Source organism: Geobacter sp. (assembly GCF_030834625.1).
Taxonomy (GTDB): Bacteria; Desulfobacterota; Desulfuromonadia; order Geobacterales; family Geobacteraceae; genus Geobacter.
On record NZ_JAUQXO010000017.1, the window covers coordinates 57672 to 111300 of the forward strand.

50 protein-coding genes (1 of these 50 running past the window's edge) are annotated in these 53629 nt (G+C 59.5%); 7 read left to right on the plus strand and 43 right to left on the minus strand.

The window, feature by feature from the left end; genetic code table 11:
* From galE to RCH91_RS03885, 37 genes are all read right to left on the minus strand, one after another.
* Positions 1-200, minus strand: the 5' end (the start) of a protein-coding gene (galE, locus tag RCH91_RS03705; RefSeq protein WP_306533251.1) for a UDP-glucose 4-epimerase GalE. Its footprint begins 802 nt before the window's first position; 200 of the gene's 1002 nt are visible here — the first part of the coding sequence; the start codon lies at positions 198-200; its stop codon lies off the left edge, out of view.
* 19 nt (positions 201-219) lie between these two features.
* Positions 220-1230: an NAD-dependent epimerase gene (locus tag RCH91_RS03710; protein ID WP_306533199.1), complete on the minus strand. Its 1011-nt coding sequence runs from the start codon at positions 1228-1230 to the stop codon at positions 220-222.
* A gap of 56 nt (positions 1231-1286) precedes the next feature.
* Positions 1287-2354: a lipopolysaccharide heptosyltransferase I gene (waaC, locus tag RCH91_RS03715; protein ID WP_306533200.1), complete on the minus strand. Its 1068-nt coding sequence runs from the start codon at positions 2352-2354 to the stop codon at positions 1287-1289.
* 281 nt (positions 2355-2635) lie between these two features.
* Complete coding sequence (locus RCH91_RS03720; protein WP_306533201.1) at positions 2636-4183, minus strand: glycosyltransferase family 39 protein; 1548 nt, start codon at positions 4181-4183, stop codon at positions 2636-2638.
* A gap of 72 nt (positions 4184-4255) precedes the next feature.
* Positions 4256-5167 carry a glycosyltransferase family A protein gene (locus tag RCH91_RS03725; protein ID WP_306533202.1) on the minus strand — a complete coding sequence of 304 codons (912 nt, stop codon included), beginning with the start codon at positions 5165-5167 and terminating at the stop codon, positions 4256-4258.
* A gap of 95 nt (positions 5168-5262) precedes the next feature.
* On the minus strand, positions 5263-6063 hold the full coding sequence (locus tag RCH91_RS03730; protein WP_306533203.1) for a lipopolysaccharide kinase InaA family protein: 801 nt from the start codon (positions 6061-6063) through the stop codon (positions 5263-5265).
* A gap of 82 nt (positions 6064-6145) precedes the next feature.
* Positions 6146-7054, minus strand: a complete 909-nt coding sequence (locus RCH91_RS03735) for a glycosyltransferase family 2 protein (RefSeq protein WP_306533204.1) — start codon at positions 7052-7054, stop codon at positions 6146-6148.
* A 10-nt stretch (positions 7055-7064) separates the two neighbouring features.
* On the minus strand, positions 7065-7892 hold the full coding sequence (gene rfaP, locus RCH91_RS03740; protein WP_306533205.1) for a lipopolysaccharide core heptose(I) kinase RfaP: 828 nt from the start codon (positions 7890-7892) through the stop codon (positions 7065-7067).
* A complete protein-coding gene (locus RCH91_RS03745) occupies positions 7889-9019 on the minus strand; it encodes a glycosyltransferase family 4 protein (RefSeq protein WP_306533206.1) in 1131 nt (376 codons plus the stop codon). The genes rfaP and RCH91_RS03745 overlap by 4 nt, the downstream gene beginning before the upstream one ends.
* Positions 9016-10170: a glycosyltransferase gene (locus RCH91_RS03750; protein ID WP_306533207.1), complete on the minus strand. Its 1155-nt coding sequence runs from the start codon at positions 10168-10170 to the stop codon at positions 9016-9018. Before RCH91_RS03750 ends, RCH91_RS03745 begins: the two co-directional genes overlap by 4 nt.
* 126 nt (positions 10171-10296) lie before the next feature.
* A complete protein-coding gene (gene waaF, locus RCH91_RS03755; protein WP_306533208.1) occupies positions 10297-11343 on the minus strand; it encodes a lipopolysaccharide heptosyltransferase II in 1047 nt (348 codons plus the stop codon).
* Complete coding sequence (locus tag RCH91_RS03760; protein ID WP_373694362.1) at positions 11340-11546, minus strand: Trm112 family protein; 207 nt, start codon at positions 11544-11546, stop codon at positions 11340-11342. The genes waaF and RCH91_RS03760 overlap by 4 nt, the downstream gene beginning before the upstream one ends.
* Before the next feature lie 15 nt (positions 11547-11561).
* Positions 11562-12629, minus strand: coding sequence for a tetraacyldisaccharide 4'-kinase (gene lpxK, locus RCH91_RS03765; RefSeq protein ID WP_306533210.1), 1068 nt, complete (start codon positions 12627-12629; stop codon positions 11562-11564).
* Positions 12630-12694: 65 nt separating this feature from the next.
* Positions 12695-14005 carry a 3-deoxy-D-manno-octulosonic acid transferase gene (locus tag RCH91_RS03770; RefSeq protein ID WP_306533211.1) on the minus strand — a complete coding sequence of 437 codons (1311 nt, stop codon included), beginning with the start codon at positions 14003-14005 and terminating at the stop codon, positions 12695-12697.
* 48 nt (positions 14006-14053) lie between these two features.
* Positions 14054-15769 carry a lipid A export permease/ATP-binding protein MsbA gene (gene msbA, locus RCH91_RS03775; protein WP_306533212.1) on the minus strand — a complete coding sequence of 572 codons (1716 nt, stop codon included), beginning with the start codon at positions 15767-15769 and terminating at the stop codon, positions 14054-14056.
* A gap of 3 nt (positions 15770-15772) precedes the next feature.
* Positions 15773-16921, minus strand: a complete 1149-nt coding sequence (lpxB, locus tag RCH91_RS03780) for a lipid-A-disaccharide synthase (protein WP_306533213.1) — start codon at positions 16919-16921, stop codon at positions 15773-15775.
* A 64-nt stretch (positions 16922-16985) separates the two neighbouring features.
* The gene (locus tag RCH91_RS03785; protein WP_306533214.1) at positions 16986-18086 is read right to left on the minus strand and encodes a DegT/DnrJ/EryC1/StrS aminotransferase family protein; all 1101 of its coding nucleotides are present in this window, start codon (positions 18084-18086) and stop codon (positions 16986-16988) included.
* A 7-nt stretch (positions 18087-18093) separates the two neighbouring features.
* The gene (locus RCH91_RS03790) at positions 18094-19026 is read right to left on the minus strand and encodes a Gfo/Idh/MocA family protein (protein ID WP_306533215.1); all 933 of its coding nucleotides are present in this window, start codon (positions 19024-19026) and stop codon (positions 18094-18096) included.
* Positions 19023-19793: an acyl-ACP--UDP-N-acetylglucosamine O-acyltransferase gene (lpxA, locus tag RCH91_RS03795; RefSeq protein WP_306533216.1), complete on the minus strand. Its 771-nt coding sequence runs from the start codon at positions 19791-19793 to the stop codon at positions 19023-19025. The genes RCH91_RS03790 and lpxA overlap by 4 nt, the downstream gene beginning before the upstream one ends.
* A gap of 1 nt (position 19794) precedes the next feature.
* Complete coding sequence (gene fabZ, locus RCH91_RS03800; protein ID WP_306533217.1) at positions 19795-20247, minus strand: 3-hydroxyacyl-ACP dehydratase FabZ; 453 nt, start codon at positions 20245-20247, stop codon at positions 19795-19797.
* A gap of 2 nt (positions 20248-20249) precedes the next feature.
* Positions 20250-21287 carry a UDP-3-O-(3-hydroxymyristoyl)glucosamine N-acyltransferase gene (gene lpxD / locus RCH91_RS03805; protein ID WP_306533218.1) on the minus strand — a complete coding sequence of 346 codons (1038 nt, stop codon included), beginning with the start codon at positions 21285-21287 and terminating at the stop codon, positions 20250-20252.
* 4 nt (positions 21288-21291) lie between these two features.
* Positions 21292-21813, minus strand: coding sequence for an OmpH family outer membrane protein (locus RCH91_RS03810; RefSeq protein WP_306533219.1), 522 nt, complete (start codon positions 21811-21813; stop codon positions 21292-21294).
* Between the two features lie 65 nt (positions 21814-21878).
* Entirely contained in the window at positions 21879-24137 is a 2259-nt protein-coding gene (gene bamA / locus RCH91_RS03815; protein ID WP_306533220.1) for an outer membrane protein assembly factor BamA, read from the minus strand.
* Positions 24138-24192: 55 nt separating this feature from the next.
* A complete protein-coding gene (locus RCH91_RS03820) occupies positions 24193-24870 on the minus strand; it encodes an ABC transporter ATP-binding protein (protein WP_306533221.1) in 678 nt (225 codons plus the stop codon).
* Positions 24863-26134 carry a lipoprotein-releasing ABC transporter permease subunit gene (locus tag RCH91_RS03825; RefSeq protein ID WP_306533222.1) on the minus strand — a complete coding sequence of 424 codons (1272 nt, stop codon included), beginning with the start codon at positions 26132-26134 and terminating at the stop codon, positions 24863-24865. Before RCH91_RS03825 ends, RCH91_RS03820 begins: the two co-directional genes overlap by 8 nt.
* A gap of 74 nt (positions 26135-26208) precedes the next feature.
* The gene (gene lysS / locus RCH91_RS03830) at positions 26209-27684 is read right to left on the minus strand and encodes a lysine--tRNA ligase (protein ID WP_306533223.1); all 1476 of its coding nucleotides are present in this window, start codon (positions 27682-27684) and stop codon (positions 26209-26211) included.
* Positions 27685-27809: 125 nt separating this feature from the next.
* On the minus strand, positions 27810-28793 hold the full coding sequence (locus RCH91_RS03835; RefSeq protein WP_306533224.1) for a DUF4140 domain-containing protein: 984 nt from the start codon (positions 28791-28793) through the stop codon (positions 27810-27812).
* Between the two features lie 52 nt (positions 28794-28845).
* Positions 28846-29316 carry an FKBP-type peptidyl-prolyl cis-trans isomerase gene (locus RCH91_RS03840; RefSeq protein ID WP_306533225.1) on the minus strand — a complete coding sequence of 157 codons (471 nt, stop codon included), beginning with the start codon at positions 29314-29316 and terminating at the stop codon, positions 28846-28848.
* A 14-nt stretch (positions 29317-29330) separates the two neighbouring features.
* A complete protein-coding gene (locus RCH91_RS03845) occupies positions 29331-29807 on the minus strand; it encodes an EVE domain-containing protein (RefSeq protein ID WP_306533227.1) in 477 nt (158 codons plus the stop codon).
* 17 nt (positions 29808-29824) lie between these two features.
* On the minus strand, positions 29825-31066 hold the full coding sequence (locus RCH91_RS03850; protein WP_306533228.1) for a DUF1015 domain-containing protein: 1242 nt from the start codon (positions 31064-31066) through the stop codon (positions 29825-29827).
* Between the two features lie 20 nt (positions 31067-31086).
* Positions 31087-31887: a C40 family peptidase gene (locus RCH91_RS03855; RefSeq protein WP_306533229.1), complete on the minus strand. Its 801-nt coding sequence runs from the start codon at positions 31885-31887 to the stop codon at positions 31087-31089.
* Positions 31887-33006 (minus strand): peptide chain release factor 2 gene (prfB, locus tag RCH91_RS03860; protein WP_306533230.1). Its coding sequence is split into 2 segments (ribosomal slippage): positions 31887-32936 and positions 32938-33006, totalling 1119 coding nucleotides; the frame shifts between segments, so codons are not numbered across the junction. The genes RCH91_RS03855 and prfB overlap by 1 nt, the downstream gene beginning before the upstream one ends.
* An 81-nt stretch (positions 33007-33087) precedes the next feature.
* A complete protein-coding gene (gene lnt / locus RCH91_RS03865) occupies positions 33088-34644 on the minus strand; it encodes an apolipoprotein N-acyltransferase (protein ID WP_306533231.1) in 1557 nt (518 codons plus the stop codon).
* Positions 34644-35498 carry a hemolysin family protein gene (locus RCH91_RS03870; protein ID WP_306533232.1) on the minus strand — a complete coding sequence of 285 codons (855 nt, stop codon included), beginning with the start codon at positions 35496-35498 and terminating at the stop codon, positions 34644-34646. Before RCH91_RS03870 ends, lnt begins: the two co-directional genes overlap by 1 nt.
* A 42-nt stretch (positions 35499-35540) precedes the next feature.
* On the minus strand, positions 35541-36326 hold the full coding sequence (locus RCH91_RS03875) for a diacylglycerol kinase (RefSeq protein ID WP_306533233.1): 786 nt from the start codon (positions 36324-36326) through the stop codon (positions 35541-35543).
* Entirely contained in the window at positions 36319-36771 is a 453-nt protein-coding gene (ybeY, locus tag RCH91_RS03880; protein WP_306533234.1) for an rRNA maturation RNase YbeY, read from the minus strand. The genes RCH91_RS03875 and ybeY overlap by 8 nt, the downstream gene beginning before the upstream one ends.
* On the minus strand, positions 36668-39079 hold the full coding sequence (locus tag RCH91_RS03885; RefSeq protein WP_306533235.1) for an HD family phosphohydrolase: 2412 nt from the start codon (positions 39077-39079) through the stop codon (positions 36668-36670). The genes ybeY and RCH91_RS03885 overlap by 104 nt, the downstream gene beginning before the upstream one ends.
* Positions 39080-39342: 263 nt before the next feature.
* On the opposite strand from RCH91_RS03885, the gene eno reads away from it, so the two are divergent.
* From eno to RCH91_RS03905, 4 genes are all read left to right on the plus strand, one after another.
* Positions 39343-40632, plus strand: coding sequence for a phosphopyruvate hydratase (gene eno, locus RCH91_RS03890; protein ID WP_306533236.1), 1290 nt, complete (start codon positions 39343-39345; stop codon positions 40630-40632).
* 157 nt (positions 40633-40789) lie between these two features.
* Positions 40790-42244 (plus strand): nicotinate phosphoribosyltransferase, encoded by a 1455-nt coding sequence (locus tag RCH91_RS03895; protein ID WP_306533237.1) that lies wholly within the window; start codon positions 40790-40792, stop codon positions 42242-42244.
* Entirely contained in the window at positions 42241-42840 is a 600-nt protein-coding gene (locus RCH91_RS03900) for a nicotinamidase (RefSeq protein ID WP_306533238.1), read from the plus strand. The genes RCH91_RS03895 and RCH91_RS03900 overlap by 4 nt, the downstream gene beginning before the upstream one ends.
* A gap of 101 nt (positions 42841-42941) precedes the next feature.
* Complete coding sequence (locus tag RCH91_RS03905) at positions 42942-44009, plus strand: 3-deoxy-7-phosphoheptulonate synthase (protein WP_306533239.1); 1068 nt, start codon at positions 42942-42944, stop codon at positions 44007-44009.
* 95 nt (positions 44010-44104) lie between these two features.
* Here the strand turns inward: RCH91_RS03905 and RCH91_RS03910 are convergent, their stop codons facing one another.
* Positions 44105-44662 carry a thermonuclease family protein gene (locus tag RCH91_RS03910; RefSeq protein ID WP_306533240.1) on the minus strand — a complete coding sequence of 186 codons (558 nt, stop codon included), beginning with the start codon at positions 44660-44662 and terminating at the stop codon, positions 44105-44107.
* A gap of 86 nt (positions 44663-44748) precedes the next feature.
* A complete protein-coding gene (gene serA / locus RCH91_RS03915) occupies positions 44749-46374 on the minus strand; it encodes a phosphoglycerate dehydrogenase (RefSeq protein ID WP_306533241.1) in 1626 nt (541 codons plus the stop codon).
* A 171-nt stretch (positions 46375-46545) separates the two neighbouring features.
* Between serA and RCH91_RS03920 the strand changes: the two genes are divergently transcribed.
* Both RCH91_RS03920 and RCH91_RS03925 read left to right on the plus strand, forming a co-directional pair.
* Positions 46546-47040 (plus strand): tRNA (cytidine(34)-2'-O)-methyltransferase, encoded by a 495-nt coding sequence (locus RCH91_RS03920; RefSeq protein WP_306533242.1) that lies wholly within the window; start codon positions 46546-46548, stop codon positions 47038-47040.
* 2 nt (positions 47041-47042) lie between these two features.
* Positions 47043-47429: an HsmA family protein gene (locus tag RCH91_RS03925; protein ID WP_306533243.1), complete on the plus strand. Its 387-nt coding sequence runs from the start codon at positions 47043-47045 to the stop codon at positions 47427-47429.
* A 68-nt stretch (positions 47430-47497) separates the two neighbouring features.
* Here the strand turns inward: RCH91_RS03925 and RCH91_RS03930 are convergent, their stop codons facing one another.
* From RCH91_RS03930 to RCH91_RS03945, 4 genes are all read right to left on the minus strand, one after another.
* Entirely contained in the window at positions 47498-48781 is a 1284-nt protein-coding gene (locus RCH91_RS03930; RefSeq protein ID WP_306533244.1) for a class II fructose-bisphosphate aldolase, read from the minus strand.
* 91 nt (positions 48782-48872) lie between these two features.
* Positions 48873-49562: a TrkA family potassium uptake protein gene (locus RCH91_RS03935; RefSeq protein WP_306533245.1), complete on the minus strand. Its 690-nt coding sequence runs from the start codon at positions 49560-49562 to the stop codon at positions 48873-48875.
* Positions 49563-49572: 10 nt separating this feature from the next.
* On the minus strand, positions 49573-50223 hold the full coding sequence (locus tag RCH91_RS03940) for a TrkA family potassium uptake protein (RefSeq protein ID WP_306533246.1): 651 nt from the start codon (positions 50221-50223) through the stop codon (positions 49573-49575).
* Positions 50220-53063 carry an HAD-IC family P-type ATPase gene (locus tag RCH91_RS03945; RefSeq protein ID WP_306533247.1) on the minus strand — a complete coding sequence of 948 codons (2844 nt, stop codon included), beginning with the start codon at positions 53061-53063 and terminating at the stop codon, positions 50220-50222. The genes RCH91_RS03940 and RCH91_RS03945 overlap by 4 nt, the downstream gene beginning before the upstream one ends.
* A 135-nt stretch (positions 53064-53198) precedes the next feature.
* Between RCH91_RS03945 and RCH91_RS03950 the strand changes: the two genes are divergently transcribed.
* Positions 53199-53629: universal stress protein (locus tag RCH91_RS03950; protein WP_306533248.1), on the plus strand; the 431-nt coding region annotated here is incomplete at its 3' end.

Sequence of the window (53629 nt, forward strand, 5' to 3'; positions counted from 1 at the left end):
AAGCCGTACTCCACGAAAAGGGCGTCGAGCCGGGTCGAATCGGCCAACTCCCCCACCACGAGCCGCTCACCGTGGACGAGAGCGTCGGCAAAGCCGGTGGAAAGATTGTCATAAACAACCACCGTGTAGCCCGCCTCGGACAATTGCCGCACCACGTGGCTCCCGATGTATCCGGCGCCGCCGGTGACGAGAACTGCCATCCCTTCCCCCCTTCTGACCTCAGACATGATAATACTCCCGATACCACTTCACGAACCGGGCAACACCCTCCCCAATGGGGGTAGTCGGCTTGAACCCCACATCGTTCATCAGGTCGTCCACGTCGGCATAGGTGGCCGGCACGTCCCCGGCCTGAAGGGGAAGAAAGTTCTTCTCCGCCGTCTTCCCGAGGCACTTCTCGATGGTCTCGATAAACGTCAGGAGCTCAACCGGGCTATTGTTGCCAATGTTGTAGATTCGGTAGGGAGCATAGCTCGTCCCCGGATCGGGACGGTCGCCACTCCAGACGGAGTTGGGTTCCGGTGTCCGGTCCATGACCCGCACCACCCCCTCGACGATGTCGTCAACATAGGTAAAGTCACGCTGCATCCTGCCATGATTGAAGACATCGATGGGACGCCCCTCCACGATTGCACGGGTAAAGAGAAAGAGTGCCATGTCAGGCCGTCCCCAGGGGCCATAGACCGTAAAGAAGCGCAAGCCCGTGGTGGGGAGGCCGTAGAGGCTCGAATAGGTGTGGGCCATGAGCTCGTTGGCCTTTTTGGTGGCCGCGTAGAGGGAGACCGGATGGTCCACGTTGTGGTGAACCGAAAAGGGCATCTTCGTGTTGGCACCGTAAACCGAGCTGGACGAGGCATACACCAAGTGTTTCACGCTATGATGCCGGCACCCCTCGAGGATATTCATAAAGCCCACAAGATTGCTCTCCACGTAGGCGTGGGGATTTTCCAACGAGTAACGGACCCCGGCCTGGGCGGCCAGGTTCACCACAACGTCGAAGCGCTCGCCGGCAAAGAGCTCCTCCAGGGCCGGCCGGTCGGCCAGGCTTGCCCGGACAAAGCGGAACCCTTCGCGCCCTTCAAGCTGTCGGAGCCGGTCCAACTTCAGGTTTACGTCGTAGTAATCGTTGAGATTGTCGAGACCCACCACGCGGTCGCCCCGATCAAGGAGTCTCTTAGAAAGGTGAAATCCGATGAAACCGGCTGCGCCGGTGACGAGAACCGTGGACATGATGTGCTATCCTTCTGATTTATCGGGTTATTAAAGAAGTGGTGCAGTGTAGCACATCACCCCGCCGATGGAAAGGGGGTCGCCAAGAGCTTCTCGATGCCTGACATGAGGGCGTCGGTAGTGATGCTGGCGCGGCAGGGGGTATCCTTGTCGCACGCCTTACGAAGGCAGGCGGTGCAGTCGAGGGGTGACTGGACGACCACATGCTGGTCGCCCCGGGGGCCGTTACGGCTACCATCGGTGGCGCGATAGAAGGAGACCGTCGGTGTCCCAACGGCCGCTGCCATGTGGATCGGCCCGGTGTCCCCCCCCATCACCAGGTCGACCTTTTTAAGGAGGGCGCAGAACCCCTTGAGGGTCAACTTCGGCAACACCCGCACCCCGCGGCCAATACCGGCAGCAATATTCTCTGCGACCTTTTTTTCCTGCTCGTTTCCCCAGGAGAGGAGTATGGATGAATCGGGATACCTGCTGAGCACCCTCCTGCCCAAATCGATCCACCCTTCCTCGTTCCAGAGTTTGGTGGTCCAAGTGGTGCCGTTATGGAAGAGAAAAACAAGCCCGTCGTCGAGGGTCGCCAGAAGCGCTTCGGCAGCGGCATCGTCATCCGGGGAGGTGAAAATGTCGGCTCCGACGACCATCCCGGCATAGTCACGACCTAATGGGACGCTAACCACCCGGAGAGAGCGGTGCGAGATGTGATAGTCCTGGCGGCGGAGGGGCACCTGATTGGTGGTAAAGAGAAGGTTGAGTGACTCCCGCACCCCGTCACGGTCAAAGCCATAGCGGCGCCGAGCGCCGGAAAGCCATGTGATGATGCCGCTCTTTGTGTTCCCTTGGAGGTCAAAGGCGATATCGTATGCCGCCTCGCGCAAATCCTGGCGGACTGCGGCTATTTCCCGGCGAGTGGTGTCGGAGAGGGGATCACGGCGCCATGCCTTCGTCCGAATCACATGGAGCCGGCGCAGCAGCGGGTGCCCCTCAAGGATATCCCGGTTCACCTCTTCCACCACCCAATCGATCTCGATTCCGGGCGAAACCTGGTGGAGATAATCGAGAACCGGCAGGGCGTGGACCACGTCGCCCAGAGCGGAAACTTTGACAATAAGAACACGGAGCGGCATGGTCGAACCCTTGAGGTTATCCAAATTAAGAAGTACGTGCCAGTCAGCGCCTACCGGCAATGGCTGGGACGGCCGAGCAAAGAGCGCGAAGCGATTTCGTTACCAAAGCAGTTCTGAAATACCAGAGCAGCCAGAACTTCATCGATGTTACTGTCAACAAACCGCAGGGAATTTTTGTATGAGTTGATGTAGGGTTGTGGATCCATTTTCTTATAATTGTTCTTAAGATATGGGAGCAGTGCTTCGTGATAACTAAACCCACTCTATCAGTCACTAAACATTTAATTTCCTGAAAAGTTGCCTTTTTTTATAAAAATATAACTTTCACAATTTTTATCCGTAAATTTTTTCACCAACAAAAAATTATCAAACTTCAATTCTGCTGGCTCTTTTTTTATTTTTTTGACAAATGTAATCAATTGAGCATTTTGTCGTTCTGCCAACTCGGTAATTTGGTCCATTTCAACATAGGTAGCATCAATGAAATCCAAACCTCGTTTGGCATAAAAAGGAATTTCGCGATTATTGGAAACGATTTTCATATCAGCAAAATCCTTGTTATTGCCAATCCACTCTCCTGCCAACTTAGCTGAAACCAGCTGCATCTTTACATCAGTCGCCGCATCGACAGCTGGGATAATAAATAAAACTGCAACAAACAAGATTGGCGTAACCTGGGGCAATAAATGGATTTTTTTAAGCCCGATGAAAAATCTGTCCACGCCATAACCAACCCATGGGAACAGCAAAAATATCGCCGCATACACATATCTTTTTTCAATAAAAGAATTGTGCAGCAGATAAAAATAATTGGAAAACAGATAGCCACTCACTAGCCATAAAAACAACAAATTATTCTTTCGATACTGCCTGGATAGAACCAATCCGACAATACACAATAAAAAGAATGCAGGATACATAACCCTCTGTATATTTTCTGACAAACCTAACAAGTAAATCTTACGAACGTTTTCTCTAGCTATCTCAGCAAAATCATTATCCACACTTCCATTAGTAATTTTTCTTTCCATTTCCTGCAGTTGAACTCTTATCTGCGGGTCGTAACTTAAGATTCCTTTTTTAAAAACCTTTTCCGTCGAAGAAACCACATACCCAAGCCGATTGAAGTTAGCAAGATCCCTCCCATAATAAAAACTCACTCCACCAATCGTAAGTAACCCTACACAAAAAAGAAAAAGTAATTTTTTTATAAAATCAGTACGCCATTCACCATAAAAAGTTGCGTGAAAAAAAACAAAAAGAAACAATAATATCGGCAAAAAAATCCCTTCAATCCGGAAAAGGAATGCCAACAACGAAAAAAATAATGACAGTAAAAAAAATTTAAAGTCATTTTCAGACACAGATCGCGAAGAAAAATAAGCAGCCCATCCGAACATGCACAGAAATCCAGGGTCACGCATCACATAAACGGAAAACTCATTCAAACCTGGTGACACAGCAAAAGCCAAGCCAGCCCATAAAGCCACCCGCTCATCAAACAGCTGGCGAGTCAACAAGAATAGCGGAACAATCGTCATAACGGAAAATATCAATGAAAGCAGATTCCCTGCGAATACGAGATCCATACCGGCGTAGCCCAAACCGGCAATAAGAAGCGGATATAAAAACATGTTCTGATGTAAAGATAATCCTTTTTGCCAATTGCCGCGAAGAAACTCCTCTGCTTGTGAAATGTAAACAGGTCCATCGGGAGTAATAACTGGTGACAAACTCCAGATGCAAACCTTGATCACTAACGAGATAATCACCAAGATAGGGATTACCCTTCGAGCTTCCAGTCTGTCGATCCAGTCGATGCTGTCCAATGCCTTGAACTTCAATATTGTCAACCTTTCCATAATTTAATTGGAATAGTAATTTTTCAATGAGATACGGAACTAATCCAAACAATTTCCTGAGCGACTGAATCGAATCTTCAGCAAATGGCAAAGCAAACCGACATCGTACCAGGCAAATTTCCACCCCAATTGCATCGCGGCAACCTCGCGCTTTGACCTTTTCCCCGTATTTGCCAGATAACGACCCAAAGCAAGAAGTGACCTTCGTAGCCTCATGCGTAGAAGACCTCTATGCTCTGCAAAACGAGGGTCGGAAAGAAATTTCTGATAACAGAGGACTTTTTCAACGCGCACATGATTGGTAGATCTCGAAACGTTTGTCTCGTGCTCCCTGCGGCAAATCACCTGAGTGTCGACAAACCCCAAGGGCCCCTGCAAGGCTAAAAGGATCGGCGTATCAAGGTCTTCGTAATAACGAAACGTCTGATCATCAAAACCACCAATCTGCAGAAGTGCATCCCGTCGAATAAGACCCGTGGAAAAAACCGGCAGATTACCTTTCAACATCTCTGGAATAGGGTTGCTGCTCAACAGCATCTGGCGATGTTTCATCTCAAGGAGTGAAGGAGAGACAACCGCCTCGTTAACTATTTTGAACCCATCGCCAAAAACCGCCACGCAATCCCTGTGCTCGAGGAGGTAACGTACCCGCTTTCCCAGACTTTCAGGGGGGAAATAGTCATCAGAAGCGAGCTCGCAGAAAAACTCTCCGCGCGCTAAGGCCAGCCCTTCGTTCAGCGTCTTGAGAAGCCCCCGGTTTTCCCTTGCCACAAATCGGAATCCACCCCTTTCATGGAGCAGCTGTTCGATCACTTCGGGACTGCCGTCCGTGGAACCATCATCTATGACAATCAGGTCGATAGGGGACCAACTCTGGTTGAGAACGCTCTCTATAGCTTGAGCGATGTAATTTCTGTGATTGTAGGAGGGGATTATAATGGAAACAAGCATTTACTCTTCTACCCTTCCACTTTGAGCCCAGCAGTGAGAGCCTTTTCCCATGTGGTTTACAGCAATTTGGTTAAATTTTTTTCTGGTACGGCCTTCTACGCTCCTGCATGACCGATGGCAACACGCCAGCAGTCGACAAAACGTCGATGCAACTCGCCTTTCGGCGGCTCGAGACGACCCAGATCGCGCAAAAAATGCCCGATATCCCGCTGTGCCTTTTCGGTCATAACCCGAGAAAAAATCCTTGTACAATCAAGGTCCACCAAGAAAAAATCAAATCCGCTTTCGTTTTGGCGCAGGAGAATATTATCCCAATTGGTATCACCATGGATACAGCCGGATCGATGAAGCTGCCCAAACAGTGAGGCAGCCTGCTCAACCAAAAACTGCTTCTGTTCCGGTGACAGCCTCTCCCAAAGCGTGGTGAGTCGCTCAGTTTTTTCCAGGTACTCCATCAGAACATAGGAACGCCCCAGCAAACGATACGATCGCTCTTCCAGGCACAGCAACGGCTCGGCTACCCTAACCCCCCGCACCAGAAAGTTCCATGCCGCCAGCCAGGTACGCTGGGCTCGCGAGCGTCTGAACACATGACGCAGACTATAACGCCACCCCCGGCGGTTGTAACGCTTCAGCACATAGGTCGTGCCATCAATTACGACCTTGGCGATGCGGCAGCTGTTACCTCGCCCCGGCAGGATTTCTCCGCGATCAAGAATGAGGTCGGGGTCAGGCAGCAGAACGTGCATCAACCTGTCTGCAACAGCAGTGCGCTGACGAAACGTCTGAAAACCATGTGCAGGTTCAGCGACAAAGCGGTCATTGCTTCGCAAACATTTTGCAGCCAATTTATTCCAGTCGCGAATCACTTGAGTATTATCGGAAATCAGGGCCATTTTATACGAAGAAAGTGTAGAAAATCATCGTTTGTGACTGGAGAAAAGTTGGTACCGGTTACTTCCAAACCGTTAACCTAACTCATCCCCGAAAGTAGCTGCGCAGGTATTTGGATACAAAAGACCACTGCCATATAACCCCGGGAGAGACCCGTGCCGCCTGGTGGAAATGGCTGCGCGCCGTAGCATATTGTCCTACCAGATACAGTGACCGAAAGAGAGACAGGCATTGCCGGGCATACATTTCGTCACGAAATTTCATGAAATTCGTCGGCAGAACTTTAGGATCAAAAAGGCAATCCACCACTTGGGCTCCGGTTTTCATTATCAGGGAGATATTGTTACGCAGGCTGTCGTCATGCTTGAAAATGTCTACAACGGGATCAGGGAATGAAGTGCAATTGCAACAAGCTAATACTTGGGCAAAAACTGGAATATCCTCACTATTGCGAAGGTGCTCAGGATAGCGGATTTTTGAAAGAACTTCACGTGCCATGATCGTTGCGCCATTGGAAATGCCAAAATCCTTGCGGATATAGCCAAGAAAATTCTTCATCCGATCATTCCCGATGCTTTTGGCACGATGAACCTTAATACGTCCGTCCGGGTGAATTGAACGATGTCCGGCGAAGACCATACCGAATTGGCCACTATTCACAAGAAAATTGCGAAACTTTGTAAGTGCGTCCGGCAGGAGCCGATCATCTGCGTCGAGAAAAATGAGATACTCTCCAAGAGATTCGGCAACTCCACGATTACGGACAGCGGCTGGGCCTTGATTTTGTTGCCGTATTGTCCGGAGACGTTGTGGAAAGCGTTCAACCAGCATTTCCACGACTGCAGGGGTATCGTCCGTTGACCCGTCGTCAATCACAATCACTTCATAATCATCGCCTTCTTGCGATAGAGCAGACTCCACTGCCCTGGCGAGCATATGGCCATAGTTATAGGCAGGAATAATAATGGAAAAGAGAATATCGTTACTTTTCATAATGACCGCATCAAATAGCGAGTAGTGATACCTGTGGAGAATGGCCAAATTCACGTTGGTAAAGCCTGACGGCACGATGGACGACGCGCAACCAGAAAGATTTCTCCTGAACAAGTATCTGGCGGAGGGGTCTATTGCGATAGCATTTCATAAAACGGTAATAATCCCTCTTGGTTAAACCAGTATCCATACTTGAAAATAACAATCCGGCCAAATCTTTAACAACCCACCGACTCGGCGTATGCCGCCGCAGTTGAACACGATGCAGATCAATAACGTGCAGTTTCGGCTTTTCGCATCCACTTGCATTGTCAAGCCATGAACGGTCAAGCAGGAAATGGCACAGGTAAAAATCTCGGTGATTGACGCCGTTATTGTGCAGAACTCTGGCGATCTCGGCGACCCTTTGCAGTAAAACCCGCTTGAAGGACGGCGCTGGCGGCTGCGTTGGCCAATCCCGACAAAGATCCTCTAGACTGATGGTATTGACAAGCTCTTCGGTAATGACGAAGGATTCCTGGCAGGCCGGATTCCACCCCCGCTGACCGTAGGCTGCCAAAGTCATGGTTTCCACCCCCAACTCTTCGAAACGACGGATGGCTTTCCATTCATGGCCCGCTCCGAGAACCGGCAACCGGAAATGGATCAAATTCTTGAAGATTTCTTTCCAGCCGACCCCGTAATGGAGTTTAGCGAAATAGCCTTTCCCTTCTAAGAAAAACCTTATCGTACGCCGTCCGGCCAATTCCCGAAACACCTCGCCGTCAAGGTGCAGGATTCGATCAAAAGCGTCGCTACCGGGAAACTGATCCTGTAAATCATCGCGGAGCCAGATCATCGATGACTCCGCAAGGCGACCGATTCAATGATATCGGCGGCCTTTTCCGGCAGGCTGAACAGATCGGCTCTGGATGCAAAATCAAGAGCACTGCGCCGCCAAGCCTCCCGCCCTGAAGATGTCAGCATCTGCAGTAGCAACTCGTTGAATTGCTCCTGTACAAAAGGCTCTGGAGCCAACAGTCCGGCATTACTTTCAGTAACATAATGGGCATAACCGCAATTAGCTGTTGCCAGCACAGGCAGACCGGCAACGATCGCTTCGACAATGGCCGTCCCGGTATTTTCATAGTAGGAGGGTTGCAGCAGCAGATCGGCGCCGAACAAAAAACGGGGCACGTCATTACGGCCACCGTAAAATTTCAGATGATCGTCAACACCAAGCTTGCGGGCCAGGCGCAGGAAAGGAGCGGCGTCACCTTGTCCTACTACCAGCAGGAAGGCGTTTTTGCGAGTTAGTTCGGGAAGCGCGGCCAACGCTTGGATGGATCGATCCAGCCCCTTTGTTTTAAACCCGGAGCCGACCATCAACAGCAATTGGGCAGCGTCGGAGAAGCCGAATTCTCGGCGGAAATTATTCCGTTCCTGGAGGGGGTTATCCGGAGCCTTACGGTCCCGACAAATCCCCGGAGGTAATGCATGAAAACGATTTTCAGCAGTGCCGTAATGACCGATGAAGTGCGGTTTTTCAACTTCAGATATAAGCAGGATCTCCGTTGCGGACTCCGGGCCGAAAACCGCCTTTTCGAGAGCGGCATAGATCCTGTATCGATTACTCAAACGGTACAGGAAACCATGCTTGTGACGAACCTTGGCAGCAAAGCAGGGATCGGCGGCAAAATAGACATCCAGACCGGTCAACTTATTAAAACCGATGACAGCATCGTACGCCGCGACGCCAAGACGCTCGCTCAGAGCTTTGCCGAAGGCTAGGCTTCGACCATGATTGGTCAAAGAACTCACCGGCAGCAGGTGCACATCAAAACCCGCCGGCACTTCCCCTTCCCAACAGGTGGTAAACACGTCGATACTATGACCGCGACGCTGACATGCCTCTGCAATCCTAAGAAAATCCCGCTGCAGTCCGCCGAAAGGGAAGTATTTGAAAAGGCAAAAAGCCAGTTTCATTCTTGTATCCGATGCATGTTCCTCTGCTTCCAATCCTTGAACGCTTCCGTATAGACCCGTTCGTAATCCTGGATCATCCGTTCGGCGGAAAAATCGTTGAGAGCCCGTTGGCGGGCCTTTATTCCAAGATCACGTAACTGGTCAGCAGGAAGTTGAGCCATCCGGATCATGGCCTCAGCCAAGTGATCAGGACTATGGGGGTCCACGAGGAGGCCAAAATCACCATCACCGATGACTTCAGGGATCCCGCCGACGGCAGAAGCGACAACTGGCAGACCAGAGGCCATGGCCTCAAGGAGCACCAATGGCAAACCCTCTCTCAACGAGGGGAGAACAAACACATCCAATGACTTCAATATGTCAGGAATATCTCGCCTGAAACCGAGAAAATGAACGTGGCCGCCAAGATTCAATTTAGCAGTCAAAGCAACAAGAGACTCCCTGAGCTCGCCATCTCCGGCTATAATCAATACGCTCTTGGGGATGAATTCAACCACCTTCTTAAATGCCAGAAGTAACGTCTCGTGGTTCTTCACCGCAGAAAGCCTTCCCGCCGTACCAAACCAGAACCCACTTGCACAATCGGGAAGAATCTTACGCCGGGCATCTTCTTGTGTACCCGTGGTTAAAAATCGATCATACACAAGCCCATTCTGGACCGTTACGACCTTGTCTTGTGGAAGCTGCCAGTTGGAATTGAGAACATCTCGGGAAACTCCATGGGAGATGCCGATAATTCTGAAAACGTTTTTATACAACAACCAGTTCAGAAGCTTACGCCGAAAGGTTCTGGAAATGCCCAGACCATGCAAGGTCGATACGGTCGAAGGACGATTGGCAGCCAACAGGGCCGCTAGAACGCCGACAGGAGTTGACCGGTGCTGCTGGCAATTGACCACATGAATGTCCTCACGTTCCATGAGGTTCTTGAGCTGCCTGAGCAAGGCCACGTTGTAAAAGCGCAACGTCTGCGGCTCAAATCCCAGATAGATGGTTTTGATGCCAAGGGCATCGAGCCCGTTCTTTCCGTCGTCTTTTCCGCTGAGATAGCAGACTACCGTGCGAAATCTCTCCCGATCCAGATTTACCTGCTGGTTCAGCAGCGGATAATCACCGCGGTATTTGTGGATAAGGTGAAGTATTTTAATCATTCAAACAAACCCTGATACTGGCAAAATTTGGTAACAGCTTCAGCGTCACCTCCCGTATGGCATGCTGCCGGAGCCCAACAGGAGGTTGGATTAAGGATGAAACATCCTCCATGATAAAAACACCGTTCAGGACGTCTTCTCCCGCAGATCCACAACCACTCCCACAACTTCCTCCACCGTCACCGCCGTCATGCACCGGTGGTCCGTGGGGCACTCCCGCAGAAGGCACGGGGCGCAGTCGGTGTCGCGGCGCACGATGACGGCCCGGTCACTCCAAGGCGATGTGGTCGTATGGTCCGTGGAGCCGAACACCGCCACAAGCGGAATGCCGAAGGCGGCGGCGATGTGCATGGGACCCGAATCATTGGTGACGAAGAAGTCGCAGCGTTTGATGAGTGACATCAGCTCACGCACCGACGTTTTCCCGGCCATGACGAGGCATGGGGAGGACATGGCCGCGGCAATATCGGCGGCGATGGCCGCTTCACCCGGTCCGCCGGTCACCACGACCCGTGCCCCCCAGCGGCGGGACAGCTCATCGGCCACGGCAGCGAAGCGCTCCGGGTACCAGCGTTTGGCCGCGCCATAGGAGGCGCCGGGGTTGATGCCGAGGAGAACGTCTCCCTTACCGATTCCGTGTTCGGCCAGAAATTCCGCCATGGCAGCGTCCTCGCCGGGTGTCGTGAAGAGGTTGAGGCTCCGGTCGCGGGTGGTGATATCGAAACGACCGAGCATGGCGAGGTAATATTCCACATGATGGAGCTGGCGCGTTTGCTCATCAACCGGCACACCGTGGGTCAGGAGCAGTCCACGGCCATCGGTTCGGTATCCCATGCGCCGGGGTATCCGGGCAAGCCAGGCGATGAGCGCCGCATCGACGGCGTTCTGAAGGAGAATTGCCAGTTCGAACCGCCGTGCCCTGACTTCCTTCGCGAGCCTGAGCTTTCCTCTCAAGCCGGCATGGACCCCTCTGCGGTCATAGACAATGACGTCGTCAACTGCCCCGTGTACGGCAAAAAGCGGCGCCACAAGGGGGTTTGCCAGAACCGTCACCCGGGCACCGGGAAAACTCTCGTGGATGGCCCGCAGCGCCGGGGTGGTCATGACTGCATCCCCGATCCAGTTGGTGGACCGGACGAGAATGTTGCTGATCGTCTCCTTCTTTATTTTCAAAGCGCTTGCCGTTCCCCGGTTTCCGGTCCCTGGTCTCCGATGTGCTCCGCCTCGTCAGCAAGCATTACCGGGATACCGTCACGGACGGGATATTTCAGACGGCATGCCGGGCAGATAAGACCCGAGCCGTCATCAGCACTGCATACCTCCCCCCGGCAGCGAGGACAGGCTAAAATCTTGAGCAAGTCAATTGATAATGCCATAGAGGGCATCTCCTTTTAAAGCACTTTGTCGATGGCAGTTTCGAGGGGGTTGAGATCAATGAGGCGCATCTCCAGCACCGCCACATAGACAGGACCCAGTCCTCCCAGGAGGGGAGTCAGCTTCACCGCATCCTTGCCGGTGGTTATCAGGAAATCGGCACCGGCAGTGCGGCATGTCTCAGCAAGCCGTGCCACCTCCGGTTCGCCGTAGCGGCAGTGATCGTCAAAGGGAACGGTGGCCACGATGTCCACCCCTTTGTCTCTGAGTGAGGCGAAGAAGGCCTCTGGTTCGGCTATGCCGGCAAAGGCGACTCCTCTCCGGCCGCGCAGCTTCTCAAACGGTTGCCGATCTCCGCTGGGGAGAAGCTCTACCCCCGTCAGCGAGTGTCCGGCCCGGCATGAGGGAACGGTACCATGCACCGACGGCGCCCCGACTCCGGCGCAGCGGGTGTAGACCACCAGATCCGCCCTCTTCAGGGCCGACGGCGGTTCCCGGAGAAGGCCCGCGGGGAGGGTGTGACCGTTGCCGAGGGGAGAGCGGCAGTCCATAAGGAGGATGTTTAGATCCCGGTGGAGCCGAAGGTGCTGGAAGCCGTCGTCCAGAATGAAAACGTCAGGATTGAGCTGCTCCAGCGCCAGACGTCCAGCCGCGTGGCGGTCGGAACCGATGACTGCCATGAGCCCCGGCACTGCCGTGGCCAGATGCACCGGCTCGTCACCTGCTTCGGCCGCGGTGAGGAATACGGTGTACCCGTCAGAGACGATGCGCATCTCCCCCTCCAGCGACCCGCCGTACCCCCGTGAGATGACCGCCACCCGTTTCCCCCGCTCCATGAGCAGACGCGTAACAAGCGCCACCATCGGTGTCTTGCCGGTACCACCTACCGTGAGGTTTCCCACCGAGATCACGGGGCGGTTCAGGCGATGGACCCGGAATATCCCCTTCGCGTAAGCGAGCGCCCGCAGCCGGACCACGATCCCGTACGGTACGGAGAACATAACGAGAAACGCCAGGAGAAGTCGGTCGACCAATCCCCGTCGTTCGCCGGAAACCAGACTGCGAAAGTATCCTTCAAATGACATGGGTTATCCAGGTGAGATTGCAAGATGGCGAAATAGTGAGAGGGAGCACCAGAGCAACACCCTCGCTATATCGCTGCCTTGCTACCTCGCTCAAAGAGCGGTTCAATGATCTCCAGGTGCCGTGCGGCTGCACCTCCCTGTTCTGCCATGAGCCGGCTGCCGTTTTCTCCCATGGCCCGACGGGCGGATTCATCTTCCAGCAGACGGCGCAGGGCCGCTTCCAGTCCCGTGCGGTCCTCGACCTGCTCTCCGGCCCCCGCGGCGAGCACCAGGGTCGTGATCTCGCGGAAGTTGTGCATGTGGGGACCAAACAGGACCGGCACCCCCACCGACGAGGGTTCCAGGAGATTGTGCCCCCCCACCGGGACGAGACTCCCCCCCACAAAGACCACGTCCGACAGGGCATACAGGTTCATGAGCTCACCAATGGTGTCCACGAGGAGGACACTGCCGGCCTCAAGCTCCTGCGCCCCATCGAGAGCCGAACGCCGGACAAAGGGAATCCCTTTCCCCTCCAGGAGCATCCCCACCTCGGCGGCCCGCTCAGGGTGGCGCGGCACGAGGACCAGGAAGAGTCCCGGACGTTCGGCAAAGAGGCGTAGGTAGGATTCCGCCACAAGCTCCTCCTCACCGGAATGGGTACTGCCCGCAGTGATGACGAGGGCCCCGGCCGGCAACCGGTAGCGATTGCGCAGTTCCTCCTGCTCCGTCGGACCAAGCCTTCTCAGGGGCAGATCGTATTTGAGGTTACGCGTAACGAATACCCGTTCTGCAGGCGCTCCAATGGCGACAATGCGGCGGGCATCCTCATCGCTTTGCATGCAGAGGGCGGAGAGATTGTTCAGGATCGGGGCGAAGAAACGGGAAAACCGGAGGTAGCGTGGAAAGGAGCGGTCAGAGATGCGCCCGTTGACCATAACGGCGGGTATCCCCATTCGTCGGGCGTACCGGAGGAAATTAGGCCAGATCTCAGTCTCCACCACAATGACAAGCTTTGGCGATACGAGCCGTAAAGCCCGGGAGGCGGCGAATCCGAAATCGAACGGAAAGTAGACCACCAGATCCGGTTCGGGGATGGCCACCGCCACCGAACGCCCCGTCTCGGTCACCGATGAGAGGACGATGGGCCGTTCGGGGAAGCGGCGTTTCAGCTCCCGCAAGAGCGGCTTCACCGCCATGGTCTCTCCCACCGACACTGCGTGGACCCAGATAGCCCCTCTCCCGGTAACCGGCACCAGACTTTCGGGTGCAATGAACCCGAACCTCTCGGCAAACCCGGCGAAGGTCCGTCCGCGGCTCACGGTCCTCCAGACGTGGTGGGCAATGATGGCGGGGGCAAGCAGAATCAGAAGTATGTCATAGAGAACAAAAAACATCGGTCCTTCAGAGGATCGGTCATGAGCCACAAGCGCAGCTCCCGACCTCTAAGTGAATTGCATGTCGTAGAGCTTGCGGTAGAGCCCACCGCGCGCCAGGAGTTCGTCATTGGTCCCCGTCTCCACCACCCTACCCTTGTCGATAACCACGATCCGGTCCGCATGAAGGACGGTGGAGAGCCGGTGGGCGATGACGAGGGTCGTCCGGTTCTGCATAAGATTTGCAAGGGCCTGCTGCACCATGTGCTCACTCTCGGTATCCAGAGCGCTGGTGGCCTCGTCCAGGAGCAGGATGGGCGCATCCTTGAGGATGGCCCGTGCAATGCACAGCCGCTGGCGCTGACCGCCGGAGAGACGAACCCCCCGATCACCGATGTTCGTTTCGTACCCCTCGGGCATCTCCATGATGAAGTCGTGGGCAAAGGCCGCCCGGGCCGCCCGCTCCACATCCTCCAGAGGCGCCCCTGGACAGCCGAGGCGGATGTTGTTGGCGATGGTGTCATTGAAGAGCACCGTCTCCTGATCCACCAGGGCGATTTGACTGAGCAGGTCATCCAGGCGCAGCCGTCGCACGTCAATCCCGTCGAGGAGCACGGCGCCGCCGGCCACATCGTAGAAGCGAGGGATGAGCGACATGATGGTGGTCTTCCCGGCCCCCGAGGGACCGACGAGGGCAATCACCTCGCCCCGACGGGCCGTAAGCGACACGTCGCGCAGGACTTCCTCGTCGTTGTAGCGGAACGAGACGTTGCGCAGCTCCACATCGCCCCGAGCCTTTACGAGCGTAAGGGGGTCCGCCGGGTCTTCCACCTCGGGTTTCTGGTCCAGGACATCAAATACCCGTTCGGCGGCTCCTATGGACTGCTGGACAGAATTATAGGCGTTGAGAACTTTCTTTACGGGGCTGTAGAGCATCACCATGGCGGTAAGAAAAGAGAAGAACTCCGACGCCGACATCCTCCCCCCCAGGACCTGGCTGCCGCCAAACCAGATCACCCCCGCCACCCCAAAAGACGTGATGACCTCCATGATCGGCGTGTGGAGGGCAGAATATTTTATGCTCTTGCGGAGATTTCGGTACAGACCGAAATTCGTTCGACTGAACCGGTCGATGACTCTCTGCTCCAGCCGAAAGGCCTTGATCACCTTGATACCGGTGAAGGTTTCCTGGAGGATGCTCGTAATTTCCCCCATCTGCTCCAGAGACTGCTTCGCCAGTTTTTTGATCCGCATGCCGATCTTCTGGGCAGGCAGTGCTGTGAGGGGCAATACGATGAAGGTGATGAGCGCCAACTGCCAGTTACGGTAGAAAATGACTCCAAGGAGACCTATTGCCGTAACCCCGTCACGCAGCAGACCCGTGACCACGTTTGCCACACCCTGCTGCATCTGCCCCACGTCACTCATAACCCGCGATATGAGGATTCCGGCGGGGTTGTCTGAGAAATGACGCAGCGACAATTCCATGTGCTTTCGGTAGAACTCGTTGCGGATGTCCTGGATAGCAAGTTGACCGGCGGTTCGGATGTAATATTCCTGGATAAAACGGGCAACCCCCCGAGCAAGAAAAACGATAATAACCGCCACGGGTAAGAGGACAAAGATAGTCATGTCCTTTTCGGTAAAGATCTTTTTGAGAAGCGGCTCCACCATGTAGGCAATTGCGGCATCCGTCCCCCCGACCGCGAACGACGCCACCATGGAAATGGCAATCCGCCACCCGTAGGGCTTGCTGTAAACTATGAGGCGCTTAAAGGTGTCCATATTCTACTTTCCGAGCATCTTAAGAACAATCCCTGCCACCCGCTCCGAGCCGCCGCCGGCACCAAGCTTCTCCTTGACGGTGGCAAGCTCCGCCCGGGTATTCTCGGTATAGACAGGGTCATCCAGGTAGCGGCCGATCTCCTCTGCGAGCCGGTCCGCCGTGACCTCGTGCTGAATCAGTTCCGGTACCACCCGCTTGCCGGCTACGATATTGCAAATGCCGATGTGGTCCACCCGGACGAGCCGCTTGCCCACTTCATAGGTCAAAGGAGATACCGTGTAGATAATCACCATCGGCACCCCCATGAGGGCAATTTCCAGGGTGACCGTCCCCGACACCGTCATGATGGCATCGCAGATCTGCATCACGTCGTAAACTTTGTCCCGGACCACGGCAATCTCGAGCCCCGCTGAAGCCATGTGCGGCTCGATGTCGGCGCTGGTCAGACTGGACGCGAGTGGCAGGATGAACTGCAACTCCGGGTAGCGTGCCTTGAGGAGCTTCGTGCTTTCGATAATTACAGGGAAAAGCCGGGCGATCTCCCCCCGCCGGCTGCCGGGGAAAAGGCCGATCACGCGCCGGGAAGGGTCAAGCCCAAAGGAGGTCAACGCCTCGTCCCGCGTCATGGTGGGCCGGACCCGGTCCGCCAGGGGGTGCCCCACGAAGGTGACCGGCACTCCGGCCTTCTCGTAGAATGGCACCTCGAAGGGAAAGACTACCGCCATCCTGTCCACGAGCCGAGCGATTTTTTTCACCCGTCCGGTGCGCCAGGCCCAGACCTGGGGGCTGATGTAGTAGAGGACCTTGACCCCCGCCCGCTTGGCAACACGGGCCACGAGCATGTTGAAGTCCGGGTAGTCGATGAGGATCAGCAGATCCGGCGGGTTGTTCGTGATGGCCCGCTTAAGGGTTGCGTACGCCCGGTAGATGACGCCGAAGTGGGCAAGCACCTCTACAAGCCCCACCACCGCCATTTCGGACGAATCGACAAGGGTCTCCACCCCCGCCTCACGCATGTGCGGCCCACCGATGCCGAAAAATGAGAGGGTAGGGTCGAGGCGAAGCGCCTCTTTCACCAGATTCGAGCCGTGGAGGTCACCAGAGGCCTCGCCGGCCACGATCATCACGCGTTTATTCGGAGCAGTACCCATACGAATACAAAGAGACGCCCACGGGGGGCGTCTCTCCCTTTCATGCACGAAAGCGTTGCTCCGGTTATGCCTTGAGGGCCGACTTAACGACTTCCACGACCCGACGCACCTGCTCGTCGGTCATCTCCGGGAAGATGGGGAGGGACATGCAGCGCGATGCCACCTCCTCGGCCACGGGGAGCGCAACCCCCGCGTAGTCGGCCGCAAAGACATCCTGCTTGTGGAGCGGGATCGGGTAGTAGACCGCCGAGGCGATCTCCGCGTCGGTGAGGGCCTTCATGATGGCATCGCGGCGGTCGGTGAGAAGGGTGTACTGGTGGTAGACATGGGTCCCTTTGCCGTCCTCGAAGGGGGTCACGACGCCGGTGCCTGCCAGCAGTTCGCTGTAGAGGTGGGCAACGCGGCGGCGCCCCTCGTTGTAGTCCCTGATGTGCTTGAGCTTCACCCGGAGGATGACCGCCTGGATCTCGTCGAGGCGGCTGTTGAAGCCGATGACTGAGTGGTGGTAGCGCACCTTGCTCCCGTGGTTGCGGAGCATCTTCACCCGCTCGGCAAGCTCGGGACAGGATGTGGTGACAAGGCCGCCGTCGCCGAAGCAGCCCAGGTTCTTGCTGGGGAAGAAGCTGAAGGCACCCAGCGCACCGATGGTGCCGGTCATGCGGCCATCCAGGTCGGCGCCGAAAGATTGGGCGCAGTCCTCGATGAGAAGGAGGCCATGCTTCGTGCAGAGCGCCTGGATAGCCGCCATGTCAGCCGGCTGGCCAAAGAGGTGAACCGGAAGGATCGCCCGTGTCTTGGGGGTGATGGTCGCCTCGACCTTGGCCGGATCAATGTTGAAGCTCTTCGGGTCCACGTCCACAAAGACCGGCGTGGCTCCCACGTAGCGGATCGCCTCGGCAGTAGCGATGAAGGTGAACGGCGAGGTTATCACCTCGTCTCCCTCCTTGATCCCCGCCGCGGCAAGGGCCAGATGGAGGGCGTCTGTCCCCGAGGCGACGCCGATGGCGTGCTTCACGCCAAGAAACGCGGCAGCTTCCTCCTCGAACGCCGAGACGTTGGGGCCAAGGATGAACTGGGTCTTTTCCAGGGCCTCCAGGATGCCCCGGTCGATCTCCTCTTTTATCGCATGGTACTGCACCTTCAAATCAACCATCGGAATATTCATGGCAACCTCACAGTTTCTTGCTGATCTTGAGCGCCGTTTCCAGCGCTCGCTTGCCGTCTTCGCCAGATACCACCGGCTTTGCTCCCGTGCGGACGCAGTCCAGGAACGAGGCGATTTCCGCCTTCAGGGCATCCCCCTGCTCGAAGGAAGTTTCCTCCATATCGACCTTGGGGACGCCGGGGAACATCTCGCCGCTCCCCTTGCGGAACACCGCCAGCTTCTTGTTCTGGAAGTCGACGGAGATGTAGGAATCTGCTTGGAATATGCGCATCTTCCGCTCGCTCTTGAGGCTGATGCGGCTTGCGGTGACGTTGGCAACGCACCCGTTCTCGAACTGGATGCGGGCGTTGGCGATGTCCTCTTCGTCGGTGAAGACCGGTGCGCCGATTGAGCTGATCTGCTTCACCGGCGAGCCGACGATGGTCTGGAGGATGTCGATGTCGTGAATCATGAGATCCAGGACCACGTTCACGTCGGTTCCCCGAGGCTTGAAGGGTGCAATCCGGATCGATTCGATGAAACGGGGCACGGTCAGGAACCCCTTGAGGCCGACGATAACCGGGTTGAACCGCTCAAGGTGCCCCACCTGGAAAACGGCTCCCTTCTCCTCGGCAAGCCGGATGAGCTTGTCGGCCTCCGCCACGGTGGTTGTGATCGGCTTCTCCAGGAGGACATGAACGCCCCGCTCAAGGAACGCCCGCGCCACCTCGAAGTGGTACTGGGTCGGAACCACGATGCTCACGGCGTCGACCTTGTCAAGCAGCTCCCGGTAGTCGGTATAGGCGGTCGTGCCAACCTTGGCGGCAACTTCCTCCGCCCGCGGCCTGCTGGTATCGACCACGCCAACCAGATCCGCATCGGGAAGCTGGGCGAATTTTTCCGCATGGAAGAGCCCCAAGTAGCCAACACCGATCACTGCGGTCCGAATCTTGTCCGTCATCGACAGATACCCCTTTCCGATTTCTCGGCAAACTCCACGAAATGAGCAATTTCGGACGACATCGCCACCTCTTCCCTGATGCGGGCAAGGGCCTCATCGAGTCGAAGCCCCGAACGGAAAATCAGTCGATAGGCCTTCTTTACTCCGCTTATGACCTCCGGCGAAAAGCCGCGCCGCTTGAGCCCTACGGTATTGAGTCCCGCCGATGTTGCCCGGTTGCCGCTGGCTATTGTGTAGGGGAGAACATCCTGAACCACCATGGCGCCGCCGGAGAGCATGGCACTCTCACCGATCCGGACGAACTGATGGACAGCCGAAAGTCCGCCGAGGATGGCGAAATCCTCCACCACCACATGGCCGGCAAGGGTTGACCCGTTGGCCATGATGACCCGGTTGCCGACGACGCAGTCGTGGGCAACGTGGCAATAGGCCATGAAGAGATTGTTGTCGCCGATAACCGTTTCGCCGATGCCGGTCACGGTTCCTGGCTGGAGCGTCGCGAACTCCCGGATGACGTTCCGGTTGCCGATTCGCAGCCAGGTTTCTTCGCCCCGGTACTTCAGGTCCTGGGGAATTCCCCCCACCGACGCGAAGTGAAAGATCTGACACTCATCGCCAATCTCGGTCCAGCCTTCGATAACCGTATGGGGACCGATCTTAGAACCGCGACCGATCCGGACATGCTCTCCGATGATGGCGTAGGGTCCGATCTCAACCCCTTCGGCCACTTGGGCGGCGGGGTGGACGATTGCCGTGGGATGAATCATCCTACAGCCTGTTCCGGTCGGCGAAGGTAGCCTTGAGGTCCGCCTCGGTCGTCACTTTGCCATTGACGTACGCCTTGCCGCTGAAACTCCAGATCCCCCGCTTGCGACCGTTGATCGACACCTCAATCCTTAGTTGATCGCCCGGCATCACCGGCTTGCGGAACTTTACGTTGTCGATGGCGGCGAAGTAACAGATCTTGTCGCGCACCTCGTCACCCAGCGCTACGTACGCGAAGATCCCCCCCACTTGGGCCATGGCCTCCACGATCAGCACTCCCGGCATGATGGGATGACCGGGGAAGTGCCCCTGAAAAAAGGGCTCGTTGATGCTGACGTTTTTGATCCCGACAATCCGCTCCTCAGGCACATGCTCCACGATCCGGTCCACCAGGAGAAAAGGGTAGCGATGGGGGAGAATATTCATGATCTCATTGATGTCAAAGACAGTTTCCATAATCATGCTCCTTGCTTCTCTTCGAGCTGCTGGATCCGCTTTTCCATTGCGGCAATCGTCTTCTTCAACTCGGGGAGCTTCGGCACCACGGCCGATGAACGGAGCCAATCCCGGTGATTGAAGGCCGGCATGCCGCTCACCATGGAGCCGGCTGGGACATTGCCGGGAATGCCGGACTTGGCCCCTACCATGACGTTGTCGCCGATCTCCAGATGGCCGGCAACTCCCACCTGGCCGGCGAGGGTCACACGCCTGCCGAGCTTCGTGCTGCCCGAGATCCCCACTTGTGAGACAATGGTGCAGTTCTCGCCGAGGACACAGTTATGGGCGATCATGACGAGGTTGTCGATCTTTGTCCCCCTGCCGATGACGGTTGCGCTGAGGGCCGCCCGGTCGATGGTGGTGTTAGCGCCAATCTCCACGTCATCCTCGATGACGACGATGCCCAACTGGGGGATCTTGTAGAAACCATCGCCGTCCGGGGCGTAACCGAAACCGTCAGAGCCGATAATCGTGCCGGCATGAATCGTGACCCGGTTCCCGATGCGGCACCCCTGATAGACCACAACGTTGGCATGGAGCGTCACATCGTTGCCAACCGTGACCCCTTCGTAGAGAACCACTCCCGGATATATCGTCACCCGGTCGCCGAGCGTGACGCCGTCTCCCACGACGGCACCGGGATAGACGGTCACGTCGCTCCCCATGGTGACCTTGTGGCCAACCAGCGCCTCCTCCATGACCCCCAGCGGCTCCCGCGGAGCCACGTGAAAGAGGGTGAGGAGCTTGGCAAAGGCCAGGTAGGGGTTTGCCACATGGATGGCATTCCTTCCGTGGCGCTCGGCCCCTGGCGGCAGCACCACCGCACCTGCACCGGTCGTGGCGACCTTGGGTGCATAGCGGGGATTGGCGAGAAAGGTGATCTGGTTATCAGCGGCATCGTCGAGACTCGCAACGCCGGTGACCGTCTTTGACTCGTCGCCGGCGACCGTGCCGTCGAGATAATCGGCCAGTTCCCTGAGGGTACGTAAAGTCGCCATGGTTCTACTTCTTCCGGGAGGAATTGAACAGCTTGAGGATTTCGTCAGTCACGTCGGACTTGTCGTCCACGTAGATCATCCCCTCGTTCCGGATAAAAATGAACGAGTAGCCGTTCTTCTTGCCGTAATCCTGGATCACCCGCTCCATTTCCTCGATGATCTTTTTGGTATATTCCTCGTCCTTTGCCTGAAGCTCGTCCTGGGCGTCCTTCGTAAAGCGCTGGAACTCCTTGAGCTTCTGCTGGTAGTCCTTCTCCTTGTTGCCGCGGGCAGCCTCGGACAGGAGAACGCTCTGCTTCTCCAGGTCTTCCTTGAGTTTTTTCAACTCCTCCTGCTTGGCATTGATCTCGTCCTGGTACTTCTTGACCTTGGCGGCAAGCTGCTCCTTGGCCTCTTTGCCCGAGTCGGAGAGATTGAGGGCCTTCTGCATGTCGATGTAGCCGAGTTTGCCTCCGTCGGCCCCAAGGGCAACGGAAGCAAGTACCAGAGAACCCACGATAGATGCAACTGTTACGAACTTTTTCATTGTTTCTTCCTTTCGTGCCGTAATACTGCGAAAGATATCATAGCGAGCGCTACGCGTCCTGACTGTCAGAAAAAGCTCCCGATGGAGAACTCGAACCGGCCGCTGGACTTGTCTATGCCATCCCGGGGGTTAATGGGGATACCGTACTCCAGACGCAACGGCCCCATGGGGGATACCCAGCGGATGCCGGCACCGTAGCTCATCCTGAAACTGGAGAACATGTTCTCATTATCATTATAGACGTTCCCCACATCAAAAAAGGCAACCCCTTTGAGCCCGGCATCCTTGAGAAGGGGGAAGTTATACTCCACGTTGAAGATGGCTTCCTTGTCGCCGCCGGTGTAAGACGGATCACCGGAAGAATTAATTGTGTAGGGGCTGATGCTTCGCCCCTCGTAACCGCGGATCGTATTGATACCGCCGGCAAAAAACCGCTCGTCAATGGAGATATCCTCGCCGATGCCCTGGATGTAGCCGAGACTACCCTTGAGGGTGAGAACCGTGCTCCACTTCAGGGGGAAGAATACCGAGGTATCACCCATGTAGCGTATAAATTTGTTGGTTCCGCCAAGGCCGGCAACCTCTATGGACACATTGTTCACCATCCCCCGGGTAGGGTCGAGGCGGTAGTCGGTGGTGTCCCGGGTCAAGCTCCCGAAGATGGAACTGGTGGTGGAAGTGGTTTCAGGAATGATCTCATCGCTCTCCGTGTTGACGTCGAAGATCTTCTTGTCTTCGAACTTGTACATCCAGAGGGTACGCATGGTGTCGCTCAACGGATACCCGGCCTTGATATCACCACCGGTTGCCCGCTTGGTGAAATCGATGTATTCCCGTTCGGTGCGGTAGAGGTCAGCCCCCAGGGTCCAGCGGGTGTCCAGGAAGTAGGGATCGGTGAGCCCCACGTTGTAAGTGGACGACTCGCCACCCAGGGAGGCGGCCAGGTTCGCCTTGAGGCCAAGCCCCAGGAAGTTTCCCTGGGATACCGAGCCCTGGCCGATGAGACCATCGAGGGAGCTGTAACCGGCGCCGATACTGAAGGTTCCGGTCGGCTTCTCCTTCACCTCAACATTTACATCGAGCTTGTTGTCGGCGCTTCCCTTTGCGGTGGCAATGTTTACCTCTTCGAAGAAGCCGAGGTTCATCAGGCTCTGCTTGCTCTTCTTGAGGCCGGTGCTGCTGTAATTTTCCCCCTCGACCACCTTCAACTCGCGCCGAAGGACCTTGTCCCGGGTCTTGGTGTTGCCAAGGACGGTTATCCGGTCGATGAAGACCTTCTCCCCCTTCTCGAAATCGAAGGTTATGTCGACAGTCTTCTGGTCGGGGTTGATCTTGGAAAGAGGAGTGACGTTGGTGAAGGCGTACCCCTTGTCTGCATAGAGGTCGGTGAGGCTCAACACGTCGGCCCGAAGATTGGCGCGGTTGAAAATTTCCCCCCTCTTGAGCCGAAGCCCCTGGGCGAGAACCTCTTCCTTCTCCAGAAGGTCTCCCTTGAACCCGATGGAGCCGGTCTTGTACTGGTCACCCTCGGTGATTCCTATGGTCACAGCAAGGCCGCTACGGTCGTCCAGAAGCTTGATCTCGGGCTCCCCCAGCTTCACGTTCACGTAGCCGTTGTTGAAGTAGAGGTCGGCGATGAGGTTCACGTCGTTCTTGAGGACTTCGTCCTTATAGGTACCGGCGCCGGTGAGCCAGGAAAGGAACCATTTCTCCTTGGTCTCCATGACGCTGCGGAGCTTCTTCTCGGTGAAGGACCTGTTTCCCTCGAACCGGATGAACTTGATGAGTACCTTTTCCCCTTCGGTAATGGTGGCTACCACCCCGACATCGGTGTCGGAGCGCTTTTCGCTCCTCACGTCGACCTCGGCCAGGTAATAACCCTCGTCGGAGTAAAGTTTCTTGACCTTCTTGGCGCTCTGGGTCAGTTCTTTCTGGGAGAAGATACTGTTGGTCTTGAGACCGAGGGCCTCTCTGACCTTGTCGGTGGAGATTTGCTTGGTCCCCTCGATCCTGATCTCGCGAATAATCGGCTTCTCGACCACCGTATAGACGAGAACCACGCCACCGTCAGCCTTCTCCGTCTCGGCCTTCACGTCCTGAAACTGCCCCAGTCGGTAGATGGCGCGGATGTCCGCGTCGACCTTCTCCACGTAGAGGAGGTCGCCCGTCTTCAGCTTCACGGCATTGAGGATGGCCGCCGTATCGATCCTTCGGTTGCCCCTCACCTGAAGGTCGGAGATTTTCTCCCCTTCGGCAAAGGCTCCTTGGGCCGCAAGGACGACCGTCGCCACAACACCTGCTCTGGTTGCGTATAACTGAATCACTTCTCCCCCGGGAGAATGGAATGTACATCCTGGTTAACGCGCGGGTTGTGCCGCGCTAGTCTGAAACCACACGACCGTCCACAAGACGGACCGTTCTTCCCATACAGGAAGCAAGCTTCTCATTGTGGGTAACGATGACGAGTGTTACCCCCCGCTTCCGGTGAATACCATCGAGGGTTTCGTGCACTTCGTCACTGGTCTTCATGTCCAGGTTGCCGGTGGGCTCGTCCGCCAGAAGAAGCTTCGGCGAGAGAACCAATGCCCGGGCGATGGCGACCCGCTGTTGCTCGCCTCCGGAGAGTTCGCCGGGCTTATGGGTAAGACGGTGGCCAAGCCCCACTTCGGCCAGCAGTTCCCGGGCAGGCACCGCGGCCTCGGAACGTTTCATGCCGGCGATAAGGAGCGGCATCATGACATTCTCGACGGCCGTAAACTCGGGAAGCAAGTGATGGAACTGGAACACAAAGCCGATGGAGCGGTTCCTGAAGGTGGCCAAGGCTGCTTCACTCAACCGGAAGACATCTTCCCCGCCAAACAGCACATTTCCCGACGTGGGACGGTCCAAAGTTCCCATGATGTGAAGAAGCGTACTCTTGCCGGTGCCGGAAGCTCCGACAAGGGCGATGGTTTCGCCCTCTGCCACCGTCAGGTTGATCCCCTTCAGCACATCAACCCGGGTCTCCCCTGAACCGTAGCTCTTCGTGAGGTCGGCCACCTCAAGGAGGCTACTCATAGCGCAGCGCCTCCGCCGGTGGCAGTTTTGATGCCTGCCATGACGGGTAGAGGGTCGCCACGAGCGATATGAGCACCGCCGTCACGGAGATCAGGAGAACGTCAGACAGGACCACCTGGGAGGGGAAATGATCCAGGTAATAAACGTCTTTGCTGAAAAGCTCGAAACCGGTCACTTTCTGTATGGCACCGACGATCGGCTCAAGGTTGTAGGCCACGAGGAGCCCCCCGGTGACGCCGATGAGGGTTCCGGCGATACCGATGATGAGCCCCTCCAGCACGAAAATCTTCATGATGCTCCGCCCCGTGGCCCCCATGGACTTGAGGATCGCAATGTCCTTGGTCTTTTCCAGCACCACCATGAAGAGCGTCGAGGCAATGCCGAAGGCGGCGACCAGTACGATCAGGGTCAGAATGATGAACATTACCATCTTTTCCGTCTTCAACGCAAAAAGAATGTTCTTGTTCATCTGCATCCAGTCCCGGGCGTAGAAGGGGAAACCCAGCTCGCGGTTGATCTGCTGGACCAGCTCGCCGGTCCGGTAGACGTCCTTCACCCTGAGCTGGATGCCGGTCACCCCATGGTCCAGGGAAAGGAACTGCTGGGCCTCGCCAAGTCCCACGTAGGCAAGGGTGGAATCGTATTCGAACATGCCGGTGTTGAAGAGTCCCACAACCCGAAACTGCTTCATTTTCGGCACCATGCCAAGGGGAGTGATGTTCCCCAGGGGTGAAATGACGTTGATTGTGTCGCCGGTGTAGATATTGAGCGATCGGGCAAGCTCCCTGCCGATAATGATGCCCGGCCGGGGCGATTCCTGGGAAGCGAGGGGGAGAGGTGAGCGCTCCAGATCTCCCAGCTTCCCCTCCACAAGGGAGCGATGGAGGTTGGTCACCAAAGGATCAGTCTTGACGTCGATGCCCCGGAGCACCACGCCGGAGACATTGGAGCCGGAGGAGAGCATGACCTGGCTGTAGATGAAGGGAGTGACGGCCTCAACCCCCTTCACCCCCTTCAGCCGGGCCATGAGTGCTGGATAGTCTTCCATGGTGCCGCTGGATTTCAGGACAACCACGTGGGCATTGGTTCCGAGGATCTTTTCCTTCAGATCCTCCTCAAAGCCGGTCATGACTGCCAGCACGATGATGAGGGCCATCACCCCGAGGGCTACCCCGGCTGTGGAGATAAAGGTGATGATCGATATGAAAGTCGACTTCCGCTTGGCCTTCAGGTAGCGGAGGCCGATGAAGAGCTCGTAGGACATTGGTAAACCTGAGATGGGGGAATGGGGCCGAGGGATTGGGTAACCTGAAACCCCGTCCCTGACCCCAGTCCCTGCTATTTTTCCTTGCGCAGTTGCGGGAAGAGAATGACGTCGCGGATGGAGGGTGAGTCGGTCAGGAGCATGACGAGGCGGTCGATCCCGATCCCCTCTCCAGCCGTCGGCGGCATCCCGTACTCGAGGGCCCTGATGTAGTCCTCGTCCATATAATGGGCCTCTTCGTCCCCCTTGACCTTCTGGGCAACCTGGCCAAGGAAGCGTTCCTTCTGGTCCACCGGGTCGTTCAGCTCCGAAAAGGCGTTGGCCATTTCGCGACCGGCACAGAAGAACTCGAAGCGGTCGACGATCTCGGGGTCCTTGTCGCTCTTGCGGGAAAGGGGCGACACCTCAGTGGGATACGCGGTGATGAAGGTTGGCTGGATCAGCTTCGCCTCGGCCACCTCCTCGAAAATCTCAGTGATGAGCTTGCCGTAGCCCACGTCGGACGGCAGATCGAGCCCGATCCGCTGGGCATAGGCGTAAGCCAGGTCACGGTCGTCCAGGGATTTGGCGTCAATGTCGCCGTACTCCAGGATCGCCTCCTTGACGGTGAGCCTCTTCCAGGGGCGCTGGAAGCTGATCTCCATCCCCTGATAGGTAAAGTCAAGGGTCCCGAGCACCTCCTGGGCAACATGGCTCAGGAGCCTCTCGGTGAAGTCCATCAGGTCCTCGAACGTGGCGTAGGCCTGATAGAACTCCATCATGGTGAACTCGGGATTGTGGCGAACCGAGATGCCTTCGTTGCGGAAGTTGCGGTTGATCTCGAAGACCCGGTCGAACCCTCCGACCACGAGACGCTTGAGATAGAGCTCCGGCGCGATGCGAAGAAAAAGCTCCATGTCGAGGGCGTTGTGGTGGGTGACGAAGGGGCGTGCCGTGGCGCCGCCGGGGATCTGTTGCATCATCGGCGTTTCCACTTCGAGGAAATCGTGCGAAACCATGAATTCGCGAATCAGATTGACGATCCGGGAACGCTTGAAAAAAACCTCGCGAACCTCGGGGTTCACGATCAGGTCAACGTAACGCTGGCGGTACCGGGTCTCCACGTCGGTGAGACCATGGAACTTTTCGGGGAGGGGAAGAAACGACTTGGTGAGGAGCCTGACTTCGCTGACGTTGAGGGAGAGCTCGCCGGTCTTGGTCCGGAAGGGAGTTCCGGTAGCGCCGATGATGTCACCGATATCGAAGGATTCAAAGGTTTCAAAGGAGTCGGCACCGACGGTATCTTTGCGCACGTAGAGCTGGATGCGCCCCTTGCGATCCTGGAGCTGGATGAAGGCGGCCTTGCCAAAGGAACGGAAGGCGATGATCCGCCCGGCAACAACAAAGGTGGCAGCCCCCTCTTCAATCGTCTCGCAATGGCCGAAGGCAGCGACAACGTCTGCCGACGTATGCTGGGGCCTGAAGTCGTTCGGATAGGGGTTGATTCCCGCTTCCCAGAGGGCATCGACCTTGCGCCGCCTCTGGAGCAGCAACTCGCTCAGTTCTTCCATGTGACGTGTAATCCCTTTCTCGGTGCAGGTTTCGGCCGGTTTAACAATCCGACAAATTAGCCCACGGGCAGAGCCAAGTCAAGACAAAACCCGGGAGCCTCGCTGTGGCTCCCGGTTGCGCCTGCTTACTCCTGAATGCTTCCCGCGATTACTTCGCGCACTTCTCCGGGCGAACTACCCTCGAAGCGTACCGGCCCCAGATACTCCCCGTTCAGATAGCACGCCCCCCCTCCCGCAACCAGACGTTCGCCAGTCGTGTTTCTGAAGGCGAAACTCACCCCACCCTGGGGAGCCTGGAAGGGCTCTTCCCGCTCGACGGGAAGAGTAAATCTGGCCACCGGCGCAAGGTGCCCGGAAACGGAAACGGCAGGCCCCCCCGGCGTCGCCTCGGCGACGTTCAGGGCCACGACCGACGCTTTCTTGTCCCTCTGGGTTCCAGGAAGTTGGGCCTTCACCGTCACCTCTACCATCTTGTTGCCGGCTAGCCTGAAATCGTAGAAGGGGGTCCAGCCAATCCCCGTGGTGAGAAAACTGTAGGAAGCTCCTCCCTTCCCCGACAGCCATATCCGGGCGACACTGCCGCCGATCCCCCCCTCCTTCTTAAGGGCATCCATGCGGGCATCGACCGCCTTGAGCCCCTCCTCCGCCCGGCGTCGCCCCCGGTAGACTTCCTCCAGTTGAGCAACGGCATAGTCGGTCCCCTTCCTGATGGTTTCAAGGGGCTCAGGGTTGTTCTTGGTCTTGCGGGGTGCCTTGCTGCTCTGGGACTTGGCGGCCGCCTTGAAGATTTCCTGACGAACTTCCAGGGCCTTCAGTCGGTCTTCAAGGGCACGGCGCCGCTCGGTGAGCTCCTTCATTTCCTTGTCTGCCTTGGAGTCGGGCCGCGTGGGGATTACGTCAACCCTTGTGACAGAGCCCGACCCAGCGGGCCGCACGCGGAAGGAACCGGTGATGTACGTGCCGGGAAGCGGTAGCTCCAGGTAGCCTTTGGGGGCAGGGGCCACACCCTCGACCCGCGTACCGTCCAGATAGTACGTGACGTTTGCGGGGGCAGCCGTGACCGGTGATGCAACCAAAAACACCATGACTACAATGAGCAGAACTCGCATAAGCCCTCCCTGGCAGTTCAGTTGTGCAACGTGCGACGTCAATAGATGCCGGCTACTTTTCGGCGCCGAGCAGCTCCACCTCGAAGATGAGCGTCGCATTGGGCGGGATCACGCCGCCAGCGCCTGCCGCGCCATACCCAAGCTGGGACGGAACGATGAGCCGCCGTTTGCCTCCCACCTTCATGGTCAGAACCCCTTCGTCCCAGCCGGGGATCACCTCACCGGCGCCAACGGTGAAGACGAAGGGTTCCCCCCGGTCAACGGAGCTGTCGAACTTGGTGCCATTCTCAAGCCAGCCGGTGTAGTGAACCTTCACGGGCTTGCCCGCAGTAGGCTGGGGACCGTTGCCAATGACGAGATCCACGTAGGAAAGCCCGGACGGGGTCGTGACGGCGGACGCCGGTGCCGCTGCGGTGGCAGGCTTGGCCTCCCCCGACGGTTTGGCGTCCTTGTCGGAGCAGGCGGCGATGGCCACCCCGGTGATGAAAAGAAACAGAACCAGCAGTTTTTCAACGGATCTCACAAAAACCTCCCTGCTCAATCAATTCCGCCCAGGCGGAGGATGTACTCCCACTCGTGAGGCGTCACCGGCTGGACCGACAGGCGGCTCCGCTTGAGAAGCACCATGCCGGCCAGTTCGGGATGCATCTTCATCTCGGCGAGGGTTACCGGCCGCTTGAAAGGCCGGCCATACCTCACGTCAACCATGTACCAGATTGGGTTGTCACGGCTCGCCCGCGGATCGAAGTGCTCGCAGGCCGGGTCGAGGGCCGTCCCGTCGGGGTACCCCTCGCTCACCACCTCGGCGATGCCAACGACCGCCGGTTCAGGAATGCTACTGTGATAGAAAAGGACGCCATCCCCCGGTTTGATCTCGTCCCGCAGCAGGTTCCGGGCCTGGAAGTTCCGCACCCCGTCCCAGTGCTCCCTGCTGCTAGGGCGCGGCTTCAGGTCATCGAACGAGAAGCAGGATGGCTCAGTCTTGAAGAGCCAGAAACGGCGATTACGCGTCACGGACAGTCCCCACGATGCTACGAAAGCTGGTGGACGAAGAGTCCGCTGCGAAGTTTCGGCTCGAACCAGGTGGACTTGGGAGGCATGATCTGCCCGGCGTCGGCCAGTTGCATGAGATCTTCCATGGAGGTGGGGTTGAGGGAAAAGGCGATCCGGTAGTCGTCGCCATCCACGAGCCGCTTCAGCTCCTCCGTCCCCCGGATGCCGCCGACGAAGGATATCCGTTGGTCGGTACGGGGATCGCTGATGGCCAGGATCGGGCTTAGAAGGTTGTTCTGAAGGATAGACACATCCAGGTGGGACACCGCGTCCCCCTCGTCGAAGGTGCCCGGCTTGGCGACGAGCTGATACCAGCGCCCCTCCAGGTACATGCCGAACTCGTGCCGCCGGGACGGCGCGAACCCCTTGGCCGCCGGCGCTATGGCGAAGCAGTCGCCGATGCGGGTTATCAGCTCCGCGACGGAGTGGCCGTTCAGGTCCTTCACCGCCCGGTTATAGGGCATGATGTTCATCTCGCTGTCGGGGAAGATGACGGTAAGGAACCAGTTGTACTCCTCGCTTCCCGTGTGGCCGGGGTTGGCAGCCCGCCGCAATGCGCGCACGCGACCGGCGGCGGCGCTCCGGTGGTGGCCATCGGCCACGTAGAGGGTTTCGATGGCGGCAAACCGCTGTGTGAGATCGTCGATGGCCGCCTGCTCGGCGATGATCCAGAGGGTGTGGGTAACACCGTCGCCGGTGGTGAAGTGATAGGTGGGTTCTCCGGCCGCTACCCCAGCCACGAGGGCGGTAATGGCGGGGTCGTTGCGGTAGGTGTAGAAGACCGGCTCGTCGTTTGCGTCCAGGTAATCGATGTGCTTTACCCGGTCCTCTTCTTTGTCGGCCCGGGTCAACTCGTGCTTTTTAATGACGCCGCTCTCGTAGTCGTCCACCCCGGCACAGACCACGAGGCCCGTCTGCTCGATGGCCCCCATCTTCTGGCGATAGACGTAGTAGCATTCATCCCGGTCCTGGATAAGGGTCCCCTCAGCGATGAAACGCTTCATGTTCTCCCGCCCCTGCTCGTACACCTCCTCGGCGTAGGGGTCCATCTCTGCCGGGAGATCAATCTCGGGACGCGAGACGTGGAGGAAACTGTAGGGATTGCCCGCAGCCATGGCCTTTGCCTCCTCGACGTTCATGACGTCGTAGGGGAGAGCAGCCACCTTCTCGGCAAGGGATTCAGGCGGGCGCAGTGCCCGGAACGGTTTGATCAGTGCCATGGAATTACCTCGTGTCTCTATCAGAAATAACGGCGGCCGCCCATGAACTTCTTGGCGAAGTAGCTCTCGTCGAGGGAGGATACCTTGATGTCATCCCCACGGCGGGGAGCATGGACGAACCTTCTGTCTCCCACGTAGATTCCCACGTGGTTGATACTGTCTTCGGAAGCGCCGAAAAAGACCAGGTCGCCATCCTTCAGGTCGTCACGACCCACCGGGTCCCCCACCTTGAACTGCTCCCGGGAGGTGCGGGGGATGTTGACGCCGCAGAGGTTGTAGACGGCGCGGGCAAAGCCGCTGCAGTCCATCCCGTCCACCACCGTGTTGCCTCCCCAGCGGTAGGGTATCCCCACAAACCGCTCGGCGGTGCGCGCGGCAATCTGCCCCATGTCCTTGTCCCCCTTCGGGGATTCGGGCTGTTTTTTGCGGGGCTCCACGGGGGGACGACCGATGGAAGTCGCCGGCTCCCGCTTCACCACGGTTTCGCGCTTGCCGGAAAGCTCCTGGGGAGGTGCGATGAAATAGGCCCCGATGAGTCCGTCGGAAACCAGCTTCCGGGCTTCCTTCTGGGCTGCCTGCTTGGACGGGAAATCACCGAAACGAACGGCGTAGAGGCCATTGTCGCGCTTGAAATAGAATGCCTCTATCCCCCGCACCTGGAGCTGGGCCGCCAGGCGCTCGGCGTTCTTCACCTCGGAGAAGGCGCCGACCTGTATGGCGTGCCCCACCCGGGAAAGTCCGGCCCGCGGGGCAGCACAACCGGTAGCTGCCAGAATGGAAATGACGACAAATACTGTCAGAAGAACGACGAATTTCTGCATCAGTCGATGGTATCCTTCACGTCGCGGCGCACCCCCATGAGGAAGGCAACGATGAATTCCTCCAGGCCGCCGTCCAGAACCGCGTCGGTATTGCCGGTTTCAACACCGGTCCTCAAGTCCTTCACCATTTTGTAAGGGTGAAGGACATAGGAACGGATCTGACTCCCCCAGCCGATCTCCTTCTTCTCCCCGCCAATCTCGGCCGCCTTTGCCTCGCGCTCCTGAAGCTCTTTCTCGTAGAGCTTGGCCCGCAGCATCCGCATGGCGGTCGCCTTGTTCATGTGCTGGCTCCGCTCGCACTGGCTGGCAGCCACGAGGCCCGTGGGTATATGGGTGATACGGACGGCCGAATCGGTGGTGTTGACGTGCTGGCCGCCGGCACCACTGGAGCGGTACGTGTCGATCCGCAAATCCGTTTCGACGATAGTCACCTCGATATCATCCTCGATCTCGGGGAAGGCGAAGACCGAGGCGAAGGAGGTATGCCGCCGGGCGTTCGAATCAAAGGGAGAAATCCGTACAAGACGGTGGATGCCGGCTTCGGCCTTAAGATAGCCATATGCATACTCACCGTCAACGGTAAAGGTGGCCGACTTGACCCCTGCCTCGTCCCCGGCCTGGTAGTCGGTAATCTCCGTCTTCCACCCCTTGCGCTCGCAGTAGCGGAGATACATCCGCAAGAGCATTTCGGCCCAGTCCTGGGCCTCGGTGCCGCCGGCGCCGGCATTGATGGAGAAGAAGCAAGCGCTCTTGTCATGGGGTCCTGAGAGCATCCGCTGGAACTCGGCCCCCTCCACCTCCTTCTCAAGCTGGTCATTGAGCCCCCGGACCTCGTCGAGGGTCGCCTCGTCGGCGACCTCCTCGCCAAGCTCGATCAGGACCCGGATATCCTCCGTCTGCCGGCTGAGGCGATCCCAGATATCCACTATCTTCTCGATCCGGGTGCGCTCTTTGAGAACCTGCTGGGCCTTCTCATTGTCATCCCAGAAGCCGGGGACCGCAATCTGGGCCTCCATCTCCTGGATATCTTCCCGCTTCCGATCTATGTCAAAGAGACCCCCGGAGCTTGGCAATTCTCTCCGAGAGATTTTCGACGCGGGCTACTTCTTCTCTGAACATCCATGACTCCTTGTGATGATGGTGATAATCCATGGAGGGGCGCTGCTTGCTGCGCCCTCTCCCGGGTGGAAAACTCAGGCCCTAGAGTTTTTTCCTCCTGAACGCGATAACAACAACGATTGCCGCCACAGCGAGACACCCCCAGGCGAAGATGTCCCCGTGGCGATTGTAGAAGGTCACTCCCTCGCCCAGCCTCACCTCTCCGTTCAACACCGCCTCCTGGAAGAGCGGCGTCATTCCCCGGATGTGCCCCTTACTGTCGATGATAGAGGTTATGCCGGTGTTGGCCGCCCGCACCAGCGGCACCCGGTTCTCTACGGCACGGAAGACAGTCATGGAGAGATGCTGGTAGGGTGCCGACGAGCGTCCGAACCAGGCGTCGTTGGTGATGTTGACGAGAAGGCGGCTTCCGGCCTGCACGTAGGCCCGGGAGAGTTCCGGGAAGATTCCCTCGAAGCAGACGAGGATGCCGATCCTCCCCTTGCCGGTGTCCAGGGCGGCTATCTGTGCACCGGGCGAGAAATCGCCGATGCCGGCCACGAGTTTGTTGACGAAGGGGAGGAGTTTCGCCATCGGCACGTACTCGCCGAAAGGAACCAGGTGGATCTTGTCACTGCGGCCAATCACGTCACCCCACGGAGAGAGGAGGAAGGCACTGTTCAAATACTTCAACCGCTCCCCATCATTTTCGTAGGCGGGACTCCCGACCACGGCACAGGTGTTGAGCTCCTTGGTTAAATCCTTGATGCGGGAGGCATACCGCGCCTCGTCCTGGAAGTAGAAGGGGGCGGCGCTCTCGGGCCAGACCAGGAGATCTGCCGGCCCCGCGGCGCATGCCTTGCGCGAAAGCCTCTCGTAGATGGCAACAGTTTCTTCCTGGAACGACGGATCCCACTTTACGTTCTGGTCGATGTTCCCCTGGATGAGGGCCACCTTGAAGGGCGCACCGTTCTCGGGGACATGGAGGCGCTTGAAACCGTAGGCAACTGTGGCAAGGAGCAGGGCAATCAGAAACACGGCGCTCTTCACCGGGTAGGGAGCCGGCTCCCGTGCCGCAAAACCGCGGATGATCCGGTAGAGAACCACGTTCGCCAGGGCGATGAGAAAACTCAGGCCATAGACCCCGGTAACGTCGGCGATCTGGATAAGGGGGAGAGTCCGGTACTGGGTGTAGCCGAGGCTTGCCCAGGGGAACCCGGTAACGAGGAAGGCCCGCACGTACTCAAGCCCCACCCAGATGAACGGGAACGAAATGAGGAGTGAAATACCCCGCTCCTCCCCCCGCCGGACCAGGTAGGCTGTCAGGGCCGGGTAAAGGGCCAGGTATGACACGAGCATTGAAAGTACACCAAGGCTCACTATCCACGGAAGCTTGCCGTAGGTGGTGACGACGATGGTGATCCAGTAGAGGATGCCCGCGTAGGCTGTGAGACCCGCCACGAAGCCAAGGCGGAAGGCCTTGCGGGGATCCTTCCGGCCACAGGCGAGAAGGAGCGGCACGAACGCGACCCAGGCGAAGATGGAGATACCGGCACTCGGAAACGAGAGAGCAAGAAGCGCACCAGAGAGAATTGCCATCAGGTAGTCGCGCCGGGGAATGGCGTCAAAATCAGGCATCCGTAATCTGTGGTAGTCCACTACCCCTCGGTCTCCTCAGAAGCGCCGGTCCGACGGATCACACGCACCTTCCTGATGTTCCGCTCGCCTCCTTCGAGAACGGTCATCCGGAGGGTGCCGTTCTCGATCTCCTCGCCCACCTTCGGAATCCGACCGGTCAGATGGAAAATGAGGCCGGCCACGGTGTCGAACTTATCACGCTCGATTTCGATACCGAAGCGCTCCTCCAACTCCTCGATGGGGAGCCGGGCGTCCACAAGGACCGAGCCGTCGGGTTCCTCCACAAGCCAGTCCTCCTCCAGATCGTACTCGTCCTGAATATCCCCCACGATCTGCTCCAGGAGGTCTTCGATGGTGACGAGCCCCGATGTGCCGCCGTACTCGTCGATGACGATGGCGATGTGGACCCGCTTGCGCTTGAACTCTTGGAGGAGCTCTTCCAGGTTCTTGGTCTCGGGGATGAAGTAGGGGGTCCGCATGATCCGCTTGATATTGATGGATGCGTCGCTCATCCCCCAGTACTTGAGGAGGTCCTTGGCGTAGATGAGACCCGTGATGTTGTCGACGGTCCCGTCGTACACCGGAATCCGTGAATGGCCGCAGGCTATGATGGTCCTCAGAACCTCTCCCACCGAGGTGTCGACGGAGACGCTGGCCATGTCGGTGCGCGGCACCATGATCTCCCTGACCACCGTATCGCTGAGCGCAAAGATGGAGCGGATCATCTCGTTCTCTTCCGGATTGATGAGCCCCTCTTCCTCGCTGGCGTCGATGATCTCCTGGATCTCCTCTTCGGTGATCCGTTTCTTGCCGGTCAGAAACCTGCCAAACATGTCAATCAGTCCGGAGCTTTTCCTGCCAGAGCCCTCGTCCAAGGCCTGTGTTCCTCCTTTGTCGTGTGTTGGCGTAAAAAACGCCTATTTCATGAACCGGAACAGCATCAGCACCAAGAGGGTGACCCCCGCCCCGGTAACCGCGCCGAATACTACCTCGCGCATGGTGTGGATGCTGAGCAGAAGCCGCGAGTGGCTCACCATTACCGCGAGGGCGATGGTCAGAATCGAGATGAGGGGGTCCTGGGTGTTGAGAGTGACCAGGGTGGCGATGGAGAAGGCCACCGCCGCATGGCCGCTGGGGAGTCCCCCCTCAAGCGGCGTCCCCTTGCCTGAAATCGACTTGAGGATCACCACCACGATCACCACCGCCAGCAGGGCCACCACCGCCCCCATCTCCGACGGGGTACCTATCATGGCAAGCGCCTCCTTGTAAATGGGAAAAATGTAATGGGACAGGATCAGGTAGCCCATGACCGCGGCGCCGATGGCCGCCACGAGCACCCCGCCGGCAGCAACGTCCTTGGCGATCTTGGCAAGGGGGTGGTACTCCGGTGAAACCATGTCCACCACCACCTCGACCGCCGTGTTCATCAGCTCGGCAAAGAGCACGAACGAAACCGATACCGCCAGGAGCGTGAACTCAAGGGCCGACACCCGGAGGAAGAGCACCGCGAACAGGAGAATCAGGGCCGACAGGAAGTGCCGGCGCATGTGCTTCTGGGTCCGGGTGGCCCAGAATATCCCCTCGATGGCGCAATTGACGGAGTCGATGAAGCGGGACGGCTTCACCGGGTCGCCGTTGGGCGCCGTCGGAGTCGGCCGAAGCGGGGCGCCATCGGCATCCGTCTCTCCGTAGGGGCTAGACAAGCCCTTCCCTCTCCAGGATCGCGAAGATCTCCCGCTCCTTCGCCTCCATCCGCCGGGCCTCCGCCTCGCCGCTCCGCTCGTGGTCGTAGCCGGTGATGTGAAGAACGCCGTGCAGCAGCAGGAAACAGAGCCGGGACCAGAAGGAGATCCCCCCCTCTTCCGCCTCCCGGGCCGCCGTATCGGCGGAGATGATCACATCGCCCAGCATGCCGGGATTCATGTCGCCGAACTCACCCTCGGCCATGGCAAAGGAGATGACGTTCGTGGGGCGGTCCTTATGGAGATACTCGCGGTTGACGCGCCGGATGCCGAGATCGCCGGTGATGACCACCGAGAGCTCGCTATCGGGATATCCCAAGGCGCTTAATATCGTCTCCGCCACTTTTCTCAGGCGTGGCGTCCCGATCGGATGCCGCCTTTGCCGGTTCGCTATCGCTACCTTCACTCGGTTTCTTACCTCCGGTCAGTTTCTCTTTTTCCTTGTAGGCCGGCTCCGGGTAGTCGATGCGGTGGTGATAGATGCCGGCCAGAATGCGGTTGAAGCTCTTGGCTATTTCGTGGAGGTTCTTGAGGGTCAACTCGCATTCGTCCAGCTGACCGTCAATGAAGATGTTGTTGATGATCTTCTGCACCAGCCCCTGTATCCGGTCGGAAGTGGGGTTCACGAGGGTACGGGAAGCGGCCTCCACGCAGTCGGCCAGCATGACGAGACCCGCTTCCCGCGACTGGGGCTTGGGGCCGGGATAGCGGAAATCGCGCTCGTGCACCGTCTGCCCGTCGCCGGCCAGACTCTTGGCCTTCTGGAAAAAGAAGGTCATGAGGGCCGTGCCGTGGGACTGCCGGATGATGTCGACTATGGGGCGCCCCACCCGATGCTCCCGGGCAAGCTCAACCCCCTCCTTCACATGGGAGATGAGGATGAGGGCGCTCATGCTCGGGGCGAGCTTGTCGTGGCGGTTGTCGCCCCCCCCTGTATTCTCGATGAAATACTGGGGCTTGCTGATTTTGCCGATATCATGATAATAGGCCGCTACCCTTGCCAGGAGCGGGTTCGCGTTTATCGTCTCGGCAGCCGCCTCCACCAGGTTTCCCACCAGGACGCTGTGGTGGTAGGTGCCGGGGGCACGGACCATGAGCTCGCGCAGGACCGGCGAGTTGAGATTGGAGAGTTCCAGCAGCTTGATGTCGGTCACGTAATGAAAAACGGTTTCGATGAGCGGGATGGTGCCGGTGACGACTGCCGAGCAGAGAAGCCCGCCAGCCAGGGCGAAGACGGCGCTCCAGATAGTCTGCAGGGAGAGAAAACTGTCGCTCATGGTCTGGAAGGCCAGCGCCATGGCGAAGTTCACGACACTCACCTTGAGGCCGGCGGTGTAGATGCGACTGCGGTCCTTGCAGTGGCGCACACCGTGGGCACCGACTATCCCCCCCAGCAGGGCGTAGACCACCACGAAGAGGCTGTTGTTGAACATGATCCCCAGAAGCGGCGCCGTGATGGCCGTATAGACCATCGCCACCTCGGAATTGAGGATTATCCGGATCAGCATCGGTCCTACGGCGAAGGGGAAAAGGTAGAAATAGTCGCGGGTATCGATGCTGGGGAACGGTGTCCCCAAGGCCGCAGAAATGGTCATGGCGATTTTCAGCAGAAAGAATATGCCAGTCGTTACCAGGGAGATGAGAACGAGATCCTTGGTGACTGGATTGAATTTCCGAATATTTTTCCGGGCGAACCGGTAAGGGAAATAGAGGATGACAAGGACGAGGCCAAAGAGGCCGATACCGACGAAAAGCTTGTTGATATCGCCGCGGGCAGAGGAAATCATCTCAAGCTTCTGGATCTGTTCAGCGGTCACCCGCTCTCCAACCCTGACAATCATCTCCCCCTGCTTCACCTGCAAAAGAACGGGGCGAACCTCATTCCGGGCCCTTCCTTGCGCCTGCTCGGTCAGATCCCTGCTGAAGGTGAGGTTTGGACGCACCACCTTCGCCACGAACCCCTTCAGGGTATCGATCTCGCGTGGAGACAAGCCGGGAGCAGTGACTTTCATCCCCTTGACGATCTCCATGACCTCGGCGGGCTCGATGGGAGAAACCGTATATTCCATCCGCCCCAGCGACTCGCCGGTCCGGGCATCAACAAGGGCGATGCCATGGGCGGTGTCGCCGGCAAACGAACGCTTGTCGACCACAATCTTGTTGGTGTAGAGCCGCTCGGCCAGAACCCGCACCTGATCCATGAGGCCGGGATCGGCTCCGATCCGCATGAGGGCGGCTTTCTCGTCGGTGGAGAGTCTGAACCCGAAAAGCCCCTTCAGGGAGTCGTCAAGGGCGGGATCACCCGCGGGAGACGCCGCCGTGGCCGCCTGCTGGAGAAGGGCGAGGGCCTGTTCGATGCGCCCAACCGACTCGCCCGCCCCTTCCTGGGTAAAGCTGTACACATAGGGGACCGCCGCCTCTGCCTCACGGCGCTTTTTATCGGTGAGAAGGCGATCTTCCAACAGGTAGTCCTGGGTCGCCCGGATGTCGGTGGTAGCGATGTCGCCAGCTTTGTACCTGACGGAGAGGAACTCCTGGCGGGGAAGGATCAGAAGCGTGAGGAAAAAGGCCGTAAGAAGGAGGAGGATACGGCGGTTCCTGGCCTCCTGGCGCGGATTCGAGAAGCGCTCCAGGAGATTGTCGAGGATCCTCCCGAGGGAAAGGGGAAGGGATCCCCGTATGTCCTGGTCGGTGTTGCCGCTTTGGGAGGGCATGATTGATTTCTGTATGGTTACCTGTTGGCATCTGTGATGCCGTGACAGTTAGCGTCCGTTCCGAAGAAACCGATAAGAAAATCACTATATCGTTCCCGTCCGGGGCCTGTCAACTCCGATAAAAGCGTCTGCCCCCATGCTGCATGGCGCCCATGTGGTTCAGCACATGAAATATGTTTCCATATTCTTTCGGGTCTGTTATATTTTCGCCGTTTTACAGATGGTCACAAGACCAGACACACATTCTCTGCAAGGGGGCTAGAATGAGCGAAATTACCGATGTCTATGCGCGAGAAATACTCGATTCCCGCGGCAACCCGACCCTGGAGGTCGAAGTATTCCTGGAGTCCGGCGTCATGGGAAGGGCGGCGGTGCCGTCCGGCGCATCAACCGGCGAGCGCGAGGCTCTGGAGCTGCGCGACGGAGACAAGTCCCGCTACCTCGGCAAGGGGGTCCTCAAGGCAGTCGACAACGTCAACAACGTCATCGCCGAGCAGATCATCGGCATGGAAGCCACCGACCAGATCGGGATCGACCAGAGGATGCTGGATCTGGACGGCACCGAGTACAAGAGCAACCTGGGAGCCAACGCCATTCTCGGCGTTTCGCTGGCCGTGGCCAAGGCCGCTGCCGAAGAAGTCGGGCTCCCCCTCTACCAGTATATCGGCGGCAGCAATGCAAAGGAGCTCCCGCTGCCGATGATGAACATCCTGAACGGCGGCGCCCATGCCGACAACAACGTCGACATCCAGGAGTTCATGATCATGCCGGCCGGCGCCAAATCCTTCACCGAGGCGCTGCGGATGGGTGCCGAGATCTTCCATGCCCTGAAGGGTGTGCTGAAGGGTAAAGGGTACAACACCGCGGTGGGTGACGAGGGAGGGTTTGCGCCGAACCTGAAATCCAACGAAGAGGCTCTGGAAGTTATCATGGAGGCAATCCAGAAGGCCGGCTACAAGCCGGGCGAAGAAGTGCTCCTGGCCTTGGACGTGGCATCATCAGAGCTGTTCAAGGATGGCGTCTACACCCTGGGAAATGAGGCCGAGCCGAAGAAAACCCCGGCCCAGATGGTTGATTTCTACGAGAACCTGGTGAACAAGTACCCGATCATCTCCATCGAGGACGGCATGGCCGAGAACGACTGGGACGGCTGGAAGCTTCTCACCGACCGTCTTGGCAAGCGGATCCAGATCGTGGGTGACGACCTCTTCGTCACCAATCCCCGAATCCTGGAAGAGGGTATTCAGAAGGGGATCGCCAACTCGATCCTGATCAAGCTGAACCAGATCGGCTCCCTGACCGAGACCCTGGACGCCATCGAAATGGCAAAGCGCGCCGGCTACACCTGCGTCATCTCCCACCGCTCGGGCGAAACCGAGGACACCACCCTTGCCGACCTCTCCGTGGCGGTAAACGCCGGCCAGATCAAAACCGGCTCTCTCTGCCGCACCGACCGGGTTGCCAAATACAACCAGCTCCTGCGGATCGAGGACGAGCTCGACACCACCGCCATCTTCCGTGGCAAGGACGTCTTCTACAACATCCGCAAGTAGTCCCGCAGAACATTCATGGCCACACAACGAAAGGCGGGAGCAATCCCGCCTTTCGTGCGTTCCGCAATCTGTTCGACTACAGTCATCTGCTGCGCCCTCAACCGTCAAGGGTCCGAGTGTGGTATACTCTTCTCCATCCCCCGAGACGGAGACCCCCATGCGTTACTCACCGCTTCTTACCGACCTCTACCAGCTCACCATGCTGGCCGGCTACCTGGAAGAAGGGATGGCCGACGAACCGGCGGTGTTCGACCTCTTCTTCCGACACAACCCCTTCCTGGGGGGGTATGCAGTCTTTGCCGGGCTCGATACGGCCCTCGGATACCTGGAAAACCTCCGGTTTGCGGAGGACGAACTCGAATATCTTCACAATCTGGGAATCTTTCGCCCCCGGTTCATCGACTTCCTCCGCACGTTCCGGTTCCGGGGAAAGGTGACGGCCGCGCCCGAAGGGACGGTGGTTTTCGCCAACGAGCCCCTCGTGACGGTGGAGGCTCCCCTGGCCCAGGCACAACTGGTGGAGACGGCGCTCCTGAACATCATCAATTTCCAGACCCTGGTCGCCACCAAAGGGGCCCGGATTGTCCATGCGGCGGCCGACGGAACAGTTCTGGAGTTCGGTCTGCGCCGCGCCCAGGGGCCCGACGGGGGGATAAGCGAGGCCCGGGCCGCCTACGTGGGGGGAGTGCGGAGCACGAGCAACGTGCTGGCAGGGAAACTCTTCGGCATCCCGGTGAGGGGAACCCACGCCCACAGCTGGATCATGGCTTTCCCCGACGAACTGACCGCCTTCCGCGCCTATGCGGAGGTATTCCCCGACAGCTGCATCCTCCTCGTGGACACCTACGATACGCTTAAAAGCGGGATTCCCAATGCCATTACCGTGGCACGGGAGCTACGGTCACGGGGGCACGAACTCGTTGGAGTGCGGATCGACTCGGGAGACCTGGCCTACCTCTCCCGGGAGACGCGCCGCATGTTCGACGAGGCGGGTTTCCCCGGCGCAAAGATCGTCGCCTCCAACGAACTGGACGAATACGTGATCGAATCGATGCGCAGCGAAGGGAGCCGGGTCGACATCTACGGGGTGGGAACCCGGCTTGCCACCTGCGCCGGCGAGGGGGGCGGTGCCCTGGGGGGGGTTTACAAGCTGGTCCGGATCGGCGACCGGCCCAAGCTCAAGGTGACCAGCGACATCGCCAAGGCGACCCTCCCCGACCGCAAGCGGCTCCTGCGGGCCGTGGCGCCCGACGGTTCGTTCATCCAGGACGTGATCTGCCTTGCCGGTGAGGACATCGCCCCCGGCGCCACGGTGTTCGATCCGGCCAATCCCCTTCAATACATCACCATCCCTCTGGAAGCCCGCTTTGAGGAGGTCCGTGGCGTTGCCATGGAAAACGGTGCGCGGACGGCGGAGCCTCCTCCCACCCTCGACGAGATGGCGGACCGCTGCCGGGAACAGCTCTCCCGCCTGCCGCAGGGGTGCCTTCGCTTCATCAATCCCCACAAGTTCAAGGTCTCCATCAGCAGCGGCCTCAACGAACTGCGGCTGCGACTCATGGACGAGGTGCAGCGGGGATACAAAAAGCTCCACCGGGGAGAAACGCCGTGAAAACCACGTCAGCCCTTCTGATCGTCGACGTCCAGAACGACTTCTGCCCCGGCGGGGGGCTCCCCGTCCCCGAGGGGGACCGGGTCGTGCCGGTCCTCAACCACTACATGGCGCTCTTCGGGGAGCGGAAACTACCGATCTTCGCCTCCCGGGACTGGCATCCGGCCACCACGTCCCATTTTCGCGACTACGGCGGCATCTGGCCGGTCCACTGCGTGCAAGGGAGCGAGGGGGCCCGGTTCCACCGGGACCTGGCGCTTCCCGAAGACGTCATCGTGATCACCAAGGGGATGGACCCGTCACGCGACGACTACTCGGCATTCCAGGCGGTAACGGATGACGGCGTTCGCTTCTCCGTCGTACTGAAGGAGCTGGGGATCCGAAAACTTTACGTGGGAGGGCTCGCCACCGACTACTGCGTCAAGGAGTCGGTCCTGGACGGGCTGCGCCACGGCTTGGCGGTGGCGCTCCTTGAAGATGCTGTGCGGGGTGTCGATCTGAAGCCCGGCGACTCGGCATCGGCTATCGACGAAATGGTCACCGCCGGCGCGGAGCGAATGAACTTCAGCCAGCTCCAGGCCGATCCACCTTCATGAGCGCCCATGAGAGGCAATACATACCTTTTGACATTTGAGGGTGAACGCGCTACAGTGGCCAAGTTTAGCAATCCTCATGAAATCAAAGGACAATTCCCATAATGACAAAAACAAGCAACCTGAAGGTCACAAGCATAACCCCAATCATCGCCCCCGCCGACCTGCGGCAGGTCTTCCCCCAGTCGCTGGAGACGGCCGAATCCGTCAACGGGAGCAGGGCCCACATCAAAAACATCCTGAAGGGGAAAGATACCCGCCTCATGGTGGTGGTGGGCCCCTGCTCCATCCACGACCCCAAGGCTGCCCTGGAGTATGCGGGGCGCCTGGCGCGACTCGCCGGCGAACTCTCAGATCAACTCTTCATCGTAATGCGGGTCTACTTCGAGAAGCCCCGCACCACCATCGGCTGGAAGGGGCTCATCAACGACCCCGACATGAACCATACCCACCAGATATCCAAGGGGCTCGGCATCGCGCGGCGGCTTCTGGACGACATAACCGAAATGCTCCTGCCGGTGGCGTGCGAGATGCTCGACACCATCACCCCCGAGTACCTGGCCGACTACATCTCGTGGGGGGCCATCGGCGCCCGGACCACCGAGAGCCAGTCCCACCGGGAGATGGCCAGCGGCCTCTCCTTCCCCGTCGGGTTCAAGAACGGCACCGACGGCAACCTGCAGATCGCCATCGACGCCATGAACGCGGCGCTCCACCCCCACAGCTTCCTCGGCATCAACCGGGACGGGAAGACCTCCATCATCCAGACCACCGGCAACCCCGACGTCCACATCGTCCTGCGCGGCGGCAAGAAGCCCAACTACTTCCCCGAAGACATCGCCAAGACCGAGGAAATGCTGGAAAAGGGGGGACTCTTCCCGACAATCATGGTTGACTGCAGCCACGGCAACTCGGAGAAGCGCCACGAGAAGCAGCCGGAGGTGCTCGACTGCGTCATTGACCAGATCGAGGCGGGCAACCGCTCCATCTCAGGGGTCATGATAGAGAGTTTCCTTGAAGAGGGGAACCAGCCGATCCCCAAGGATCTGTCGCAGCTTCGCTACGGCGTCTCAACCACCGACAAGTGCATCGACTGGAAGACCACCGAGGAGATCCTGCGCAAGGCCCATGACCGGCTCAAGCGCTGCGGCGGGAGGCCGCTGCACGGCTGATTCCGGTCGCGCCATGAAACAAAAAAGAGCCCCGCCTTGAAGCGGGGCTCTTTTTTGTTTCTGCTACCCGTGATGTCGCGCAGCCGGAATTTGCATCACCTGCTGCCCACCCTCAGCTTCCTGCGATACTCCCAGGGTGGCATCGGGTTGCGATCCAGCCACAACCCACGGCGCGCCTGACGGGACTCCTGCTCTGCCCCCAGGTAGGCCGAGGCGTGGGGGCGCCGCAGGTGCCGGACGTAGGCCCAGGCATAGCCCCGCCGTACCATCTCCCGGTTCAGGTCCACCCCGTTGAGAAGGATGATACCAACCTGGCGGCCATGGCTCTGCTCGCCAGTCAACTCCACCGTCACGTCCCGACTCAGAACAAGCTTTCGTAACTCGGCTGCCGACGCTGCGCCGTAAGGCTGCCCTGGAACCCCTTTTTTGGTGGTCTCAGGCGCATCGATGCCATACAGCCTGCAGGTATAGGACTTCCCTCGCCCCGGGGGCGTGATAACGACCGTATCCCCGTCCCACACCCTCGTTACCCTGCCTCCAGCAGCCACGGCGTCTGCACGGTCACGGCCGGCAGCCGATGCCCCAACCCCTCCCGCCAGTACGCCAGACATCCCGGCCAGCAGTGCCGCCACGATCAGACCGATCCGTTTCACCTTGCCTCCCCCTTCAGTACACAAAGGGCCGGCCCCTCCACGAGACCGGCCCTTCCTGTCATTAATCCAGTTCATTCAGAATGAGGTCAGATGCCGCACCCGCACCCCCGGTCGCACTTGGCGCCCGGCATGTGGATCGGTTTGATGAACGCGGCTTCGGTCGCCTTGCGAACCTCCTCCTCGACGAAGGGAGGTATAGCCGAGTCAAGGGAGAGGATGACCATGGCCTCGCCACGCTTCTCGCGGCGACCCAGGTTCATGGAGGCGATGTTGATGTCGTGGGCCCCCATGATGGTGCCGATCTTGCCGATCATCCCCGGCCGGTCGCCGTAGGTAAGGATGAGCATGTGCTCCTCGGGGGCAAAGTCCACCTGGTAGTCGCGCAGCTTCACGATGCGCGGACTCCCCTCGAAAAGGGTTCCGGCGATGGTCCGCTTCTCCCCCTGCCCCTCGATATTGAGGGTGATCATATTGGAGAACGAGGGTGACTGGGTCGACTTGTGCTCATCCACGGTGATTCCCATCTGGTCGGCAATGAGGGTGGCGTTCACCATGTTCACGTCCTGCTCCACCATCCGGTTGAGGATCGACGACAGCCCGCAGACGCTCAGGGGGGTGCAGTCGTAGTGGGCGATGTTCCCGGCGTAAGAGAAGGTCACCGTGTCGATGTTTGTGTCGACGAGCTGGATGACGAAATCGCTCATGACACTCATGAGGTTCAGGAACGGCCGCATCTGGTCCATGAGAGCCACGTCGAAGCGGGGGATGTTCACGGCATTCTCCAGGGGGAGGTCATCCAGGTAGTTGAGGATCTCCTTGGAGACATCCACCGCCACATTGATCTGGGCTTCAAAGGTATTGGCCCCCAGGTGCGGGGTAACCACCACCCGCTCGTGGGCGATGAGCTTCTGCAGCACATCGCTCTTGGGGGGCTCCACGCTGAATACGTCGATGGCGGCACCGGTGATCTTGCCCGACTCCAGATACTTCAGGAGCGCCTCTTCCTCGATGATCCCTCCCCGGGCGGCGTTCACGATGATGACGCCATTCTTCATCATGGCCAGTTCGCGCTCACCGATCATGTTGCGGGTCTCTTCGTTCAGGGGGGTGTGGACGGTGATGATGTCACAGTTGCGGTAGATCTCGTCGTGGGAAACGAGCTTCACTCCCAGGTCATGGGCGCGCTTCGCGGCGATGTAGGGGTCGCAGGCAAGGACCTCGCACTCGAAGGCCTTGAGCCGCGTGGCGACCCGCCCCCCAACCTTGCCGAGGCCGATGACGCCGGCGGTCTTCCCCTTGAGCTCGTAGCCGGTGAAGGGAGCCCGCTTCCACTCGCCGCTCTTGAGGCTGCCGTTGGCCCGGGTCACGTTGCGGCAGAACGACAGAAGCAGCGCCATGGCGTGCTCGGCGGCGCTATTGGTGTTGCCGAAGGGAGCGTTCACCACGATCACGCCGCGGGAACTGGCGTAGTCAACATCCACGTTGTCGATGCCGACCCCGGCCCGGGCGATGAGCCGAAGCTTGGCGCCGGCGTCGAGGAGATCCTTGTCAACGGTGGTACCGCTACGGGTTATGATGGCGTCGTAATTTCCGATGATCGCCAGCAACTCCTCCTTCTTGAGCCCCAGCTTGACGTCGATCTCCACGCGCGGGTCCTGGGCCAGAAGCGCCAACCCTTCCTGAGCCACCTCGTCGGTAACGATGATCTTCATTGCTGCTCCCTTTTTAATGGAATATGGTGCGGGTATCCGTAACGAATCCTGACTGGAAGAAAGTACTTTGCGCGACCGCGAAGAAGCGATAATAATAGACCCGTCCACCGCAAAATGCAAGACCGGCAACCTCTGTAACACGTATACGTCAAGCAGTCAGAAGGGAAGAGAATGTCCGACAAACCACCCTTTCAAATCGTCCTCATCGAGCCGGAAATCCCCCCCAACACCGGCAACATTGCCCGCCTCTGCGGTGCCACCGGCACGGTTCTCCACCTGGTGGGGAAGCTGGGCTTCTCCACCGATGACCGTTACCTGAAACGGGCGGGGCTCGACTACTGGAGCGAGGTGGAGATCCACTACTGGGACGACCTTGACGCCCTGAAGCGGGCCTATCCGGGGGGGCGTTTCATCTACACGAGCAAGAAGGCGGCCCGCACCCATGTGGAAGCAGGGTTTCAGGAAGGGGACTTCATCGTCTTCGGGAAGGAAACGGTAGGGCTCCCCGAGGAACTGATCCGGGCCAACTGGGAGCAGACGGTGCGGATACCTATCTTCGGAAAGGTCCGGAGCCTCAACCTCTCCACAGCGGCAGGGATCGTCCTCTACGAGGCCCTGCGGCAGTCGGGACGGCTGGTGAATTCGGGACCGGGAGAGGAAGACTGACCATGCTGGCACGAGGAATCGTCTCCATGATCCTGGCCCTGATCTTCTACACCTACGCGGTCTTCAGCGGCAGGAGGGAGGGGCTTCACCGCAAGCACCTGATCGTGTTCGGCATCGGCCTCCTCTTCGACTACCTGGGCACCCACCAGATGAGCCTTTACGCCCGGGCCTACGGCAAGGCTCCCGAATGGCACAATCTCACCGGCATCCTTTCGCTGGCAGGCATGGCCTTCCACTTTCTCCTGGCCCTCGCCGCCTCCCTCATCCGCCGGGCCGAGCGGATCAACCGCACCTTCCACCGGGTGAGCCTCACCATCTACACCCTCTGGTGCATCGCCTTCGCCAGCGGGGCCCTGGCGGGAATGCTCAAGATGTCGGGCCGTCCATAATTCAGCTTCCCGACGCCAAAAAGAAAAGGGGGCTTTCGCCCCCCTTCCCTCACCATGTCAGCCGATGACTAATCGTCAAAGTTCCCTTCCGGTCCCTTGTCGCTCGCGATGGTCTTTGCCCGCTCGATGATCTGCTCCCTGGTCCAGTGGGCCGGGTCCTCGATGAGGCTCCCCTTGGGCCCCACGTCGTGGGAGCCGGCCTTGAGGATCGCCTCGATGGCAAGGGGCGCCGTGTCCTTTGCATTGAAGACCTCGGTCATCATCTTGTAAGTGAAATCCTCAACCCGCTTGGTCATCCGGTCGCGGATCTCCTTGGGCTGGGCCAGGAGCCTGTTCTCGAAGGGAAGATTCAGGCTCTTGTAGTCCCCCTTCTTCCACCCCTTTTCGTTCGCATAGGCCACCACCTCAGCCCAGAGTTCCTCGGTCATCCCCTCGCCCTTCACCTTGATGAAGTTGCCGTCGGCGTCCAGTTGGGCATTGCCGTAGTCGTTCACCTCAAGGCCCCAGGAGATCATCTGGAGGGCAGTGGCCACGTTGGCCTTGGTGGTGGCGGTCTGGTTGGCGATTTCGCGGAGCCGCTCGGAGCTGTTGCCGGAGGTGCCGTGCTGGGCGCCGTTCACCTTGTAGGGCTCCAGGGCCTTGTGGATATCGGCGGTGAGCCCAACCTGGATACCGGCGGCCGATGCCTCCAGGCCGTGGGTGGTGCCGTTGTTGAGGGCGATCCAGTCGGGGAAGATCTCGTGGGCGTTGAGCCCCTGGATCAGGAACTTGGCCTCGTCCACCGTGGAAAGGCCCTGGTTCCCCTTGATCTCGCCCACCTCGGTCTCAAGACCGGCCCAGGCCGGGATGGAGGGATTGATGTCGAGGTTGGCCAGGAGGTTCTGGTCGTCGGGGAGATGGGAGGCGTCAATGGCGATGGAGGTGATCCCCGCCTCGAACATGGTCGGAATCTCCACCTTGGCGGCGGCCAGGTCCTTGTCGTTCTTGATGCCGTAGTGGTCGGCATGGATGGCCACCGGAACGGTGATTTCCAGCTCGTTGCAGAGGGCGTCCACGATGCGGGCCATGTTCCAGTAGTTGACCGCGCAGTAGGCCTTCTGGCCCCCTTCCGACTTGGCGATTTCGATGATGAGCGGGCAGTTGGCCCGCTGGGCCGCCATGAGGGCACCACGGATCACGAAGTAGTTGCGGCCGTTGGCGGCCATGGCAATGGCCTTCCCCTTGGCGAGCATGGCCCGGTCCACCACCTTGCCGCTCACGATGAGAGCCTTGGAGTTGGGGAAAAGCTTCTTGATGTTGGGGGGACGGCCCACCTGGAGGGCCTTCTCGAAATCCGCGGAGTACGGTGCCATTCATATCCTCCTTCAGTTTCAGTGAAATTATTTCGGCAGACAAAAATCAGCATCTTATAGCATGGCAACCTGTACTAAATCAAGGAATAATCTACGTTTCCCGCCCTTTCTGACTCTCTCCCGGGCCGAGAATGGCGGCCAGTTTTTCCGCCCCGGACGAATGAACGAGGGCCAGAATCTCGTCGGCCGGCTGGAGCACCAGATCGCCCCGGGGGATGAGGAGAATCCCCTTGCGGATGACGGCGGTTACGACACTTTCCGCAGGCAAGGGCAGCTCACGGATCGCCCTCCCCGCCGCGGCCGACTGGGGGTGGACCTTCTCCTCCACCAGGGAGTACTCCCCCTTGCGGAGCTTGAGGAGCGTCATCATCTCCCCCAGCGACATCTCCTCGGCGATGAGGTGGGCCAGCAGATCCGCCTGGTTGAGGGCCACGTCGACCCCCATCTTCGGGGTGAACATCCAGGCATTCTTCGGGTCGTTCACCCGGGCGATGACCCGCGGCACCCCGAACTCGAAGCGGGCGAGCCCCGCCGCCACCAGGTTGACTTCATCGGTGCCGGTCACGGCCGCCACCACGTTCGCCTGTCTGATGCCCGCGGTCTCCAGAACCACCGGGTCGGTGCCGTTGCCCCGGAGAACCGCGTCGAGGGGAAGGTCCCGCTCCAAGGACGGCAACTCCCCGTGCCGCGCCTCGATGACCTTCACCCGGGTTCCCCCGCCCAGAAGCAGCGCGGCCAACCGGGCTCCCACCTTACCGCCGCCAATGATGAGCACGTACATGGTCTCCTCCCTAATGCCATCCCATGAGGATTTTCAGCCGCTCGGCCGATGTGGCGAGCAGTGCCAGGTGCACCAGATCCCCCTCGCGAAGCTCGGTCCCGAGGGTGGGAATGAAGGTCTTCCCCTGCCGGGTGATGGCCACCACCAGTATCTCCCCCGCCACGGTCAGCTCGTTGACCGTCCTCCCCGCCAGGAGATGGGGGACCTCCGCCTCCACCACGTCCACCTCTCCGCTGCCCAGGCTCTTGACCGGTTCGAGGCGCGAATAGCAGAGGAGTTCCACGATCCGGTTGATCCCCCAGGTGACAGGGGAGATGGTGAGGAGCCCCAGGCGCCGGGAGACTTCCGCCTTGCGGGGGTCGTAGAGGCTGGCCACCACCCGGGGCACGTGGAACATCTGCCGGGCGGCCCGGGCGGCCACCAGGTTCACCTCGTCGCTTGTGGTGACTGCCGCGAGGCCGTCGCACCACTCGATCCCCGCCGTGAGGAGGATATCCCGGTCGAACCCGCCCCCCGTTATGGTCTCCCCCCGAAACGACGGCCCGAGCCGCTCGAAGGCTGCCGGCGCCTGGTCCACCACCGTGACCCCGTGGCCGTGGTGGCTGAGGGTTTCCGCCAGTCCGGCCCCCACCCTGCCGCACCCGATAATGATGATTTTCATGGTGAACCTCCCGTGGAGGGTATGGACCGCCCGCGCCGCCGCATTACGGCTTTGCGTGCCTCATCGGCAAGAAGGACCGCCGGCGCCCACGCCAGAACATAGCACCACTCCACCAGGCCGAGGGGTGCCGTATGGAACGCCTTCTGGAGAAACGGAACGTACACGAGGAGGCCAAGGAGCGCCAGCTCCACGGCCACCCCCAGGAGCACGAGCCGATTACTGAAAAACCCTATCGTAAAGATCGAGGCCTGGTCGCTCCGGCAGGCAAAGACGGCGCCGACCTGGGCCGCCACCACGCCGGCCAGGGTCATGGTTGTTGCCATCCGGTAGGCATTTGTCCCCTCAGCCGCCAGCGGCATCCCCGGCCAGCCGTGGAGCCAGTTGAGGAAGAAGTAGGCCGACAGGGCAGCCATCGCCTCGATGGCCCCGTACCAGAGAAACGCCCGCACGAGCACGCTCCGGTTCAGGAGTGGATCGTTTCGCGGCCGCGGAGGACGGTCCATGACCCCTTCCTCGGGAAGCTCAGTCCCGAGCCCGATGGCCGGCACCATGTCGGTCCCGAGATCGATGGAAAGGACCTGCATGACCGTGAGCGGCAGGGGGATCGCCCCCCGCGAAAAGAGCATGACCACAAAGGGGACCGCCTCGGCCATGTTGCTCGTGAAGACATAGGTGGCGAAGCGCCGGATGTTGGCGTAGACCGCCCGCCCCTCCTCCACCGCGTTGACGATGGAGGCGAAATTGTCGTCGGCAAGGACCATGTCGGCCGCCTCCCGGGCCACGTCGGTGCCGGAGAGTCCCATGGCGACGCCGATGTCGGCCTTCTTGAGGGCCGGGGCGTCGTTCACCCCATCGCCGGTGACGGCCACCACATGCCCCAGACCCTGGAGCGCGGCCACCACCCGCAGCTTCTGCTCGGGGGCCACCCGGGCAAAGATCACCTCGTCCCGGAGAATCTCCTCCAGAGTGGGTTGAGGCATCACCTCCAGCTCGGCGCCGGTCACGATCCGGGGGGGGCCGCCGCTGATGCAGCCGATGCGCCGGGCCACGCTCTCGGCCGTGAGGCCATAGTCGCCGGTGACCATGACGATCCGGATGCCGGCCCGGCGGCACTTCTCCACCGCATCCGCCACCTCGGGGCGGGGAGGGTCCATCATGGCCATGAGGCCAAGGAACGTGAGATCCCCCTCGACCCCCTCGGGGGTGAAATCGCTGAAACCGGGCGGCAGCTCGCGGGAGGCAACCGCCAGCACCCGGAGCGCCCCCCGCGCGTAACGGTCCGTGGCCGCGGCGATCTTCTCCCGCCACCCGTCGTCCAGGTCGCTCTCCCCGCCGTCCACCGCAATGCGGCTGCAGCGGGCCGCCACCTCCCGCGGCGCCCCCTTCACAAAGGCGACCAGTTTCGACGAGCCCGCCGGAATCCCCCCCTCCTCCCGGGTGGCCGTCACCCGATGGACGGTGCTCATCATCTTCCGCCGGGACTCGAAGGGAATCTCCCGGACACGGGGGAGGCGCCCCTCCTGGGCATCCAGATCGATTCCGGCCTTGGCCGCAGCCACCTTCAGGGCCGCCTCGGTGGGGTCGCCAAGGATGCTCCACCGGCCGCCGGCATCCTCCGGAGCCAGGAGCCGCGCGTCGTTGCAGAGCCCGGCGGCCAGGAGCATCCTGCGCATGTCGGAGGCCTGCGGGCCATCGACAGAGTGCCCTTCGTCGAGCACCGCCCCTTCCGGACCGTAGCCCGCGCCGGTCACCGCGAGGGGATGGCCGCCGATCCAGAGGCTGCGGACAGTCATCTCGTTTTCGGTGAGGGTGCCGGTCTTGTCCGAGCAGATCACCGTCGTGCTGCCCAGCGCTTCCACGGCGGGCAGTTGGCGAACGATGGCGCGGCGCTTCGCCATGCGGCCGACGCCGATGGCCAGGGTGATGGTGATGGCGGCCGGCAGGCCTTCCGGAATGGCGCCGACGGCCAGGGCCACGGCGGCCATGAACATGGCGAAGGCCGATTCGCCGCGCCAGATGCCGACGGCGAAGGTGAGGGCCGCCAGCCCCAGGATGATCACCAGCAGCTGGCGCGAGAACCTTTCCATCTTGCGCGTGAGGGGCGTCGCCAGGTCCGGCGCCGCGGCGATGAGGCGGGAGATGCGGCCGGTCTCGGTGGCGTCCCCCGTGGCGACCACCACACCGGTCGCCTGGCCGGCCACCACGGCGGTGCCGGCGTAGGCCATGTTGGCCCGGTCCGCCAGGGACGTGTCGGCGGGCAGGGCGTCGGCGTGCTTGGCGACGGGCGCCGATTCGCCCGTGAGGGCCGCCTCGATGGTGCGCAACTCCTTGCCCTTCACGAGCCGCAGATCGGCGGGCACCTTGTCGCCGGCAGCGAGCCAGACCACGTCGCCGGGCACCAGGGCCGCCGCGTCGAGGCGCAGGCGCCGGCCGCCGCGCAGCACATTCACTTCCGTGGCGACTGCCCGCGCCAGCGCCGCCAGGGCCTCCTCCGCCTTGCCCTCCTGGACGAAGCCGACGATGGCATTCACGACGACGACGCCGAAGATCACGCTGGCATCCACCCATTCGCCGAGCAGGGCGGTGACGAGGCCCGATGCGATCAGCACCAGCACCAGGGGCTGGACCAGCTGGGAGAGGAAGCGCCGCAGGGTGCTGCGCCCCGGCACCACCGTCAACTGGTTGGGACCGTGGCGGGCCAGGCGGGCGTCGGCCTCTTCGGACGACAGTCCGGTGGCCGGATCGACGCCGTGGTGGGCCAGGGTCGCGGCGGCCTCCAGGGCGTGCCATGGCGGCACGGGGGCCATGTCAGGGTCCGGCGCGGGCATGTCGGTCGGCATGGAGGGGAACCTTCTGCAATCGGCGGTGGTCTGTTGAAGACAATACTATGAAAAGGGGAGTTCCCTGCCGCAGCGGCAGGCCGTCGCGGCCCTGCGGGCGGGCGCCGGCAACGGGAACCCAATCCGGGAGAAGACATGAATGGAATAAAGCGGATCGTGGCTGCCACAGATTTTTCCCATGGCGGCGAATCGGCCCTGCGCCGGGCCGTGCTGCTGGCGAAGGCCAACGGGGCAACCGCCGAGGTGGTCCATGCGGTTTACCTGCCACCCCTGGAGGAAGCCTGGCGCAAGCTGGCCGATCAGGAGGGGCTTTCCGAGGCCGGGCTGCTGGAGGCGGCGGCGCGGCGCCTCGGCGATCTTGCCGCCGCCGTCGGCCAGCGCCTCGGGCTCGCGCCGACGCCCCGCGTGCTGCAGGGGCGGGCACCCCAGGCACTGGCGGGATGGGCACGCGAGAGTGGCGCCGATCTCATCGTCATCGGCGCCCATGGCGAGCATTTCCTGCTCGACCTCTTCGTCGGTTCCACCGCCATGAAGACGCTGCGTCTGGCGACGGTGCCCGTCCTGCT

Bases quoted from the DNA above. Each gene is read 5' to 3' on its own strand.
- RCH91_RS03710 (WP_306533199.1), bottom strand. From the start codon at position 1,230: ATGTCCACGGTTCTCGTCACCGGCGCAGCCGGTTTCATCGGATTTCAC.
- waaC (WP_306533200.1), bottom strand. From the start codon at position 2,354: ATGCCGCTCCGTGTTCTTATTGTCAAAGTTTCCGCTCTGGGCGACGTG.
- RCH91_RS03725 (WP_306533202.1), bottom strand. From the start codon at position 5,167: ATGCTTGTTTCCATTATAATCCCCTCCTACAATCACAGAAATTACATC.
- RCH91_RS03730 (WP_306533203.1), bottom strand. From the start codon at position 6,063: ATGGCCCTGATTTCCGATAATACTCAAGTGATTCGCGACTGGAATAAA.
- RCH91_RS03735 (WP_306533204.1), bottom strand. From the start codon at position 7,054: ATGAAAAGTAACGATATTCTCTTTTCCATTATTATTCCTGCCTATAAC.
- rfaP (WP_306533205.1), bottom strand. From the start codon at position 7,892: ATGATCTGGCTCCGCGATGATTTACAGGATCAGTTTCCCGGTAGCGAC.
- RCH91_RS03745 (WP_306533206.1), bottom strand. From the start codon at position 9,019: ATGAAACTGGCTTTTTGCCTTTTCAAATACTTCCCTTTCGGCGGACTG.
- RCH91_RS03750 (WP_306533207.1), bottom strand. From the start codon at position 10,170: ATGATTAAAATACTTCACCTTATCCACAAATACCGCGGTGATTATCCG.
- RCH91_RS03760 (WP_373694362.1), bottom strand. From the start codon at position 11,546: ATGGCATTATCAATTGACTTGCTCAAGATTTTAGCCTGTCCTCGCTGC.
- lpxK (WP_306533210.1), bottom strand. From the start codon at position 12,629: ATGTCATTTGAAGGATACTTTCGCAGTCTGGTTTCCGGCGAACGACGG.
- RCH91_RS03770 (WP_306533211.1), bottom strand. From the start codon at position 14,005: ATGTTTTTTGTTCTCTATGACATACTTCTGATTCTGCTTGCCCCCGCC.
- msbA (WP_306533212.1), bottom strand. From the start codon at position 15,769: ATGGACACCTTTAAGCGCCTCATAGTTTACAGCAAGCCCTACGGGTGG.
- lpxB (WP_306533213.1), bottom strand. From the start codon at position 16,921: ATGGGTACTGCTCCGAATAAACGCGTGATGATCGTGGCCGGCGAGGCC.
- RCH91_RS03785 (WP_306533214.1), bottom strand. From the start codon at position 18,086: ATGAATATTCCGATGGTTGATTTGAAGGTGCAGTACCATGCGATAAAA.
- RCH91_RS03790 (WP_306533215.1), bottom strand. From the start codon at position 19,026: ATGACGGACAAGATTCGGACCGCAGTGATCGGTGTTGGCTACTTGGGG.
- lpxA (WP_306533216.1), bottom strand. From the start codon at position 19,793: ATGATTCATCCCACGGCAATCGTCCACCCCGCCGCCCAAGTGGCCGAA.
- fabZ (WP_306533217.1), bottom strand. From the start codon at position 20,247: ATGGAAACTGTCTTTGACATCAATGAGATCATGAATATTCTCCCCCAT.
- lpxD (WP_306533218.1), bottom strand. From the start codon at position 21,287: ATGGCGACTTTACGTACCCTCAGGGAACTGGCCGATTATCTCGACGGC.
- RCH91_RS03810 (WP_306533219.1), bottom strand. From the start codon at position 21,813: ATGAAAAAGTTCGTAACAGTTGCATCTATCGTGGGTTCTCTGGTACTT.
- RCH91_RS03820 (WP_306533221.1), bottom strand. From the start codon at position 24,870: ATGAGTAGCCTCCTTGAGGTGGCCGACCTCACGAAGAGCTACGGTTCA.
- RCH91_RS03825 (WP_306533222.1), bottom strand. From the start codon at position 26,134: ATGTCCTACGAGCTCTTCATCGGCCTCCGCTACCTGAAGGCCAAGCGG.
- lysS (WP_306533223.1), bottom strand. From the start codon at position 27,684: ATGGAAGAACTGAGCGAGTTGCTGCTCCAGAGGCGGCGCAAGGTCGAT.
- RCH91_RS03835 (WP_306533224.1), bottom strand. From the start codon at position 28,793: ATGCGAGTTCTGCTCATTGTAGTCATGGTGTTTTTGGTTGCATCACCG.
- RCH91_RS03850 (WP_306533228.1), bottom strand. From the start codon at position 31,066: ATGGCACTGATCAAACCGTTCCGGGCACTGCGCCCGCCTGAATCCCTT.
- RCH91_RS03855 (WP_306533229.1), bottom strand. From the start codon at position 31,887: ATGCAGAAATTCGTCGTTCTTCTGACAGTATTTGTCGTCATTTCCATT.
- RCH91_RS03885 (WP_306533235.1), bottom strand. From the start codon at position 39,079: ATGCCCTCCCAAAGCGGCAACACCGACCAGGACATACGGGGATCCCTT.
- eno (WP_306533236.1), top strand. From the start codon at position 39,343: ATGAGCGAAATTACCGATGTCTATGCGCGAGAAATACTCGATTCCCGC.
- RCH91_RS03895 (WP_306533237.1), top strand. From the start codon at position 40,790: ATGCGTTACTCACCGCTTCTTACCGACCTCTACCAGCTCACCATGCTG.
- RCH91_RS03905 (WP_306533239.1), top strand. From the start codon at position 42,942: ATGACAAAAACAAGCAACCTGAAGGTCACAAGCATAACCCCAATCATC.
- serA (WP_306533241.1), bottom strand. From the start codon at position 46,374: ATGAAGATCATCGTTACCGACGAGGTGGCTCAGGAAGGGTTGGCGCTT.
- RCH91_RS03920 (WP_306533242.1), top strand. From the start codon at position 46,546: ATGTCCGACAAACCACCCTTTCAAATCGTCCTCATCGAGCCGGAAATC.
- RCH91_RS03925 (WP_306533243.1), top strand. From the start codon at position 47,043: ATGCTGGCACGAGGAATCGTCTCCATGATCCTGGCCCTGATCTTCTAC.
- RCH91_RS03930 (WP_306533244.1), bottom strand. From the start codon at position 48,781: ATGGCACCGTACTCCGCGGATTTCGAGAAGGCCCTCCAGGTGGGCCGT.
- RCH91_RS03935 (WP_306533245.1), bottom strand. From the start codon at position 49,562: ATGTACGTGCTCATCATTGGCGGCGGTAAGGTGGGAGCCCGGTTGGCC.
- RCH91_RS03940 (WP_306533246.1), bottom strand. From the start codon at position 50,223: ATGAAAATCATCATTATCGGGTGCGGCAGGGTGGGGGCCGGACTGGCG.
- RCH91_RS03945 (WP_306533247.1), bottom strand. From the start codon at position 53,063: ATGCCGACCGACATGCCCGCGCCGGACCCTGACATGGCCCCCGTGCCG.